The following is a 48,892-nucleotide window of genomic DNA, read 5'->3' on the forward strand; positions in this document are numbered from 1 at the left end:
GATATGTAAGTAGAATTTGGTTTACCCATTCTGAGCACAAAAAAGATGGACTTCTAGAGTTAAAAGGTGAGCATATTAAAATCTATATAGATGATAAAATTACTCCTGTCATAGATATTCCACTAGAAAATATTTTTATAGGAGCAGAACCTGGATTTCCTTTAGGTCTTGTTGGAAAAGGTTTGGGAGGTTGGTATTGCAATGTGCCTATTCCTTTTGCAAAATATTGTCGTATTGAAGTGGAAGGAGATGGCGTTAAATTTTATCAAATAAATGTTCAAAAGTACACTGGAGATAAAATAATACAAACCTATTCATCTAGATCTATTCAAAAAACAAATCAACTCCTTGAAGAATTTGGAAAAAACTTGTTAAATGGGTTTGTAAATAAAAGTGATTTTACGAATGAATACTCAATGAATATTTCTGCTTCTGGAAAAAAAGTTTTGGAAATTGAAAAGGAATCAGGTCAAATAAATCAATTGTGTATTGAGACATCGTCGGATAATTTAAAGAGCTTGTTAAAAAGCCAACTTAAAATATATTTTGACGATAAAAAACAGCCATCTATTGACTTACCTATTAATATGTTTTTCATCATTCCAAATGAAAAAAAATTACAACATTCATTATATGCCGGGTATAAGGACGGAAAATTGTTTAATAAATTGCCTATGCCTTTTTCCAAAAAAGCGAGAATTGAAATTGTAGCTGATGATGAAGATTTAAAATTGAAAGTTAGTTATTCAATTAGTAAACAGACATACACAACAGAAAATTATTTAACTACTTTTTATAATGAAGAGTTACCAGCAAAAAATAAGGATAAATCCTTTTTGTGGCTCGATACTAGAGGAGAAGGTCATTATGTAGGAACATTTTTAATGACTGAAGCCAAGACACATGGAATTGAAAACTTACCTGTTTGGTTAGAAGGAGATGAGGTTTTTGTTTGTGATGGTGAAATGAGGAGTCATGGTACAGGAACAGAAGATTATTTTAACTGTGGTTGGTATGGTGTTGAAGGACGTTTGATTAAGTCGGGGAGTTTTCCACTTCACGGATTTCCTGAATATGAAATGAATGAAATAGGAAAAGCATCAGCATATCGCTGGCATTTATTGGATCCAATTCCTTTTAAAGATTCCATTCAGGTCACTGTGGAACATGGAACCAATAATATCAATGAAGCAAATTATAAAAGTGCCGCCTTTTACTATTTGAAGAATAAGAAATACTAATAAAATGAATAAACTACTTCTCTCGCTACTGGTGGTGTTTTAGGAGACAACGCACTTTGTGCATCGAATCCAGATACGTATCAGTTTTTAGAAGATGTTTTAGGAGAAGTGATGGATTTGTTTCCTCTAAATTATATTCATATTGGTGGAGATGAATGCAACAAAACTGGCTGGCACAACCACAAACAGTGTCAGAGATTTATAAAGGAAAAAGGCTTAAAAAACGGGCATGGACTGCAAAGTTATCTCATTAAGCAGGTTGAAAAAATGGTGAATGCCAAAGGAAAAAATCTGATAGGCTGGAACGAAATTCTGGAAGGCGGTTTGGCTCCTAATGCCACTGTAATGTCGTGGCAAGGGGAAAAAGGAGGGATTGTTGCTGCCAAAGCAGGGCACAATGTTATTATGACTCCAATGGAATATAATTACCTGGATTTAAAACAAGGACAATCCGAATCGGAACCGAACATAGGTTACTCGGAAGCCCTGTTATCAACTTGTTATAACTATAAGGTAATTCCAGAGGGGCTTAATGAAGAAGAAGCCGATAGAATTATGGGGATTCAGGGAAATCTCTGGACCGAGTCTATCTCAGACTGGAGCAAAGTCACCTATATGACATTTCCCCGCCTATTTGCAGTAGCAGAAAATGCCTGGACTTCAGAAAACGCTCAAAGTTTTGATGACTTTGTTGAACGTTTGCAAGCTCAACTAAGAAAGATGGATGCCAAAGGTATTCGTTATGCTAAAAGTGCTTTTAATCCGTGGATTCATCAAAAAGGAAATGGTAAATCTATTGAAATAACTTTGGAGTCGGAACTTAATTCACCTGAAATTAGGTATACGCTGGATGGTTCTGAGCCAACAGAAAATAGTATGTTATACTCAGCGCCTTTTACTCTAACGGAAACAAAAACGATTAAAACTGCTATTTTTAAGAATGGGAAACGATTGGGAGATATCATTGAAAATACTTTTCCTATCCATAAAGCTGCAGGAGCAAAGGTAGTGTACAATCATCCATTTTCAGCCGGAGATAAAGCTGCAAAAGAACTGGCACTGACAGATCTGAATTATGGTCAGATTGAAGTTGATGGTGACAAAAACTGGCAAGGTTTCTATGATGATTTTGATGTAATAATTGAATTGGATCACCCAACTGATATTGAAGAAGTCGTAATTAATACCCTGCGATTAACCATTTTTGGCATTTATCCTCCGATGCAAATAGAGGTTTATGGTTCGACCGATGGAAAAAACTTTACTAAATTAGGCGATACAGAGCTATCTGATAAAGCATTTATTCAGGGAAGAAATAGAATTATTAGTAAGATTTCATGTTCGGGCAGCGGTTTAACAAAAATCAGGGTGAAAGCTAAATTAGTCGATTTAATCCCCGAAGGCCATCATAAGGCTGGAAACAAAGCTTATTTGAAGATTGATGAAATAATCATATTATAAAAAAATAAAACATATGGGTCTAATTTATAAAGGATTAAGTTTATTGTTTGTACTTGTTAATACACAGGTTTTACTGGCACAAGACAAACAGTTGATTGATAAAGCAGAGATTCCATTTACCAGTGGTCAGGCTCAGATGGTTCTGGATGCGACTCCAGCCGATTCAACCGGTAAATGGTATATAAACGACCATTGCTTTATTGAAGATAAAAAAGGGCGACTCCATTTTTTCGGAATCAATAATCCATTTTTTGAGGATGGCACTTACAATTATACCTATCATCCACATATTGGGCATGCCGTAATGGAAGATCCGGCCAAAGGTTTTAAACATACCGGAATGGCGCTCTCTGAGTATAAGGAAGGACAGGGATTTCTAGGTGCACCCTATGTCGTTCAGAATAAAGCCGGGAAATACCTCATGTTTTTTCAGTCCAAATTTGGAGACAAGCGCTTTATGGAATTGGCCGTTTCTGATGATCTGTATCGCTGGGAAAGAAACAATAAAGCTGTGCTGTATTCTCACGATAATATGAGAGACCCATGTTTATTTGAGGATGATGATGGGCAGGTCTATTTTTATATTGTAACACCGAAAAAGGAAGGCTCTTCAATTTCCGTGATTCCAACCGATGATTTTAATGAGTTCGGTGAGCCTACAGAGCTTATTCATATTCCGGATGGTGTGAGCTGGAGTGGCCTTGAATCTCCTTATGTGATCAAGCGGAACGGCTTGTACTACCTCTTCGTTTCCTATGCGCACCGGCATTACCATGAAACCTTGGTAATTGTTTCTGATCGTTTTGATTCATTTAAGATAGAAAATACCATTACCACCTTACACAGCCATGCTCCTGAAATAGTTGCCTACAAGGGTAAAACTTATATCAGCTCCTGCGGCATTGAAGGGCATCAGATGCTCGATGACCACAGCCTGTACTGGTACGAATTAAAATGGTTAAAGCGATAAATGGCATAATTAGAAAAGATAGAATTATGAAATCAACTACAAATTTATTTTTTATAATAGTGTATTTGTGCCTGTCGGTATCAATTTTGGCACAGGACAATAACTCCACTCTATGGTATAACTATCCGGCAAAAGACTGGAAAACTCAGGCTCTTCATCTGGGGAATGCTTATATGGGAGCCTCTTTTTATGGAGGTGTAAAAGAAGAACGTTTAGACATTACTGAAGAGACCATGTGGTTTGGGGGACCGGGGCAAAATCCCAAGTACAACTACGGGATAGTTGAAGGAAGTAATAAGTACCTGAAGGAAATCCGTGAAGCTATTGTTGACGGAGACATTGAAAAGGCAGATCGCATGGTGGCCCAAAATTTTGTTGGGGATTATTCTGATTTTGGCTCATTGACTTCTATCGGGCAATTGTATGTTTCTTTTGATAATCATGATGGAGAAGTAAGCAAATACAAACGTGCATTGGATATTTCTAAATCTTTGGCTAGTGTTAATTATACCATAGGTGGTGCAAACTATAAGCGAGGGTATTTTTGCAGTTATCCCGATCGTATTATGGTTTTTCGGTTTGAAAGCGACACGCCAGCGAAACTTGGTTTTTCAATTCGGCATGAATTAACTCAGAAAGAAAATACAATTACCACCCTTGGGAATGAGATTCATATAAATGGAAGGATTGATGGGAACAACAGGGAGTATCGTGTAAAACTAAAAATACTGATTGATGGAGGGAAAATAACTTCCGATGGGGAATTCTTAAAAGTTAGTGGAGCAAATTCAGCGACCATCCTTTATACAGCTGCTACTGAATATCGGCCTGTTGCCCCACTTTACAATGGAGCAGATCCGGATGTTATCGCACGAAAGGTTATTGATAAAGCTGTACAAAAAGGATTTGATAAGTTAAAAAAGATACACGTATCCGATTATACTCATCTTTACGATCGGGTATCTCTTGAAATGGATGGAGATTCAACATTGGAAAAACTACCCACTAATGAGCGGTATGAAATGCTGAAGACGGGCATGACCGATGATGCTGGATTAAAAGTATTATTATTTAATTTAGGTAGGTACCTGCTGATTAGTGCATCACGACCAACTACTCTTCCTTCAGGCTTACAAGGCGTTTGGGTGCCCGGAAGAACAGCAGCCTGGAGCGGAAATTTCCAGAGTAATATTAATATACAGGAGATGTACTGGACTGCCGGGCCACTTAACTTGCCCGAATGTCAGGAAGCATATATTAATTGGATTAAAACGCTGGTTGAACCTGGTCGTAAAGTCGCCAAAGCTTATTACGGTACCGACGGTTGGGTGAGTCATACCACAGGAAATATTTGGGGTTATGCATCCCCCGGTGCTGATATGTTATGGGGAATGTATCCTAGTGGTGCAGCCTGGCATTGTCAGCACTTATGGAGCCAGTATGAATACACGATGGACGAAGATTACCTGCGCAACGAAGCATATCCTGTCATGAAAGAAGCCGCTTTGTTTTGGTTGCAAAACCTGGTTGAATATGAAGGCAAGCTGATCATTGCACCAACGGTCTCTTCAGAGCATGGGGTTGACTTCAAAGATGGTAAACCCCTTGAATATGCTATCACCAATGGGGAAGCCAGTAAAGGGAAACTGTTCAATCTACCCGGAGCATACCAGGATATTCAAATGGTGCACGACTTGTTTTCGAATGTTATTCAGGCTGCCGAAATATTAAATACGGATACAAGATTCATTAAAGAGATAAAAGAAAAACGTGACAATCTATTACCTCTTAAGATTGGTAAATATGGTCAGATTCAGGAATGGGCGTGGGATGTGGATAATCCGCGCGATCACCATCGACATATTTCTCATATGTATGCATTAATGCCCGGAAGACAAATTGATCCGATTAAAACACCTGAGTTAGCGAAGGCAGCTACCAAATCCTTAAACATGAGGGGACACACGCTATATGGTCCTAAATGGCCCCACATGGGTGGTAATTGGAATAAAACCTGGCGTATCTGGTGCTTTACCCGCCTCGGCGATGGAGAAAAAGCTGCACGCATATTCAATGATATGGTAACCGATGTGGGTTTTGAAAATTTAATGGCACACGAAAGTGGAAATATGCAAGTGGATGGTTCCATGTCTACCCCAGGTTTTATGGCAGAAATGCTGTTGCAGTCTCACCAAGGAGAAATCCACCTGTTGCCAGCACTTCCGGTTGAGTGGCCTGCCGGAAAAGTGAAAGGACTGATTGCTCGTGGAGCGTATAAAGTGGATATTGAGTGGCGCTATGGGCATTTGGTTTCCTGTACTATCCAATCCCTTATGAGGGATGAACTACCACAGATTCGGTTAATGGGTGAACTTATTGATCCTATAAAAGATAATAGAATTACTATTGTAGACTAATTTGTTTTAAAACTTAAAACAGGTTTTGGAATTGGATGTTTTTTTCAAATAACTTAAACGTTTTAGCTATAATTTTTATATTTTTGTGGTGTGGCGTTAAAGTGTTGTAAATAAGCTAATGTTTTATAGATATTAACAATGAAAAAAAAGACAAGAACAAAGAATTGCCTGCTCAGCTTAACAATAGCTGTAATCTTATTGGGCTGTGCGAGCAACGAACAAGCACAGAATGAAGTAATCAGTGTCTCATCCCTGCTGCAAGAAATGACCTCCCGGGAACAATTGACTTGTTTTCCAGAGCCTGCATATATTACTAAACATGTGAGTAGCTATGACCGATCAAGTACCTCACCAACCGAAAAGAATTGGTTTCATAACTGGGATATGAATCAATGGGAAGGTGTTGAGGAAACGAAGAACGGGAAAGAATATGTTTTGATGGATGAAAAATTACCTGGAGCGATTACACATTTTTGGATGACTGGTGCCGGAAAGAATAGAGGCAAAGGTACCTTGCGTATTTATATTGACGGTAATGAAAACCCGGTGGTAAGTCAGACTATAAGAAGTTTTATCGGGGAGAATAAGGAAGTGGGCTATCCATTGAGTTGTTCGGTGTCTCCTGAAACAATAGCAGATGAACGTGGGCATAATTTATATTTGCCAATACCATATGCGAAATCTTGTAAAATAACCTACCAATCAGATTTTATTATTGATGGAAACCCTTGGGAGACTGGTAGTGAAATTTTATATTACAATATAGATCACAGATCATATGATAAAGAAGTTGTCATTGAGAGTTTTACGAATAATTCGATAGCTCAGAATAAATCACTTATTACGGCAACCAACCAAATGTTGTTGGATGGCAGGTATAGTGAAGAACACGAATTAGAAGAGGTTGAGAGCTTTAAAATACAACTGGCTCCTGGTGATGTAAAAGTACTTTCGGAAAGAGAGGTAGGTGCAGCCATCAATGAATTGAATATTCGTGTTCAGGAAGATGAGCCGACACAATCATTAAGGTCACTTATTTTAAAATGTGAATTTGATGGACAGCAAACAGTTTGGGCACCCTTGGGTGATTTTTTTGGTGCTGGCTACCGAATAGATGCATACGAAACCAGGTATAACAAAGTAAGTTTTGATGGTAACCTGACTTCTAAATGGTCTATGCCATTTGAGAAGGATTGTAAAATAACGATAGAGAATACTGGAAAAACGACAGTTGGTGTTAACGGCTCAATAAAATTTGACGCTTATAAATGGAACAATCAATCCATGCATTTTTACACGTCCTGGCATCAATATACAAATGCAAAGACCGGAGTCTCTAAAAATATGTTAGGAGGTGAAGGAATTAAAGATCTAAATTTCGTAACGCTTAAGGGGAAAGGTGTATATGTTGGTGATGTATTAACACTTTTTAATGATAATGCACCTAATGGTAAAACTAGATGGTCAAAAAAAGATGGACAATTTTCTATGAGCTGGTGGGGCGAAGGTGATGAGAAGATATATATTGATGGTGAAGAATTTCCTTCTCATTTTGGGACAGGTACCGAAGATTATTATTGTTATGCCTGGTGTAAACCCGAAAAATTTTCACACCCATTTATTGCGCAGCCCTCAGGTGAAGGAAATTTAACCCCTGGTTATACAGTAAATACAAGAGTCAGAGCACTCGATGTATTGCCTTTTAATACAAGTTTAAGATTTGACATGGAACTTTGGCATTGGAACAATGCAACAGTAAATTATGCGCCGACAACCTTTTATTACATGAAACCCGGTGGGGAATCTAATATAAAACCGGATTATGAAGGAGCTAAAGAGAAAGTGTTGTTGGATTATGAAGCTTTATATTCATCTGGAAAGCAATAAGTAATATCTAAATAGAATCAATATGAAAAATTTAATTGTTGTATTAGCTATCTTTTTATTGGGAAGCCAGATGGGCTTTTCGCAAAAAAAGTACGAACCCACCTGGGAATCTATCGACAGCCGTCCGGTAGCTCCATGGTTCGAGGATGCTAAATTTGGAATTTTTATCCACTGGGGCCCCTATTCGGTACCTGCATGGAGCCCAAAGGGAACTTACTCGGAATGGTATCAATATTGGTTACAGAGTAAATCTCTTTTTGGGAATGGTAAATTTACGGGTACTGAAGTATATGATCATCATACCCAAACTTATGGTCCCCATTCGAGTTATTACAATTTCGGGGAACAGTTTACTGCCCGTGATTTTGATGCGCAGGAATGGGCTAAGCTTTTTGAAGATGCCGGTGCCAAATATATGATGATCACATCTAAGCATCACGATGGTTTTTGCTTATGGCCAAGCGAGACAGCTAATAAAACCTGGGGATTCCCCTGGAATGCCAAAGATGTTGGCGCTAAACGCGACTTGCTTAAGGAGCTGGAAGTGGCTGTGAAGGAAACTGAGGTGAAATTTGGAACTTATTATTCACTTTACGAGTGGTTTAACCCACTTTGGAAAAAGGATCCGGAGAAATTTGCACTGGAACACATGCACCCTCAGTTTAAAGATTTGGTGGAGAATTATAAGCCTGAATTGATTTGGTCGGATGGCGATTGGGATTTGGAACCAGAAAAGTGGCACTCGCCTGAATTATTGACCTGGTTGTTTAACGAATCTTCTATTGGTCAGGATGTGGTTATTAACGACCGTTGGGGTAAAGATTGCCGTTTTAAACATGGGGGATATTTCTCTACCGAGTATCAAAGTGGATTGGATGGCTCACATCCCTGGGAAGAGTGTCGCGGTATTGGTTTTTCATTTGGTTATAATGTGAATGAAGATGTGAATGATTATGCTTCACGTCGTACGTTGGTATACCTGCTTTTAAATGTAGTGAGTAATGGCGGTAACCTGCTGTTGGATATTGGTCCTGATAAATATGGTAACATACCTCCAATTATGCAGGATCGTCTGTTAGCCATGGGACAATGGTTAAAAGTAAATGGCGAAGCTATTTATGGAACCCGCAAGTGGGAGCGTGCCTGTCAGTGGTCAAAGAAAGGAAAGAAAGACTGGAAACCGGAAGGTACCCATTACCTGCCTGCTGATTTTATCCTTAAACAAACCATTGATCAACAAGAAGGATATGCAGTAAGAGAAATCTTCTTCACAAAGAAAGATAAAGATGTGTTTGCCATTGTGCCTAAATGGCCAAAAGAACAACTAGTAATTCGTGATATGAAGGTTAAGGCTAATACTGAAATTACATTGGTGGGAACGGATATTAAGATAGATTTTGAACAGAAAGGAAAGAATCTGATTTTGAAGGTTCCTTATCTTACTCCAGATGAATTACCATGTGAGTATGCCTATACGTTTAAAATTTCGCAGTAATTTATAATTATTGGAGGCAGGTGTCCTTAACCTGCCTTCCTTTTTTCAGTTTTGCTAAAACGATTAAGGATTATTTATAAAAATGATAATTTAAATTTTATAGATGAAACACACCGTATTTTTCATATGTAGTTTAATTTTATTGATACTCTTTTCTGGTGCCTGTACTTTTAAACAAAGTGACCAAGATGTTACAATCAAATCATTATTAAAAGAGATGGTGGATAGGGATGGCTTGGCGAAGCTATCAGAATATCAATTTAAAACACTGCAAGCCAGTAGTTATTCACGGAAATCCGTTGCGGCAAATCAAGAAGGATGGTTTGATAATGCAGATGCCAGTCAGTTTGTGAGAGTCGATACAACAGAAGGACGCATAGAGCATGTATTGATGGATGTGGACGGACCCGGGGCAATTGTCCGTTTTTGGAGTACCTGGCATGCGCAGCGTTTTTCGATGGGGACGCTTCGCTTTTATTTTGACAACAGCCCAACACCACAGATCCAAGGGAGGATTGACGAAATTATCTCTTCGAACAAATTTGTAGGCGCACCTCTCTCTCAAACCGCCTCGGCCTTTTTAGAAAATGATGGTTGGTTTTCTGGTCACAACCTTTATTTTCCCTTGACTTATGCAAAGCATTGTAAAGTAACCTATCAGAAGGCGGATGAAAGTATAAACGATGTGCTTTATTACCAACTCAATTATCGGCAGTATGAAGCAGGAACATCAGTAGCTACTTATACAGAAGGAGACTGGGAAAGTGATAAGTATAAAGATGCCATTGCAACAGTAAACAGACAGTTGAGTCAATATGAATCTGTAACAAATAAGTGTCAGCTTAATAATCTTGAAGGACTTGTAAAAGCCGGAGAGTCCATATCGACAAGCATAGCAGGAAATCGGGTGATAAAGAAAATAGCGGTGAAAATTACTGCCAATAATCTGGAACAGGCATTACGTTCTACCGTCATAGCCATGGAATTTGATGGGAAGAAGACCGTTTGGGCACCTGTGGGAGATTTATTTGGTACAGGATACAAGATTTCAGCCTATGAAGGATGGCTTGCTCGTGTGAGTGATGATGGCGAGATGACTATGTTCTTTCCTATGCCTTTCCAAAATGCAGCGAAGATTACAGTTCATAATTTTGGCAAAGAAGATATTGAACTTATAAAGATGGACATGCATCATACCGACTGGAAATGGGATGAACAGAGTCTTTATTTTCATGCTAATTGGCGTAATTATCCGGATGTTGAAACATCAGAAAAAAAGGATGTTAACTTTATTACTATTTCTGGGAAAGGGAAATATGTGGGCGATGTGCTTACCCTTTTTAACGATAGCTATGTATGGTGGGGCGAAGGAGATGAAAAGATTTTTGTAGATGGCGAACAGTTTCCTTCCAATTTTGGTACCGGTACCGAAGATTATTATGGTTATGCCTGGTGCAGTGTGGTTGATTTTTCGGCACCATTTAATGCCCAGCCGACAGGGGATGGTAACAGAAGCCCGGGACTAACGGTGAACAGCCGTTGGCGATCGCTGGATGTTATTCCTTTTGATCGATCCTTGAAGTTTGATATGGAGATTTGGCACTGGGCATCCACTCAAATGGATTATGCTCCTACTACATTTTGGTATGGAACAAAAGATGCCAGTGCGCGATTTATGGAAGATCCGGAGAGTGTGAAGATCCCGGTGAAATTAACAAATAAGTTTGAGGCCGAAGGTTTCAAAATAGAGAAGATAAAAGGAGGAGAAGTCATCAGACAAGCTTTCCTCTCGCATGAGTGGAGTGCACAGAATCATTTGTTATGGAAGGACATCAATAAGAGTGATAAATTGGAAACCGTCTTTTACTCAGAAAAGGAACGAAAAGGAGAATTAATGGCTGTATTTACGCATGCTCCCGATTATGTAATTGTGGATGTATTGCTAAATGGTGAACTCATTTTTGAAAATCTTGACCTGTACAGCGATAAGTTAAGCCTGAAAGAATATACTTTTGAGAAAGGGAGAATGAAAAAAGGCAAGAACAGCCTGACCCTAATTGTAAAAGGAACGAATAAGTCGAATCCCAAAGCAGATAAGCTGGGCTTAGATTATTTAGTAGTGAAATAATAATAAAATAATAAACCATGCAAAAAGTACTACTCATTGTTTTGGTAGCATCCTTTGTTTTTGGCTGCAAACCAAATCAAAAAAAAGAAAAGACAGGACCCGTTCAGGTTCCTACAATTGCCAGTGAATGGCAGCACATTTTTAACCCCAACGATACCCGTTCGGATATTGATACCACCTGGTATACCAACGACCACTGTTTTGCCAAAGGGCCGAATGGAGACTGGCATGCTTATGGAATCATCGGGCATAAACCCATTAATCCATGGACCGGAGAGAACAAGTTCTTTCATATATCGGCAAAAGAGTTTTCTCAGAATAAATGGGAGGATCATGATTATGCTTTAAGGGTAAAGGAAGGTGTTGAACGTGTTCTTTGGGCTCCCCATGTCTTCGAGGAAAACGGGAAAAGTTATATGTTCTATAATATTGGTAACATGCAGGAGAATGCACCTAATTTTGCAAGTTGGGGGCAGTTATGCATGGCCGAATCGGATGATATGTTTGAATGGAAGCGGCACGAGTTTAATCCGCTGTTTAGTGATCCTGGACATGCTCGTGATTCCTATATCTTAAAAGAGAAGGACATTTATTATTTCTATTATACCCGTACCTTCAACGAGGTGGATTTGCGCTCTTGTGTGGCCGTACGTACCAGTCCTGATCTAAAACATTGGAGTGGTCCTAAGATTGTACATACCCAGCCCTATGAGGTGGATTGGGGTGGAGATGCAGAAAGTCCATTTGTAGTAAAAAAGAACGGACTCTTCTACCTTTTCGTATGTCGTGCCATGACAAAATACGAACAGACCCATGTGTACTGGTCGAAAGATCCGATGAATTTTCCTATCGAGAATTTTGTGTGTGAACTGCCCACCCATGCTTCAGAAGTAATAAAAGTTTCGGATAATGAGTGGTACATTTCCAATACCGGCTGGGATAAGAAAGGCTTGTTTATAGCAAAAATGGAGTGGAAAGATAAATAGTTGAAAAAAAATATTATTGGTATAATAGGCATGAGGAGGATAAGTTGACTTCTCTTGCCTATTTTTGTTTATATTGAAATGGTAATTCAAGAAGCAATGAGGAAGGTATTCATTAGTATATTATTCATATTTTGGTTTCAGGCTATAATGGCTCTGAATTATGAGATGGATTTGTTTCACTGGAATGTTGCGTCTGGTTTGCCAGATAATCAAGTAATTTGCTTTGCGCAGGATGAGAACGGTTTTATATGGATAGGAACCGGAAAAGGGTTGGTTCGGTTCGATGGGCATGAATTTATTTTTTTTAAGTTGCCTAAGATGCTTGACAATGAGTGGGTAAGTACGATTTATAAAAAGAAAAATGAACTTTTTCTGATCACAAACAGAAAAGGCTACTTTGTGTTTAATACCAGTAATTTTAAATCATTTAAAGTTGATTTAAAAGATAAAGAAAAATATACAGAGAAGGATTTTTCCTTTTTTTACAGAGAAGAGATTGTCAGTAAAGATACTGTTTCAGTGGTCTTTAATTCAGATGGAAAGCTAACTGTAGGTAGGCATTCAATGTCAGGTACTTTTAACGCTGTTTTTAAAGGTGGCGGAGGTAAAATATGGGTTGCTTCTCCGGATAAAGGTTTAGGGTATTTAAATAATAATGAATCAGCTATTACCTATGTGGAAGATTCATTACAGGTGTATGACGCAAATCTTAATAATATTGTTGAAGCGCCTGACGGTAAAATATGGTTCGAGATATCCACGGGAGGAATTGGTTTTTGGGATGGGGATAGAATTATTTCAGTTAATAATATTGCTGGTTACTCAAGCCTGATAAATGGCTATAACGTTTTTTCCTCTTTGATAGATTTTAATATTACGTCATTATTTTTTGATGTTAACGGGAACCTGTGGATAGGAACATCGGGAAATGGTATGTTCAGGATACGGCTTAAACAGCAAGTTTTTCAATACTTTAAATTTGATTATCGTACTTCAAACGGTCTTGCCCATAAGGATGTTAGCTATCCGCTTGTTACCGGTAATGGCGATATATGGATTGGGACCTGGGGCGGTGGTGTTAATATCCTGAAAAAAAATAAAATATCAGTCCATAATCCTATTTATAGAACCATCAGCCCTAAACCCGGCGTAAAAGGTGCTCTTCAAAGAGGAAAGGTTTTTCCCCTGCTGGAAGATCGAAGGGGTAATTTATGGTTGGGGATAAGTGATTCCGGGCTTCAGTTTGTTAGTCGGAAAAACATTGATGGAGAGAATTCTTTTTTTAAGCTTTACAATAGAGAATCTGGAGGTATTCCCGGAGATTCGGTTTGGGTGTTGCACGAAGATCGGTCAGGAGAGATATGGGTAGGTACAACGTGCGGTCTTTCGCGTTATTCACCGGGTATGGATAAGTTCACGTTCTGTTTTAATGAATTAAAAGACTCGCTCTTTTTTAAGGACAAAGATATTCTGATGATTTATGGATCTGGGAAAAAAAAGCTATGGGTAGCAACAAGGCATGACGGTATCTATTGCTGGGATAGAAGCAATAATCAAATCAAGCAATACCTGAGCGCAGGAACTACATCGTTAAATGGGATTTTGTGTGGTGTGGAAATGCCTGACTCATCCATGTGGTTTGGTGGCATCAATGGTCTGTTTTATTTTGATTCACAGCATGATCTTTTTAGATCTGTAAATGATTCGCTTCATATGCCTTCTTTTCATATCGAGTCGATGCTCTCAGGTAATGACAATCGTATATGGCTCGGGACAGGGAAGGGGCTGGTTGCTTTTAATCCATTAAATTATTATACCGAGGTTTTTCGAATGCCAGGTGGGGTTATGAGTAATAACTTCACGCAGGGAGCCTCAAAAGATCAAGCGGGTAATCTCTATTTTGGTAGTAGAAATGGCTTTTACCGCTTTAATCCACTTGATTTGCAAAAAAAACCATTAGAGATACCGGTTGGGATCACACATTTTGAAATTCAGGGGCAAGGATTTCGTAACGATTCAGCTATGTTTGCCAAGGTGTTAAAGGGTATCGATATAGCCTCGGTGGATCATTTGGAATTACCTTATCATCAAAACACCATCACTATTGGTTATCGTTATTTGAATTATGCTCCCAACGATTTTAAGGAGTATGAGCTTTTAATGGTGGGCTTGGATAGTGAATGGATGAGTACCTTTGATAGTAACCGAACCTGGAGTAATCTTAATCCGGGAGCTTATGTATTTCATGTCAGAGTGAAAGGGCAAGAGCAGGAATATATTCTTCCCATTACCATCGCTTCTCCCTGGTGGACGAGTATATGGGCCTATGTGTCTTTCTCCATATTAGTGTTTTGTTTTATCATGATTCTTCTTCGCTACTCCAATAAACGGGTACGCGAAAAAGAGAAACTGCACCAAAAGGAACGTTATGATCGTTTGAGGTTTAGTTTTTTTCTGAATATATCACATGAAATAAGGACTCCGCTCACATTAATAAAAGGAGGCATAGATCGCTTAATCGACAATAAGACCTTAGAAAAGGAGTGCCAGGATGAATTACAACGAGTACAGCGCAATACACAACGTCTAACCCGGATGGTGAACGAGGTGATGGATTTAAAAAAGTTGGAGAATACTCATGTAAGTGTTAATAAGCGTGATTTTAATCTAAAAGAATTTCTGGAGGCTGCCGTGGATGTATTCCGCTTAAGAGATGATCATTGTAATCTTGTTTTGAAAATGCCGCCGTATCCGGTTTGGACATGTTCGGATAGGGAACTGATAGAAACAATAGTTTACAATCTATTATCCAACGCCTTAAAGTATTCATCTGTCCAATCCGAAATAAGGGTGGAGTTGGTTTGTGAAAGGGATAAAAATGTGGCTATAAGTGTTTCAGATCAGGGAATCGGTATTAAAAAAGAGGAACAGCGACTGATATTTAAACGTTTCTATCGATCGGAGAATCAGAAAGAGACAGGTACGGGAATTGGCCTGTCACTGGTGAAGCAATATGCAGAGCTGCTGGGGGGAACAATACTTGTTGAAAGTGAATTGGGAAAGGGGAGTACTTTTACCTTGCAGATTCCTGATAATATTCAAACTGTAGAAAGTAATAGAAATACTGATTCACTTCAGTCCCAAAAACATGGAGATTTGAAGGGGAAACCAGTATTGATACTTGTTGATGATCAATCGGAGATAAGAACTTTTGTGCGGGAAATATTTGAAAGGGACTATATTGTTTTTGAAGCCTCAAACGGACAAAACGGATGGACATTAGTAAAAGAAAAAAATCCGGATCTGATTATCTCAGATGTTATGATGCCGGTTATGAATGGTTATGAGTTGTGTAGAGCGGTTCGAAATGATATTCGTACCTGTCATATCCCGGTCATTTTACTTACCGCCAAAACGGGTGATGAAGCCCAGTTGAATGCTTTTGATTGTCAGGCGGATGCCTTTATTAACAAACCCTTTAATCAGCATATTCTCCGCTTAAGAGTCGATAGGTTGATAGAACTACGGCGGCAATTGAGACAGCAATTTGGCAGGGGGCCGGAAGAAAAACCGGAGTTGTTTGTATCCAATCAGATGGACAAGGTTTTTATAGAGAAGATGGAGGCTGTTTTTAATGAACGTTTGGATGATATGAATTTTAATGTCGAAGAACTGGCCTCACAGATGGCTTTGAGTACATCTGGATTGTATAGAAAAATAAAATCACTGACCGACCAGTCACCGGCCGAATATATGCGCATTCATCGCTTAAAGGTAGCAGCCCGGTTGCTAAAAGAAACCAAGCGATCAGTAACCGAGATCGCTGAACAAACCGGTTTTTCCACGCAAAAGTACTTCTCAAAATCCTTTAAACAACAATTTGGATTGACACCCTTGGAATATAGGAAAGGAGAGTGAGAGCAGTCACAGCTTACTTTGCATTTTGACTGATTTGGCCTGAGTTTCATTCTTTAAATCTGATGTGTATTTTGGTCACGTTTGTAATCTGTTGGTGTATGTCCAAATTGCTTTTTAAAACACTCGCGAAAATATCTTGGGGAAACGAAGCCAACATCATAGCATATCTCCGAAATATTTAAATCAGATTTAAGCAATAAGCTGGCCGCATGTTTTAAGCGTATCATCCTGATAAAGTCATTTGGACTCATCCCTGTAAGTGCTTTAATTTTCCGGAAGAAAGGACTGCGGGACATATTTGAAAAAGTCATTAACTGATCAACTTTAAAGTTTGGATCAGAGATATTATCCTTAACAGTGTTAATAGCTTGTTCTAAAAATATCTCATCAGTTGAGGTAACAGCAATTTCATCGGGTTCCATTGCGGTTTCTGTTTTAAAGCGATTAATGATATTTTGACGGTTCTCTAATAGGTTTTTTATCTTAAAGAATAACATGTTGGGATTAAAAGGTTTAGTGATATAATCATCAGCTCCGGTTTCCAGCCCTTTTATTTGTTGCTCATCAGAAGTGAGTGCTGTTAATAATATGATAGGAATATGACTGGTATTTATATTGTTTTTTACTTTTTTGCATAAATCCAATCCATTGATTTCGGGCATCATTATGTCTGAAATAATAAGATCAGGAGAATGTTCCGTGGCCATTTTAATACCTTCTGTACCATTCACGGCTTGCAAAATATCAAAATAGGATTTCAGACTATCGGTGATGAATGTCCTGATTTCATTTTCATCCTCAACCACAAGAATGGTGTACTTTTTGTTTTCTTTCAAGTGACTACTGGTGAGTATCTTGATGGGATCATGCTTTGATGCCTTTAGTGTTTGTTGATACCACAACTCATTGTTTTTAGTGGTATCCGTGGGTGAATGTGCCCTCTCATTCTTGGAGAAGTGATTATTTCCTGTTGGAAATTTAATGGAGAAAACACTACCCTTTACATCTTCACTGTGAACGCTGAGCGTACCATGGTGTAATTCAACAAAACTTTTTGATAAAGACAGGCCTATTCCTGTTCCGGTATTTAAATCTTCATCAAGTTGGTAGAAGCGTTCAAATATGAGTTTTTGTTTTGACTTGGGGATTCCTACGCCATTGTCAATCACTTGAACTCTAATTCGTTCATCCATGTTAGCGAGTAGGTCGATAGTCACTTCAATATCTCCACATTTGGGCGTGTGCTTAAAGGCATTAGATAGTAGATTATAGATTACTTTTTCCATCAAATCAGGATCGAACCAACAATATAGTTGATCTGGTTTTTGATGGAAGGAGAGAGAAATCTGTTTTTCGCTTGTTAAAATCTCAAATGATTCAATAATATCTTCAACAAATTGCACAAGGTTGATTTTTCTTGCCTTAATTTTCATTTTTCCCAATTCTACTTTTCTAAAATCCATTAATTGATTTATCAGTCGCAATAGGCGGTTGGCATTTTTGTGGATTAGAATCAACTCTTGTTTCTTGTGATCATTTTTTGACATAGAGGAGAGTATACGCTCCAGAGGGCTAATGATTAGTGTTAACGGAGTCTTGAATTCATGGCTTATGTTAGTAAAGAATTGTGACTTTAATCCATTAAGCTTGAGTTGATTATCTTTCTCTAGTCGTTCTGTGTTCAGATCATCTTTCAACCGAGCCTGCTTCACTGAATATTGGATTAGTTGATAAATAGCAAACAGGAAAAAGGTAGTAAATAGTGCTAATGCCCACCATGTTTTCCACCAGGGAGGTAAAATGATAATGTTTAATGTTTTTGTGGTATTATTCCATACTCCATCGTTATTGGAGGCCTTTACTTTAAAGGTATATTTTCCTGGAGGTATATTTGTGTAATTTGCTTCCCTTCTGCTTTTAGCTTCTACAAAATCATTGTCAAATCCTTCCAATATATAGGCATATTGATTTTTATCTGAGTTGGTGTAGTTTAATGCTACATACTCAAAAGTTAAACTATTTTGTTGATGGTTAAGTATAATAGTATCCATTTTGTTGATGGATTTCGTTAGGAAAGATTGGTTATCGTTTATCTGAACTTTTTTGTTGAAGAGTTTTATTCCAGTAAGAGCTATTTTTGGTGCATGCAAATTATGTTTAATCTTTTTTGGATAAAAGCTGTACACCCCATTGGTGGATCCAAAATATATTTTTCCATCGCTTGCTAATAAGGCGGCATTCTCATTGAATTCTATTCCCCTTATTCCATCTTCTTTTCCGAAATTACGAAAAGTTTTATTCTTTATATACATTTGAGATAGTCCGCGGTCTGTTGCCAGCCATAAAGAGCTATCATTATCATATAATATAGCATTAACCGCATTACTCGGCAAACCATCCTCTATTGTGTATTGAATCGTGTCCTGATTTATCTGATCAATTTGCCATAGTCCGGTTTTACTTCCAATCCATATTTGTCTGTTTTCACTTTCCGTAATTGAGGTAATTTCAAATTTTTGTCTGATTTTTGCTTCCTTTACAATTTCAACCCTATGGCTATCATGTTTGTATTTCAGAAGACGACCATGGGTTCCAATCCAAAGAATAGAATCATATGATTCATTTAAAGCAGTTATCATGGGTGGTATCAGTGGTTCATTAATGGCCTGCAGTTTTATGCCCTTCGCGGAAGAGCTTATTCGATGATACAAGCCATTTCCACCCGTTCCAATCCACAATCTATTGGCATTGCTTTTATGGATACATTTTACACTTGAATTAATGGTAAATGGGATTCTAAAAGGTGAATATGCATAATTAAATGTATCGTTATGTGTAATACGAATAGGCTTTATTCCATGTTGAAATGTTCCTAGCCAAATATTTCCATCATCAGATTCGATAACGGTATTAATTACATTTGCATTGGTGATATTTGTATGATAAAATCGGGATTGTTTATGATCAAAAATATTCAGACTGCCACCATCCAAACCTATGAGGATATTGCCATTTTTACTCTCTGCTAATCCCAGTACTGAATTTCCACTTAAACCTGTTGGGTTGCCTTTTTCATATCTCCAATGGTCAAAAAAACTGCAATTTGGATCGAATACTTGTACGCCGGAGTTTACTGTTCCCAGCCAAATAGCTCCACTACGGTCTTTTAAAATTGTTGTGACAGCTCCTATGGGAACAACTCCGGAAAATTCGATCTTTTCCATCTTATTTTGATTTAAATTATAGCTATAAACCCCATGTCCGTCTGTACCCATCCAAACCGTAGAGTCATTGATCTGTTTCATGCAAATCACGGTATTTAGTGATTCAGCATTTTTGTTTCTATTGTGATTGGATATTTTTGTAATGTCTATATCCGAAGATATTTGAAAAGTCCCGGCATTTGACGCAATCAACATGTTATTGCTGTTTGTACTAAGCGTATTATGAACAGTATGATTGATGAAATAATTATCTTGCTTTGTGTAGTGGAAACGCTTGTTTTTTAAGTTGAAATGAGCAGTGCCATATGATCTGAATCCAAGCAATAAGTGATCATGGTCAAGCGTAATTGAAGAGATAGTCTCACGGTTAGGTATGCTGTAACTGGAAACTATTTTTGTTTGAATGTTGTAATTGTAAAGCACTCCTGAGACTGTTCCAATCCAGATAGATCCGTTATTATGTTGAAAGAGACAAGTAATATTTGCTTTGGGGTCATTTAAATGAATAGATTCAGTTATTTCTGTGTTTGGATTACGACAGTATAAACCAAAAATTGTTCCAATCCACATGTTTTTATCGATATCTTCCAATAAACAGGTCACCTGATCAGCTCCATCTGCTTTGTCTTTAAATTCAATTTCTTTAAAAGAGTATCCATCATATCTATTTAAACCATTGCGTGTTCCAATCCACATAAATCCTTCTGAATCCTGAAGTAAACAAGTAACATAATTTTGGGACAATCCATCTTCGATTGTTAAAGATTTTAAAGGATGAATATCGTTAGTTTTTATTGCCGATGCGTTAATAATAAAAGTGCAGCTAAGCAAATAAATAAATAGTGTTATTCTCATAAATGACGACCTCATTGATTTCTACTTAATTAAATATACTGGCTAAATTAACTAATATTCCCATATATAATTGTTTGCTTCAGTGATACAAAAGTACTGTCATATACAATTGATTGAGATGTGTTCTTTCTTCCATTATTTACGGAGCTGGCAATGAGTTGATAGCGTTGGTGTTTGGCTGGCGCATAAGTAAGCTGATACACTTGTGCGAATACAATTAGCCCCCATTATCGACCAAAATACTACCTAAAAGGTGGTTTTGTCAACCTGTATGAAAACAAATTCCTCCCCTTGTTAATGAGCATGAAAGACTTGTTTTGTATCAAGTGATTTACGAAGTGTTTACGCTTGTTGGTAATCAATATTTGTAATTCAAAACATACATATTAAATAAAAGATCTATGAAGTACAAAATTTTAAATTTTGGAGCATCGATGATTATGCTTCTTTTACTGTTTAGTTGTAATGACAATGAGGACAATTTAAGTTTTATTGGAGTTAAAAAAGTATCTCATAAAACAGGTGAAAACATAGCCTATTTTACAATCGAAGTATTTGAAAATTGCCGGGAAGTTGTGGTTACTGGTGCAAATGTAAGTGCAAGGCAGGAGGTGCAAGATGGAAAAGTTGATGTGATTTTGGAAAATTTACCAGAGGAGGAGGTTTGTTTTGTAATCAACACGATCGATGACCAAGGTAGAAAGTCTGAAGATTACTATCATTTTGCTAGTATATATGGAGAAAAGTACAACTCAACGCTAAATCCAAGAATTCCTTCTACCTTGGATTATGATTATGAACAAAATGCTTTGATTCTGAATTATGATTATCTAAGTGCTAATCATCTGTATTCTGTAATTACGTACCATAATAAGCTTGGGGAAGAGGTAAATGATACTTTAGAAAGAGATGCTAAAACGATTAAGCTTTTTGATGTTGATTATTCACACAACTATAAAGTTATTAGCAAATATCTTCCAAGTAAATTTGTTCTAAGTCCATTTGAAACGGGCTCAGTTGAGAAGGAATGGGGTGACCTGATCATTAAATATGATAGAACAAAAGTTAAACCGGCTTTATTGCCAAATGATAAAAATGGTGAATACTGGGGCGGTAGCCTGCCAAGTTTATTTGATGGAATAATTAGTAATAATAGCCATTTTCATAATGGCGGTGATCCCAATGCATTGACATTTACCATTGATTTAGGTGCTGAAGTGGTTGTTGACAAGGCCGTAATTTGGACTCGAGGTTCAAGCTTGAATCAGACATCGAAGCGTTATGATATTTATGGGCATACAGATTTAGCAGACGCAGTAACTACAACACCAGCAGAAGATCTTACAGGGTTTGAAGATGAGATGAACACGAAGGGGTGGTCAAAGATTGGTTCACGTGTAGTAAGTGATATGTCAGAGCATGATCCGAGTTTAACGGTTACATGTACAGCCAATAAAAAGGTGAGGTATTTACGTTTCAGATGTGACCGTATATGGTGGGAAAATGCACCCCATTTTGTAATAAGTGAAATTGATTTATACATAAATGTGACAAACTCAGGTAAACAATGATATATTTAAAAAAGAATACATGTTTGCTTTTAATCTTTTCATTGCTCTTGATAGCATGTGAAAAAGAAGTACATGACCGTTATAAAGCTCCAAAGAATTTAGAAGGGACAATTTACAAGAGGTTAGCTTCTTCTGAAAACCATCAACTGTTAGTTGAATCCATTAAAGTGTTAAAATTAGAAGACTTAGTGGATGGTCGGGCAGCTATAACTGTTTTTGCACCAAATGATGCGGCTATTAATAAATGGCTTGAAGCAAACGGGGCCAAAGGCATTCAGGATGTTGACAAGGATTTATTGAACAATATGGTTCGTTTACATTTTGTTGAAAATATCTTTACCGAACAGCAAATTAATATGCTTAATGATAATCCAATTAAGCGTTTGAAAACCTATAGCCAGAAACCTTTTTCTATTGAAGAAAAAAATGGTAAGCAGTATCATGTACATTATGAGAATAAAATGGTCTCGGTTTTTACACCAACACTTTTCAGTGCTGAAAAGCTAACGGATCCGAATATGAATTATCAGGTAGTTTTTGATAAAGATTATAATGGTAAGTTAATGTTTGGTAATGCTGCTGTAACCGAAAGTGAAATACCTTGTACAAATGGTTATTTATACCACATCGATGAAGTTGTCAATACAATGGAAAATGTGGAAGATTGGTTGAAATCACATGATGATTACAACGTGATGGCTTCATTATACGAACGCGTAAAAGATTACTCGTATGATGCTGTTTCCAGTCAAAAATATACACAAATTGCCGATAGCATTTTTAAAACGAAGTATAGAAATGCAGGGCAGATTTCCGCAGAAGTATTGTCCAGTGACTTCATCACAAATATGCAGGATAATCCATCCTATTTTATGATAACAGATGATGTATTGTTGGATTATATCAACACTTATCTGCTTAATGAAAATGTACCTACTATTGATGATATCAGCGATATAACGGTTGGGTATCTGTTGGGGTATTTGTCGAGTCAAAATTTTGCATGGCCTGCCAAAATTCAGGACAAGTCGTTTAGAAATGATTTTGGATCGTATTTTAATTTCAATTTGGAAACAGAGCTCAATGATGTAGCCATGTGTTCAAATGGTTTGGTATATGGGATTAAAAAAATGCCGCAGATTGATATGTTTAGCAGTATTATGCGTCATGCATTTACCGATCCTGGCTATTCTAAATTCTTATATGCAGCTGAATATGCTGATGTGATGCCTGAATTATTAAACGGCAGGAAGACTCTTAGGGCTTATATGCCTGATAACGATGTCTGGAGTAGAGCCAAGGTAAACATCAATGTAGGTGATCCAAACGTGATTGGAGACGAGGTGTTTAGTATATTCGATTTACAAACAGGTCAGAATACGCTTGCAGGGCGTGGAACTATTAAGCGCATTGTTTACAGCCATATTCTTGAAAATGTGAAAGAAGTAGGCGACAACATGATTATTGGTGAAACAATGAATGATTATGATGTTGTTATTTTCAACAAATCACAAATAATGGGCGCTGGTAACTATCATTTAACATCAAGTCCTGTAAATGTTTTGGATGAAGGTATCGAATGTTCTAATGGAGAGGTGTTTAAAGTGGATGATCTGGTAATGCCAACGGGTATGTCTGTTTTTGAAATCATCAATAAGAAGCCGGAATACTCTGAGTTTAATAAGCTAATGCAAATGGTGGACGGTTATAATAAAAACAATAGGGGCATTATTACCAGTTGTCCTTTTATTCAGGGTTACCGATTTACAACCTTTATTCCTACTAATGATGTACTATTAAACGCAATAAGTGAGAATAAGGTTCCAATTGATGTGGTAAATCCGGATATATCTGATGAGATTTTTAATGATCCCAATGTGAAAAATTATATCAAATACAAACCATTAGCCGATTGGTTAAGCTACTATTTTGTTAAGATGGATGGTACATTCAGAACGAATTACTATTTGCCTTATGAGGAGTTAAATGCACCGTTTTCAACTTCTCTTATGGACAAGAAAAATAGTACTAGTAAAAAGACGGTGTATTATGATCTTTTCTTGCAATTTAATGAAGATGCAAAGAAAGTCAAGGGCATTGATGGTCAGGAAGCAAATCTTATTCTGGATCAAATAGGCTTGAGCAGCAATGCTTTAATTTACTCAATTGATAATGTTGTAAGCTATCATTAATATGAGAATATATAAATTATTTTTTACAGTATGCTTACTTGTTTCCACTGTGTTTAGTGTTGTGGCACAGGGAATTAAAGTAAAAGGTACAGTCAAGGATCTGGATGGAGAGCCCATTCCGGGGGTGAACGTGGTTGTTCTTGACAAAAACGAACGTTACCTGAATGGTACCATTACGAATATGGATGGGTACTACGAATTATCAGTAAAAGATCGCACCAATCGTTTAAATTTTACTTTTATTGGTTTTAAAGATCAGATTCTACCCATTAAAGGCCCGGTTGTGGATGTAACCTTGTTTAATGATATGCAGAATATTGATCAGATTAATGTGGTGGTGCATCGAAGAGATAATACCGATTTGTTTTCGATTCCTCGGCCTGATTTAACCACCAGTAGTCAATTAATCAATATGGAGAATATGGATGAGGTACCTTCTGTATCAGTAGAGGATGCTATTCAGGGACGCTTGGCTAACGTAGATATGGTCTCTCAGAGTGGTGACCCCGGATCTGGTATGAGCATCCGAATTCGTGGAACCAGTTCCTTAAATGCGAACACCGAACCATTGATTGTTGTGGATGGTATGCCTTACAATACGTCTTTTGGTAGTGACTTTGACTTTAAAACAGCCAATACTGAAGATTATGGAGCTTTAGTGTCGATTGCTCCAGAGAATATTGAAAGTATTGAGGTATTGAAAGATGGTGCAGCAACAGCCTTATACGGAGCTCGGGGCGCAAATGGTGTTTTGGTCATTAAAACTAAACGCGGTACTGCGGGAAGGACAACTTTTGGTTACAGTTTGCGCACATCCTATAAAAAGGAACCAAAAACTATTCCAATGCTTTCAGGCAAGGATTATATCGGCTTGATGTCGGAAGCTTTATGGAACAGCTATCTGTACACCGAGGGAAAAGATGACAGTTATTTATATATCAAGGATAAATACTCGGAAATAAATGGAGATCCTTATTATAAGTATTTTAACGAATACGATGTCAACACCAATTGGTTGGATGAGATTAATCAGAACCCACTGAGTTTTGATCATAATTTTAGTATGAGTGGTGGTGGTAGTAAAGCACGATACCGGATTAATATCGGGTATCTCGATGAATTGGGTAATACCAAAAATACGAGCTTTACACGATTAAGCAACAGTATTAATCTGGATTACTTTTTAAGCGATAAAATTACTTTTAGTACGGACTTTAGTTTTACTTCTGGTAAGAAAGATAGTCCATTGACTTATGGTAATAATCATGTACGGGCGATTACGATGCGTAAAATGCCTAATATGAGTCCCTATATTTTGGATGCAAATGGTAGCAGAACGGATGAGTATTTTCAGCCGCTAGAAAATTGGCAGGGGTTTGGTACTTCAATTTACAATCCTGTGGCTATGACTCAGGAATCTGTTAACCAGGTAAAAACCGACCGGATTCGTTCTATTTTCCGCGTTCAATATAGGATTACAAATCAATTACGCTATCAAATGAATGTAGCGTTTGATAAGAATGATTCAAAAGCATTTTCGTATTTACCGCAATCGGCACTGGGTACCAACTGGTCGCATGGAGATACCAATGTTGCAGCTGAATCATACTCTGAAAGCTTTGCTATTGAGACGGATAATAAATTGACATACATGCCGAATTTCGGCGATGGGCATGAATTAAATTTGATGGCCAATGTGCATACTGGGCAGTTTATTAATGATGCCTATAGTACAAGCGTTAATAAAATTCCCTCATACGATATTAGGGAGGTAGCTAATAATGGGAATGTTAGGAATATAGAAAGCGGATCGAGCGAAAACCGTTTGATAAGTTACATGGTTCAAGGGCATTATAAATTGAAGGATAAATATTTGATAGGGGCCGGAGTAAGATACGATGGTAGCAGTCGTTTTGGTTCCAAAGCCAGATGGGGATTCTTTCCGAATTTAAGCCTGGGCTGGAATATCAATAAAGAGAGTTTCTTGCAATCAACTGAGTGGATCGATCAACTCAAGCTGTTAGTTAACTATGGGACATCGGGCAATGTGCCGACTGTTAGTTATGGATATTATGGCTCATACACAAGTTACGGTAGTTACATGAATAAAGGTGCATTGTATCCAAACAGAATGACACTTAACAATCTTGAGCGCGAAAAGACTTATCAGTTTAATGTGGGGCTTGACTTATTTGCTTTGGATAATCGTTTGAATGTTACCTTACAGTATTACAACAAAAAAACAACTGATTTGCTTCAAAAAGATGCTCAACTGCCAAGCATGACAGGCTTTGATAAAATGTTGTGGTATAATGCCGGAGATATGGTTAATAATGGATTTGAGATTTATGGCTATTATATTCCATACAAGAACAAACAGTGGCATTTTCAAATTGATTACAACTTAGCTCGTAATGTAAATGAAATCACTAAGTTGCCCGAAAATGTTAATTTCACTGATTACGAATATGCCAACAATAGGTTCGCATACAAACACGTGATTGGTGATCCTGTTGGTTCGATCTATGGTTATCATTGCGATGGCGTGTATAGTACTATGGATGATACATATGCACGCGATAAAGACGGGGATATCATTCTTGATCCAAATGGAGAGGAAGTGATTATGACCAATAAATTTAATCAGGAGTTTAGAGCCGGCGATGCCAAGTATCAGGATATCAACAAAGATGGAGTGATTGATGAGAATGATATCGTATACCTGGGGAATGTTAATCCGATCCTGACTGGCGGTTTTGGTCCTTCAGTTACTTACAAACGTTTGAGTTTCAGAATGTTTTTTCATTTTAGAGTTGGACAGAAGGTCATTAATGAAACCCGCATGAATACAGAGAATATGTATGGTGTTGATAACCAAAGTACGGCCGTATTGCATCGTTGGCGTAAAGAAGGCGATGTTACAACCGTGCCACAGGCCTTATATAAGATTGGATTTAACACTCTGGGAAGCGATCGCTTTGTTGAAGATGGAGATTTTTTACGGCTTAAAACCTTGAGTTTATCTTATAACCTTCCCACTTTATTGGTTCAAAAGCTAAAGATGAGCAAATGTAAAGTGTTTGTGACGGGGTACGATTTATTGACTTGGAGCAACTATTCCGGTCAGGATCCTGAAGTAGGCGTGGATGGTATGGATAGAAGCTATACCCCTCGTCCTATTAGGTTTACAGCTGGTATTAATATGAATTTTTAAAAGTATAAAGATGAAGAATCTGTTAATATTCTTGCTATTAATAGCATTTGTAACATCGAGCTGTGACAGTTGGTTGGATTTGCAACCTGAAAATGAGGTGGTGAAAGAAGACTTCTGGAAAACACAAGCTGATGTAGAGAGTGTACTTTGGAGTGCATATAAAGGCGTTCAGGATCTGCATAGCGGTTTGATTCACATGGGTGAAATGCGTGCCGATGAATTAAAAACAATTAATAGCGATGTGTTATTGGCCCGTTATGGCTTAATATCTGCCAGTAACTATTTTGCTGATTGGGCTGAATGGTATAAAATTATTGGTTTTTGTAATCTGATAATTGCCGAAAGTCAAGGTGTTGTAGAGATAGATATGAACTATAATACTGAAGAACACGAAGCAAACGTCGCCGAAGCAAAAGCAATCAGAGCACTGGCATATTTTTATGTTGTACGATGGTGGAAAGATGCACCTTTAATTACGGAGCCTTATGATACCGACGATCAGGGCTTTATGAAAGAAAAAAACACAGATGAAGAAATTTTGAAGTTTATTTGTGAAGACCTGAAGAAAGCTGCGCCCAAAGTAAAAGAACTATATGATGAAGAATGGGAATTATATGGCCGTTTTACACAAGTGGCCGCCTATACATTGTTAGCCGATATATGTCTTTACATGGAGGATTACGATAATGTTTTAACTTATTGTGATAAAGTGTTAAGCAGTGGTAAGAAGATTCTGGAGCCTTCTGAGAATTGGTTCGAATTGTTTATGGACGATTTTAGTAATGAAAGTATTCTTGAAATTAGTTTTCATAAAAAATACAATCAAAGGAATAGCTTGTTTGAATTGTATGGAAAAAATACAAGTGATTATGAGTTTGCTCATCATTACGATGTTTTCAATCTATACAACGAAAATGATATCAGGGGCAAACTGACTTATAATGATCAGACTTTACAGCTGGAAAAATATGTAACCACTCTTACGGCGGATGATCAGGTATTGATTAGCCAGGATAATAGTGATTTTAATTTTAAACTGTATCGTTTGGCAGAGGTGTATTTTATGCAGGCTGAAGCTTACATAATGAAATCCCAGTTTGATCTGGCCAAAAAGGCACTAGGAGAAATTACCAATAGAGCTGGATTGGGGCGTACTGTAGATGCTGGTGATACGCATGATGAGATGCTGAGATTTTTACTGGAAGAAAAACACCGAGAGTTTTGTGGCGAAGGAAAGCGCTGGTTCGATCTACTGCGTGTAGCTAAAAAAGAGAATTGGAAAAGAAAAGATGTTGTGATTGACATGATGTTGACTTACGTAAGAGGCGTTGATGTGGCGCGTATTGAAGTAATGCTGCAAAATACTTATGCGTATTATTTTCCAATCCATAAGGATGAGTTAAAACTCAATAAATTGTTAGAGCAAAACCCATACTATAAATAAGTAATCTATGAAATTAATAGTCAATTATATTCTATTATCAGTTATGGTTTTCCTGGTGGCTTGTGAGGATAAAAATGTGGAAGGTGACTTTGTGACCACCGATATTTTTCCTTATGTGGTTACGCTTGAAAAACAAGCTGATAAATATGGTCTGTGGATTGATATGATCCATCAGGCAGATTTGTACGAAACTTTAAATACATTTGGTCAATATACTTGTTTTACCCCATCCAACGACGCTGTGAGTGAATATTTGGGAGGTAAAGCTATCGTCTCCTTAAGCACTGAAGAAGCTCGGCAGTTGGTGATGAATCATGTATTTAATAAGCGTATTACCTCCGTTGATTTTCGCGAAGGCTGTGTGAATGACACCAACTATATTGGTGATTATTTGTCGGTCGACTTTGCAAATATGGGTCTTACCGAAGTGATCCTTAATAAACACTCAAGCATTAAGGTGCCTGACATTGAATTAACAAATGGCGTGATGCATGAGGTGAATAAAGTGTTGAGTGTTCATGATAAAACATTGAAGGATTATGTAGATCAGGCACAAAATGCTAAAATATTCAAACAGGCTCTTACCGAAACCGGGATCTTTGATGCACTGAACGAAAATACTGTCATAAATGAATATGGCGTTAAAAGTCGTTTGTACTATACTCTATTAATGATTGATGATGCCACTTTAAAGCAATTAGGTATTACGGATTATGAATCGCTAAAAAGTCGATACAGTGATTCCGATGATGTTACCGATGGCAATAATGCATTTAATCGTTGGGTAGCTTACCATGTAATCAAAGGTGCGTATTTCACCAACAAGATGCTTGATTATAATGAGCTGGCAGATGCTGTTAACATGCAATCGTATCTGTATGGTGAAGGTGTCCAGGTGAAAGAGGAGCGTGGTAATATCCAATTAAACTTGGCTGTTTCTGAAGAAGGAGTGAAATCGTATACATCTATTGTGAAAGACCAACGAAATATTCCACTTAAAAACGGTTGTGTTCAGTATTTGGATGACTATCTGGATATTAAAGCACTCGAAGCTGTGTATATGGAGTGGGATCCTGCTGTTGTGAAAAACTCTTCCTCCATCCCGCATTATGTAGTTGGTCATTTTGGCGAGTATGACAATTTTACCCAGGATGAGATTGCAAAAGGTGCGATAGAAGAATGGAAGTGGGATACTTGGCCCAATGAGGTACCACTGCAATATACCATATACAATAGTAAAGGTTGGTTTGGAGCAGGTGCCGGTTTGATTTTTGATATTGGCAATAACGATGGTGGCTGGTTGGAGGTGGAAAGCCCATTAATACCCCCAGGAAGCTATGAAATTTACACGTATGGTCGTCGCTGGAAAGGCGGAGGTACCTACAATATCTACATTGATGGTGTTCTAACAGCTATTGAAGGTAATTATTATGCTGATGGAGACATTATAAGTATTCCACGGCTAGCCTACGGTATTTTATTTGATAAAATGGAGAAACATAAGATCCGCATTGAATACAAAGAAGGTCGTGGAGGTTTTATGTTAGGAAAAATTGTTTTCAAGCCATTATAAACATTGAAAGAATGAAAGTTAACTATTTATTTATATTGCTTATTGGCGTTTGTTTACTGTTTGGTTGTAATGATGATTTTAATAATTATCATAAAGACCAGCGGGAAAATGTACAGGCGACCAATGTATTAAGCTATCTGCAAAATCATTCTGAGTATAAGGATTTTGTAAGTGAATTAAAAGCGCAGGACTTGGATCAGTGGTTGTTGTCAAATAAGGCTATAACTGTTTATGCCTTGAATAATGAGGCCATGGTAGCATTAAAGGCACAAACGGGTGGCGAATTGAAACAAGTGTTGTTGAACCATCTGAGCACAGGAATCTATTACGTGAGTGATTTGGAGCGCATGACCCGTGTTAAGACAGAGTTGGGCAAGTATCATACCATTGATAAAAATACGGAGTTAACACTGGATGGGATCAATCTTGTTGGGAATCAAGTAATTTGTGGGAATGGTGTGATCCATCAAGCGGAAAGCAATTTTACAATTATTCCTGATTTATATAGTCAAATTATGAAACTGGGTGATGAGTATAGTCTTATAAAAGAATATATTGTCGATGCCGATACCATGATTTTTGATCGTGAAAACAGTAAGCCTTTAAAGATTGATGAGCTTGGGCAGACAGTCTACGATACGGTATGGATTAAACAAAACAGGGTATTGCAAAGTGGTAAGTACGACGCTCTGGAAGAAGATTACTTTTATACAGCTTTTGTTCCTTCAGATGCTTTACTCAATGAGGCCTATGAACCAACCATTCAGAATATTGAGCAGGCTACCGGAAAACAGGTTGAAAAAAGTTTGAAGAAAATTATGTACGAATGGTGTCACGAGTCGGTTTTTCATCAAGGAAAAGTGGACGATGTTACCAAAGATACCTTGTTGACTTTAATCAATGGGAACCTGTTTAAAACAGGCGTGCAGAAAATAAATAAGGATTCAAGAGTATTAGCCAGTAATGGTGAACTATATACACTTGAAAATTTCAGGTTGCCACGTTCGCTGTATATGAGCGCTGTACAATTCAGGCCACAGAATTTGTGGAAGAACAATAATCAGCAGGTAATCAACAGCTTTCGTCAGGTTATTGCTGGTGCCGAACAATGGACAAACAGGGACGCTCCTGATCAAACTGGTTGGTGGAGTCAATATATGATCGAAGGAACGGATGCAAGGGTTGAGTTTAAAACTTTTCGTGTGATTAATAATAATGAGATTGTGGAAATGCCAATCGTTCCGGGTGAGTATGATATTTACATTAAAGGATGGAACAGTGGCTTCAATTTCGAAACAAGAACACACTATCAGAAATTAACTTTTTTGAAAGAGTTTAGGGGTGATGAAGAACTAAATCCTTGTGGTGATGCTATTGAATATCCGGCATTTGAACCGGAAAATCAGTTAGAAACAGGTAAATATCTGGGACGAATTAGTATCCCGGACGAATGGGGAATAAGGCCAATTGTTATGGCAGTCAGTGCAGGTACTCAAATACCTGGCAGAGGGCCTATTAATATGGTTGTACATGTGAGAATGATACCTACAAATAATAATTATTAAGGTAGAAATATGAATAAGAATATAATATTACTTTGCTTATTTTTCATAAGCTTTGTCCGGGTGGGTGCACAGGATAAGGTAGTTAACGATAATTCTGGTGTTAGTTTATTTAGTCTTGATTCCATTAATGGAGGACTAAAGAACTTTGAAAATCATTTAGCCGGACGTATAGCTGGCTTACAGGTGACTGAACGAAGTGGGATGCCAGGCGAAGGTAGTCAGTTGCAGATTGCGTGTAGACAAACTATGAGCCAGAGCAATAGACCGTTATATGTAATAGATGGTCTGTTGATTGATGTCGAAAATGAAGAGAGTCCGATAATTACAGGTTTAATTAACAATTACTTGAATGATTTGAACTCCGAGGATATTGAAAGTATTCAATATGTTCGGGGAGCAGCAGCTCTTATATACGGATCTCAGGCCGGTCGTGGCGTAATCATTATTAATACAAAGAGGAATTTATCGCTACAGCCCAAAGTGACGGTTAACACCAGATGGGGTGTGAATACTCGATATCGCTCTTTTGATATGCTGAATGCTCAGGAATATCAAAACCATGCGATTAATTTGCATAAAACCAAAGATGAGATGTTTGAAGTGCAGAAGGATCATCCTAATTTGTTTTTAGTGCCCAATGATGTATTGTATAATAATTATAATAATAATACAAACTGGCAGGATGAGGTTTATCGTACATCATTAAGTCAGAATTATAACATCAATGTACAAGGTGGTGATGCTATTGCAAAATATGCTTTAACAGTGGGATATACAAACGATCAGGGTATTGTTGATAATACTGATTACAGAAAGTATTACATGCGTTTTAATACCAATATCAATGTTACAAAATCATTTGAGATTGATGTTAATGCAAATCTAACGCAATATACCTCTGATGTTGTTGAAACGGGTTACGAGTTTAATAATAATCCGGTAATTAGTGCGTTCACAAGAACCCCGATGCTCGCTGGTAATTTTATTGATAGTAAACAGCAGGTGCAGGATTATTTTACTAAAATAGCCAGTTTTAACGAGGTGAGTAATCCTCTGGCCATTTTAAATGATAATCGCACGTTTACCAAAGGGCATATGTTAACAACGATGATTAATTTTCGTCATAAAATTAGCGACCATTTGAGTCATCATTTACTGTTTGGAGTTAACTCCACCAGTAATCGCCAGAATAATTTTGTTAGTGGTATCACCAGTAATGCAGTCGTGCCTTCAATTTATTTTGACGGTACAGCACAAAATATGACCAGTCATTATATTCATAAAAAATGGATGAGTCAGACAGAATATGCCTTGCAATATAATAATGATCAGGTATTAAATGGCTTCAAAGTTTCCGGTGGTTTGCGTTACAAGACTCAAAATGCTGAAAGTGATTATGCTATTGGTGCAAATACACGTAGCGATCAGTTTGTTACACTTAATCAGGCGGATGCCAATAAAGTGCGTCAAATTTTAGGTGACCGTACTGACCTGAAACTGATCCAGTTTTTTGGTAGCGCTAGTTTGCAGCTTAATAAGTTATTAGGTTTTAATGCATGGTTAAGTTACGATGGCACCGAAACTGTTGGAGATAATAGCGATAATTATGGCTTGTTTTATGGTGTGAATTTGCCTTTGACCTTGGTCGACAACAAGGAGGGGATTATCAATTACCTGACTGTTGTGCCAAATTATTATAAGACTGCAAATATGAATTTGAACAACAGTATGTTGCGTCGTTACTACTCAAGTGTACAGTATGTTGATATTGCAGGTTTACAACCATATAATATTGTTAATCCCGACCTGAAATGGGAAGATGTCTATGGTATGGAGTTAAGTTTGGAAACTAAATTGTTCAACCATTTATATCTGAACGGAACATATTACCAAAATAAGACTAAAGATATGGTTGTCCGAGAGGAAATAGACTCGTCAAATGGTTTTGATTTTGTGTATTCAAATGGTGGAGAAAAAACCAGTAAAGGGTTTAGCCTGGGAATGGCCGGTGAGTTTAATATTTCTAAGGTAGCTGTAAATCTATATGCAAATGTGAGTAAGAATGTGGACGAGGTATCAGCTTTGCCTAGTAGCAAAGCCATTTTCACAAACATTCCTGGCGGATCGCTAATAAGTGAAGTAGGATCAGGCTTGTATGAGTTTTATGGTTATCAGATGATGGAAGTGATTCCAAGCAAGGAAAAAGCAGATCAATACAACTTAACAAATAAGAGTGGTGAGCAAATACAAGCCGGTGATATTGCATTTTTGGATGTTGACAAAAACAATATTATTGACGAGGATGACCGTGTGAAAATTGGTAATCCAGCACCAGATTTCTTTGGCGGTTTTGGTATTAATACTCGCTACAAAAAGTGGTATTTTGATTTGAATTTTTCTTACAGTGTTGGCAACCACGTGTTTAATTACACCAGTATGTTGACAGAAGGGCAGTCTGATGGATATAACCAATCGAAAGCAGTATTAAGTGCTTGGGTAAAAGAAGGCGATAAGACCAATATACCGCGTATGAATTATGGTGATCCTATGCAAAACAACCGTTTTAGCAGTCGTTTTATCGAAGATGGCAGCTTTGTTAAATTAAAGCATGCAGGCATCAAGTATAAAACAAGAGTTAGCAACGAAGTAATACGTTCATTAAGCATTAGCCTGGATGGATACAACCTTTGGTTTGCAAGTGAATATAAAGGGGCCGATCCTGAATTTAGTTATAGTGATAATCCAATCTATCAAAGTGTTGATTATGGCAAAATACCTAATGCGGCAACAGTAATGTTAGGATTACAAGTTGGATTTTAAAAGATTAGATATGAGAAGAATAATATGTGCTTTAAGTCTTTTTATCATATTGTTTTCATCGTGTGATGATACGTTTGATATTAATAGCAACGAGTTATTGATCGAAGATGACAACTTTACAACACAGGAGGAAGTCAGTGCAAATTTGGTTGGTATCTATGCATTACTGCAGGATATATCTAGCGATTTGGTTGTGTTGAACGATTTGCGAAGCAATCAGTTGACCGTAACTGAGTATGCCGATCAGAATTTGAAAAGTATTGAGAAATTACAATACGATACTTACAATCCTTATTGTTTAAACAATAAGTACTACAAGCTGGTTAATGCCTGCAATGATTTTATTCACAATGCCAAAGGGTTTTTGTATAAAAATCAGAAAGCAGATTGGGATTTGGTGACTTCACACATTGCTGATGTTATTAAGGTAAGGGCCTGGGTGTATTTCAATATTGCTAAAATTTATGGCGAGATTGTCTATTACACGGTGCCGATGCGTACCATTGATGATGTGAAAAATGATCATTTAAAACAAGTTCTCAAGTTGGATGCAGCTCTTCAGCAGTTAATTGCAGACCTAACATCTGTTGATTTAAATTTGGGCAAAGCAATAGACTGGAACGCCAAGTTGCAGATACGTTCCGATTTCAACGTTTATGATTTTCATTATAATGTACTGCTAGGAGATTTGTATTTGTGGTCTGGTGATTATGAAAATGCGGCCAATCAGTTTCATAAAGTCATCAATTCAAACGAAGGACAGTATGGATTGCTGAAGGATTTGTATGATGATGTGAATTACCGGAATGTTTTTAATGGTGCCTTGGTAAATACACAAAACGAAAATATCAATGGAATTCAGTTTAATGAGGTAAATCAGCAAATATTTGTCTTCGATGAATTGTTTAATAACAATCAAGAACATGTTTTGCAGCCTACCCTGGCAATGATTGATGTTTTTGAATCGGAAGATGCTATTTCATTGGTCAATAAAGGTGATGTGTACAGGGGTGAAAGATGCTCTTATACGGAGTTTAATGATGGTTATAAGGTGACAAAATACAATGGGCCGAAACATTTTGTGTTTTACCGGGCAGCTGAAGTGCACCTTAAATATTGTGAAGCCAAAGCCTTACAGGGAGAGTTGGAAATTGCCTATGCTTTACTTAATGATGGTATTGCTCCGGATAGGGATGCAAATCGTTATTGGGATGGAGATAATGGCCAGTATAAACCTCCTTTTGATGGTACTTGGTTACCGGACTTGAGTAAGAACCATGGTGTTCGCGAAAGGGTTGGATTGAAAAACAAAATGTATCCGAATTATGCAAGTGATGCCCAATATGAAGGGTGGACTGAAGAGCAGATTACTCAGGATAAAGAGCAGACTCTTTTAAAGTGGATTTTTGACGAAAGCAATTTGGAACTTTGCTTCGAAGGAAAGCGCTATGAGACAGCCCTGCGTTTTGCACGTCGCGAGGGAGATTTTACTAAGTATGCCCACTTATTGGGGGCTAAAAATCCGGCCATGGCTTATGAAAGTAAGTTGGCTGAAGAGCAAAATTGGTTTATTAACTATTAGAGTTGGGAAGTGCGAGAGGTTTCGTATAAATGAATTCTCTCGCGCTTTAGTGTCTTAAATGTTATTAGTGATAACGGAGTAGGTTTAATTGGACGGGTTTATCATGAGTTTTCTTTTTAAGCAATTCAGATAATAAATTATATGCAAAATATTTTGCAAATGCGATCCGCATATCAGGATGAAAATTTTTTTTATGAAAAAAATATTAACTCTTTTATTTTTGAGTATATGGTTTATGGGTAGTGCCCAAAACCATGGTTTACAAATTAAGGATGGTTTAAAACTAACTATCCCAGAGTTGAATGGAGCTTCAGCATTTACCATTGAAACTTGGATTTATGTGAATGATACCTGGGGGTATTCGTCACTAATTGGCGCAGTAGATTATAATTATCCAAAGTATGAAATATTGTTGCAATTATCGAAAGGTGGAACAGGTGGATTAGATGGTTATGTGACTGCTTTACGAAATAATGATGGTAATTATTCTATGGGAGATTTCGAAACATCATATGAAAAAAGTCAGTGGCATCATGTGGCTTTTGTTTATAATGGTGCCGCCACCACAGATGACCGTCTAAAAGCTATAATTGATGGAACAGCGTATAAGTTTGTTGTTGATTGGGCAGCAAACTTACCTTTAAAAGATGTTGTTCCTGCATTATTTCTTGCTGGACAATATGACTGTATTTTGGATGAAACCAGAGTGTGGGATGTGGCTTTAGGTGTAGATGAAATAAATAAGTATAAAGGCGTATATTTTAATGATACTCACCCATCTAAGGATCATATTGTTTATGCGAATGATTATGAGACCGCTCCTGATGCTCAAAATGCTATTCCTGCATTAGTAGGTAATAGTGCCGAAGGAAACTCAAGTGCTCAACAAGTGGATATATCAAGCTCACTAACTTTACTGGATGAGGCATTAGAAGGCACTATTGTAAGTGCAGTGCCTATTAGTGGGGGGGCTAAGTATTTTTTCTCGGGTAATGAGCAGGATTTGTTGCAAAAGATGGATGTAGTCGTAGCCGGAGAGGAGAATCTTACTTTAAAAAGTTTGTCATTTGATATTTCAGGTTTTGTTACACAAGACAATCTTGATAACATCAAGTTGATTGGAACTATCAATGGATCAGATGTTGAGTTTACAACTTTTACGGTTGAAAATAATGTGTTGACATTCGATTTAAATAACCAGGTGGTACCTGTAGGAAGTTATGGTTTTAGTTTGTTTGGGCATGTGTCAACAAATATAGCTGCTGATACTGAAGTATCTGTAAATGTAACAAAGCTGGTTTACGAGGGGCAAAGTGGGGAGATTGTAATGACTGCGTTTAACAATCCAACAACGCCTTCTACTGTTAAAAAGATTATTCCTTTAAATACAACTTTCGAAAATAAGAATACGCATCGTGTTACCGGTTGGGTACCAGGGTGGACTAATGAGGAGCATATCTCTTTTATTCAACCTGAGGATTTAACGCACATTTATTATTTTGGATTAGATCTTAATTTCTTTGGTCAGAAGCCTTATGTGCTAATAACTGATAATGACTCAGATCCATTCCCTCACTATGATGCAGTCAATAAGTTTCATGCTAAGAATGTGAAAGTAATGGCTTGTTTATCAGGTAAAGGGGGCTGGGATGGTTGGCCCCAGTTACAACTTGATTATGCTAATAGTCCTGATTTATGGAGAGAGGCAGCAAAAGAAATTGTATCAGTGTTACAACGCTATAATTATGATGGATTGGATTGGGATATTGAAAATCAATATAATAACGAAATTCGTAACGCTCTTCTAACTCTATTAGAAATATTGAGGGAGGAGATGGATAAAGTGAACCCGGATTTATTATTGACATTTTCAGCTCAGCAAGATGGCTATAATGGAGGAGGCGAAGGATTTGATTACGCTCGTTTGAGTAGTGCAGTAGATTGGGTTAATATGATGTCGTATATGTACAATATCCCGAGTGTGGGAAATCCTTTCCCCGGAGGAGCTACACCTACTCCATCCATTGATAATGAGGTTACAGTCAGATGGGATGGATTTCCACGTGAGAAACTTAATGTTGGTATTCCATGGTTTGGTCGAACAGCCACTATGGATGGTGAGGGTGACGGTGCAAATGTGATAGCTAAATCTGGTAGCGAAGCAGCCATTAATATTGATTATTTTTTAAATGAATGGTTAGTCAATCCTGTAGAACCGGTTTATGATGGTCAGGGATATGCATCTTATGTTGTAAACGATGGATCAAAAATAACCAGAACAGCCATACATAACCAAAAAAGTTATAAAGAGCTGTTGGAAAAAACGAAAGAACTTGGCTGTGGTGGTATTAGTATTTTCCAATTGGGAGGTATGCAAATTCTAAAAGAAGAATACAAGGCCGAATATAGTCGTTATTACCTGGATGTTCAAAGAGAGGTGTTTTATGATGATAGCCCTACAGGTATCACGAATAAAAAGGATAGTAATGAAATATCTTGTTATCCTAATCCTGCAGGAAATGAGTTGTTTGTTTCTGGAGTCTCGGATGCTAATTTCGAAATATACAATATGACTGGTACATTGGTAATGAATGGTCGTGCGTCACAACAGCGTATTGATATAAGTTCAATTGCTTCAGGGATTTATGTTTTGAAGGTTAATGATGATATGATCAAATTTATTAAAAAATAGCATCTGATTAATTGTTGAACTGACGACGTATTGTCCGAGTATTTAATTATAGAAAGTAAGTGTTGAGATATAGACGCTTCTACTTAAGGAAGTGCCTGTCGAGAATAAATAATTTATAGGGATGAGCATTTATTGACTTATCCCTATTTTTTTAACATGATCGTCCTGCCTAATTTTGTTTAGTAGGTCTGAAAACTGAGACCATTGAATAATTATTAAAGAGGTAAGGAGACGGTAGTAACTATAAGAAAATGAGAAAACTATTATTATTTGTTTTATTAGCAGCATTGGGAGCCAATGTGATAATGGCTCAAAATCCATTTGGCCCGATTCCATCAGCACGGCAACAAGCATGGCACAAAATGGAAACCTATGGATTTGTGCATTTTAGTATGAATACATTTACTGATATTGAGTGGGGGTATGGCGATAAAGATCCCAAACTGTTTAATCCTACAGAGTTAGATTGCAGGCAATGGGCACGTATTTGTAAGGAGAATGGATTGAAAGGAATTATCATTACGGCCAAGCATCACGATGGTTTTTGTTTGTGGCCTTCAAAATATACCGATTATTCGGTTAAAAATTCACCATGGAGAGATGGGAAAGGAGATCTATTGAGGGAGTTGTCGGATGCATGTCAGGAATATGGATTGAAATTCGGAGTATATCTTTCTCCTTGGGATCGTAACCATGCCGAATATGGTAAGCCAGAGTATATTACTTATTTCAGAAATCAGCTGCGTGAGCTGTTGACCAACTATGGTGAAATATTTGAAGTATGGTTTGATGGAGCTAATGGGGGCGATGGTTATTACGGTGGCACCCGGGAGCGACGTAATGTGGATCGTAAAACTTACTACGGTTGGCCGGAAGTGTATGAGATTGTGCGTGAATTGCAACCCAATGCCATGTTGTTTAGTGATGCAGGCCCCGATTGCCGTTGGGCAGGAAATGAGCATGGATGGGTTGGCGAAACCAACTGGTCAATGTTAAAACGCGACGAGTATTATCCCGGCTGTGATTGTGCAAAACAGCTTCAGGTAGGTGATGAAGACGGTACGCACTGGTTGCCAGCAGAGGTAGATGTTTCCATACGGCCGGGATGGTTTTATCATGAATCAGAAGACCACAAAGTACGTCCTCTTCACGAGATGGTAGATATTTACTATCATTCTGTGGGACATGGCGGATCACTGCTACTGAACTTTCCGGTCGATAAGCGTGGGTTAATACATGAAAACGATGAGGAACGTTTAAAAGAGTGGTATGCGGTGATACAATCAGATTTTGAAGACAACTTGGCTGGTAAGGTTAGCATAAAAGCCTCTTCATCCAAAGGAAGAAATAAAGCAAAATATCTGGTTGATGGAGATGAAGAGACTTTTTGGATGCCAAAGAATGAGGGAAAAAAAATCAGCTGTTGAAATCACATTTGATAGCGAGACTGAATTCAACCGTTTCGTAGTGCAGGAATACATCGCTTTAGGTCAACGTGTTCAGGAATTTAGTGTTGAGGTGGAGAAAAATGGAGCCTGGGAAGTTATTGCCGAAGGCACAACCATTGGTAATAAACGAATACTTCGCTTTCCAAATACGATAGCAAAGCGTGTTCGCCTAACTATAAAAAAAACCAAAGCAGCACCAATTCTTTCGAATATTGAAATTTATAAAGCACCTAAATTGCTTACCATGCCGGTAATAAAACGTGATAAGTCAGGTGAAACTAGAATTGAGGTAGCTGATAATGGACTTTCAGTTTATTACACATTGGATGGATCGGAACCTGATATCAAAAGTAAGGAGTATAAAGAAACGTTTCTTTTAACAGAACCTGCTAACGTAAAGGCGGTAGCCGTTGATAAATTAACAGGATTAAAAAGTCCTGTCGCCTCTGTTGCTTTCGATATTTGCAAAAATAAATGGACGGTTGTAAACTCATCAGCTATAAATGCACAGCGTGCCATTGATGGTGACAATAAAAATGTATGGCATGTTTGGGGAAAGGAAAAGGAAATTATTATCGATCTTGGAGAAACAGAATCTTTACAAGGGTTTACCTATGTACCCGATCAGGCACGTTGGTCACGGGGAATTATATCCAACTACGAATTCTATGTTAGCGTTGATGGTAAGAACTGGGGCGATCCCGTTTCGGCAGGCGAATTTTCAAACATTAAAAATAATCCACTAAAACAAACCAGAACCTTTAAGGCAAAAAGTGGACGTTTCTTTAAGCTGAAAGCAACTCATATTGTGGATGGTGGGGATGCAGCCGGTTTTGGAGAGGTTGGTGTGATTACTGATTAATCACTATTGCATTTTATTTTAAAAATAGATAAAAAAGGATATTTCCATTAGGGACATATCCTTTTTGTTTGTGTGATTTAAAATACTGTGAACTAGGTTTGTTTTGATGTTCGGATTCAAATAATACAGTTCTATTCCGCATGCTGAGTATACTTCTTTGACCGGATTTATACACCTCTGCTGATACGTATAAGCCTACTTTTGATGCTATTACTCAAAAGTGATTTTCTATGCGACTATCTATTATTTCAATCTTATTAACTTTTGTGCTAGTGCTGCAAGCACAAAACAAATGGGGTCATGTGATCCCCGAACAGAAAGACCTAAGTGGAGACTGGATCACAAGTCTTACAGAAAAAGGAGAGCGTACTGTTTATCGGGGCGAGCAGCTAAAGACCATTGGTATGCCTTGTGGAGGTATTGCTTCGGGACAACTATACGTGAGAGGCGATGGGACATTAGCTGGTTGGTGGATTGCCAATAATGCCTATAATACAGGTTATGGTATTGACCATTTATTGAACTTTGAAACGGCACAAGGTCCCTGGAAAGTGTGTTACCAGACTTTTGAGCCTTTTAGTTATATCAAGCAAGGCTTTAAGATTAATGTGAAAAGCGGAAATAAGCATTTTGAAAAACAGCTTAACAAAAGCGATTTCGATAATATCGCTTTTGTAGGTGAATATCCTTTGGTACAGATCACCTATGAGGATAGTGAATTTTCATTACCGGTAGAGGTACAGATGGAAGTGTTTTCACCCTTTATTCCCCTTAATGCCCGTGAATCGGCAACGCCGGGTACTTACCTTAAATTCAAGCTTAAAAATACGTCTTCTAAAAAAGCAGAGGTTACACTTCAGGGCTACTTGCAGAACATGGTGATGCTCGACCTCAAAGGAAAAGTTTCAGGAAAAGCCAGAAATCGTGTTCAAAGAAGCAATCAGTTAACCTCGCTAATGATGGATTTTGTTTCTGAAGATCAAAAGACAGCGGCACACCCTTATTTTGGTAATATGGCTTTGAGTGTTGTTGATGATAAAGGAGAGGTGATTCCAGATATTAAAGCAGGAACTAATATTGAAGTAACAAAAACCTTAGGTGATCCTTTAGTGGGGGCAGTTTCTTCTCAAATTCAATTAAAACCTGGAGAAGAAAAAGAGGTTTTGTTTATTCTGGCCTGGTATTTCCCCAACCGACCTAAACATAATCTGGATGGAGGAAACTGGAATAAGCCTATTCCGACTGATGGTCCTGCTATTGGTAACATGTATGCCAATTGGTTTGATTCATCGAGCGATGTAGCACTTTATTTGCATAATAACTATAAACGTCTGAGTAGTGAGACGTATAAATTTCATGATACCTATTACAATCAAACAACATTGCCTTACTGGCTCATACACCGAATAATGATGCCGGTATCCACATTGGCCACAGAGACTTGTCAGTGGTGGGCCACAGATAAATTTTGGGCCTGGGAAGGTGTAGGATCATGCGTGGGAACTTGTACACATGTGTGGAATTATGAGCAAGCCCTGGCTCGACTGTTTCCTGAGCTGGAGCGTAATATCCGTGAGAAGACTGACTTTGAAACGTCCTTTAATGAAGACGGAAGTATAGTTGCACGTAACGGATGGGGAGGTATTCTTTTAGATGGACATGCCGGAACTATTTTAAAGGCGTATCGCGAGCACCTGGTATCAAAAGATCATCTGTTTTTATCACGTAACTGGGCAAAAATAAAGAAGGCGACAGAATTTATTATTTCGGAAGATGAGAATGAGGACGGCTTAATTGAGAAGGGGCAATCAAATACCTATGATATTGCTTTTTATGGTGCCAATACTTATGTGGGAGGACTTTACCTGGCAGCTTTGCAAGCGGCAGAAAAGATGGCAACTTCAATGGGAGATACTGAATTTGCTAAAAAGTGTCAAAGCATTTACAACTCAGGGAGTAAATTATCTGCTCAGAAATTGTGGAATGGTGAATACTTTTTTCAGGATGTTGATTTGGAGAAGCATGCAAAATTCCAGTATGCCAATGGCTGTTTGAGTGATCAACTGTTTGGACAAACATGGGCGCATCAACTGAAGCTTGGGTATATCTATCCACAAGAAAAAGTAAAAACAGCTTTGCAATCCATCTGGAAATATAACTGGACCAAAGATGTGGGGCCTCAAACCCGGAAATTCATTCCTGAAAGATACTACGCAAATGCCGGTGAACCGGGATTGTTAAATTGTACTTTTCCCATCAGCGAGCACCTGAATGAAGATGCGGTGCGCTACCGTAATGAGGTGTGGACAGGTATAGAGTACCAGGTAGCCACCAACATGATTTATGAGGGGATGATTACGGAAGGCCTTTCACTCGTGAAAGCGGTGCATGAGCGTTATCAGCCTGAGAAACACAATCCATGGAATGAGATAGAGTGTGGCGACCATTATGCTCGTGCGCTGGCCTCCTGGGGTGTGTTGATTGCGCTGGAAGACTATTTTTACGATGGACCGCAAGGGAAGCTTTCATTCTCACCACAAATACAGAAAAATAAATTCTCAGGATTTTTTACAGCAGCCAAAGGATGGGGAACAATTAACCAGACAAGGACTGGAACTAATCAGGTTAATTCCATACATTTAAAATATGGGCAACTAAAACTTCGTAAATTGTGTCTTGAGTTGCCATCTGATCAAAAAGTTAAAAGTGTGGATGTGTTTATGGGAGAGAACAAACTGGATATTTCATTTGATAGAACCAACAATAAAGTTGAAATACTAATTGAAGAAATTCAGTTATCAGCAGAAGATAAATTGAACATTGATATAAAATTTAATAAATGAAAAGATTACAGCAGATTCTTGTGCTTGCTATTGCCGTAGTAGCCGTTTCATGTACAGCAAAAAATAGTTCTTTAAGCTTGCGTGAAAGAGCAGAGGTGCCTTATTTAAAAGGAGAGAGCAAACTGATGATAACCGCAAAGCCATCGGCCGACTTTGATGATAGCAAGTGGTTCACCAATGATCACTGCTTTATTGAAAAGGATGGTGTGTTGCATTGGTTCGGTATTAATAACCCCTATCCACCCGAAGGAAAGGATCTATACCGTTATCACCCATACCTTGGTCATTGTACCACCACCGGAACCATTGAAGAGTGGAAACGAGAGCCTTTTGCCATTGATGAAAGTAAAGGAACAGAATATCTTGGGGCTCCTTATGTGATATGGCATGAGGAAAGCCAGCGTTATGCTATGGTAGTCGAAACCTGGAGAGATAAGAGACGCCTGGAAGTATACTGGTCAGATGATCTGATGAGCTGGGAAGAGACTCAAAAGCCAATCCTTCCTGAATTACTTTGGATCGGAACGCGAGATCCACATATAATGAAGGGAACAGATGGTAAATATTGGATACATGTTGTATGTACAGGTAATAAAGGCGTGGAGCAGACGCAGGTGATCAGAATCAAAACAAAAGATTTTGTAAATTTTGAGGAGCCAGAAACCATTCTGGGAATTAATGATTGTACATGGGCTACATTGATAGAATCACCTTATTTGGTTCAAAGAAATGGACTGTGGTACATGTTTTTTACCTATGCGCACCGTCGCTATGCCGAGACCCTGGCAGTTGTTTCGGATAATCCGGATCATTTCGATTATGAGGAGAATACCATTGCCACTTTGTTTGGGCATGCTGCCGAGATTTTTGAACATCAGGGAAAAACATATATCACCTCTTGTGGGCCTGAAGATCAGCATTATCTAAATAGTCATGGAGTGACGGTTGCAGAACTGAAATGGGCGAAGCAGTAATTGGTTTATCCGAATAACACGTACTTAATAATAAAGTATTGAAGTGATGAAATTTTTTTTTGGAATTGTAGCACTATTTTTAACCTCCTTAATAGTTAAGGGTGCTAATGACGAGTTGAAATACATAGGTATGCCCGTTGGTGGTATCTGTACCGGGCAGGTTTATCTGGGCGGTGATGGCCAGTTGTGGTACTGGGATGTATTTAATGTGTCACGAATTAATCCGGGAGGACCTGGTGATAGATATTATTTGAATCCGCTTACCCAGGAAAATACCTTTGAAAACGGATTTGGACTTACCATTAAAGAGGGGGAGCGTGTACATATGCGTTCTCTTAACAGCAATGGTTTTTCCGATATTCAATTTGAGGGGCAATATCCGGTTGGTAAGGTAAGTTATGCTGATCCAACCCTTCCTGTTGCTGTGTCTCTAAAGGCCTATTCTCCTTTTATTCCGGGGGATGCTGACAACTCGGGTTTGCCGTTAACAGTTATGGAATATACCATTACCAATCAGGATGCTGATGAGGTAGAGGTGGAGATTTCAGGTTGGTTGCAGAATATGGCCGGTTTCCAGACCGGAAAAGGGAAGGACGATGTGCATATAAACAAGGTTGTCAACAATGGAGATAATGCCCAACTGGTGTGCCAGATGAGTGATAAGTTTAAATCACAATTGGCCGATTGGGGCAGCATGAGTCTGACCTTGCTGGGAGAAGGTCAGGCCTATGCAAAAGCAACCCGGACAAAAGGGCTCAGCATTTACAGTGGTACTTCCGATACAGCGACAGAGGAGGTGCCTCTGGGTGATGAGTTGGTGGGTAGTGTAGACGGTAAAACCACTCTGAAGAAAGGGGAGAGTAAGACATTTACTTTTCTGTTGAGCTGGTATTTCCCCAATATTAACCTCTGGGATGGTGCTCATCACTGGAAAAATAAGGAAAATTTGCGCCATTACTACTCATCTAAATTTACCGATGCGGCTGACGTTAGCAATTATGTAGTTCAAAACAAGTGGCTACTGGAAACGACCAAAGATTGGAACCAATGTTGGAATAATTCAACTTTACCGGAATGGTTCCTTGATCGTACATTTGTCAATGTGAGTACCCTGGCCACTACTGCTTCTGTCCGTTTCGATGACATTACCGATGATACGGAGAACGAAGGACGTTTTTATACAATGGAAGGGGTATACCTGGGAGAAGGAACCTGTACGCACGTATTTCATTACGAGCAGGCTTTGGGACGTGTGTTTCCCAATTTGGCCCGTCAGTTGCGCGAGCAGATTGACCTTGGTTTGTCCTATAATGATGGTATCATCAAATATAGGGGCGAGTTTAGCGGGATGGGTCGCCATGATGGTCGCGGTTATGCCGTAGATGGCCATGCGGGAACAATTATGCGTATCTACCGTGAGCACTTGATGTCGTCTGATATTACTTTCTTAAAACAAAACTGGACAAAAATCAAAAAAGCCATTCAGGTGATGATTGATCAGGATAAGGAAAAAACGGGTCGTGCAGATGGTATTCTCGAAGGCAAACAATACAATACCTTGGATCGTACCTGGTATGGAAAAATTACCTGGATTAGCGGTTTGTATGCAGCATCGTTAAAGGCGGGCGCTGAAATGGCACAGGAGATGGGTGACAATCGATTTGCCCGTGAGTGCAGTGCTATTGCAAAGCTGGCATTTAAAAATATCTCGTCCGAGTTGTTTGATGGTGAGTATTTCATTCAGAAGCTCGACCCGGAGCATCCTGAGGCTCCCAACACCAATGTGGGCTGTCATACCGACCAGTTGCTGGGACAGTACTGGGCCAGTCAAGCCGGTTTGGGGCATATATTGCCACAAGAGCAGGTGAAAACCGCCCTGCAATCGATCATGAAGTACAACTTTGCGGATAATTATGGTGCTTACCTCCATACTGCAGCCATTCCGATTAAACGATGGTATGCCGATGATGATGAGGCTGGTATTATCATGTGTACTTTTCCAAAAGGAGGTACTGACAAGGCTCCTGGTATTATTGCCAATGAGTGGGAAAAACTGGTGATCGGTTATTTCAGTGAAATATGGACGGGACAGGAACACCAGCTGGCGGCCACCTTGATTGCAGAAGGAATGGTGGACGAAGCCATGAAGGTGGAGAAAGCATTGCATGCACGTTACTCACCTGAAAGACGTAATCCCTACAACGAAATTGAGTATGGAAATCACTATACCCGTGCCATGAGTGGTTATGCGCCATTCATCGCAGCGAGTGGATTTACTTATCACGGACCTAAAGGAATCATTGGTTTTGATCCAAAGATCAATCCAGATAATTTCAAGTCTGCATTTATAACTGCCGAAGGGTGGGGGAGTTTCTCTCAAAAAAAGGATGCAGGACTTCAAGTATACCAGCTTTATTTAAATTATGGAGAGTTACATTTGAATAAGGTTAATTTGGTGATGACGGATGAAAATAAGCCATCAAGTGTGGAAGTATTACTCAATGGGCAAAAAGTAAAAGCTAAGTATTCACAAAAGGAAAAACAGTTTAACCTGGAAGTTGAAAAGCTGGCACTTAAAAAGGGTGACAAGTTGGAGGTATTGCTGAATTGGTAAAAATGCTTATTGATTCATATTATTAATGAATTTATAAAGTACTTTAAACAAACACCACGCGAGCTTGCCTTATCTGATGAGGCAGGCTTTATTGTTACCTCTTGGCCCCAAAACGACTGGCCTGAAAATGCACCGGTTTATTCCGATGAGATCTGGCCGGCCTATAAGAATTTACTGTCGGGTCGTCGCTTCTTAAATATGGGCAAACTAGGGATGCTCTAACAGTGTTGCGTTCAGGGACGAACCGATACAATGGTATATTACGAATAGGCCTTAATGGCGACTGGGGCAACTTTGGTTTTAACGGTAATCCTTTTGGTGATGACGAATGTGGACAATTCTATGGACGATCGTTGTGCAATTGGTCGGTATTATTGGTCGCACAAGGATTTTATTATGATGGACCAAAGGGAATAATCGGTTTTGATCCCAATTGGAAACCGGCGGATCATTGTTCGTTTTTTACTACAGCCCAGGCTTGGGGTACCTTTTCGCAAAAAAATATGTAATAAAACACAAATTATTAAATTTGTAGCTTAATTATGGGAAACTGCGATTAAAGCAATTGGTGTTAAGATATTTATATTCCGCAAAACCGACTTAAGTTAAGCTCGTGTTAAACGATAAACAGCTCGATGTCACTTTTTCTGCAGATGACAAAATTCAACTGTCTTTTAATAGTTTTATTGAAATAAAGAAAGGCGATTTGTTAGAAATACGTATAAAAGAATAATGTTTTCTTGTGTTACTTTCAAATTGTAAGGTGAAACTGCCAAATAAGCAATTGAGTTGTTTTTAGTGGCTGTAGTTTAATTATGCGTTGCATTATTTATTAATTATTGATAGGTTTGATTTATTTTCATAAACCGTTCCTTCGCAGCAATATCCTCCAGGGACATTGTCACAAAGTCCTTCA

The 48,892-nt window shown here is 38.1% G+C and carries 26 protein-coding genes and 1 pseudogene (1 of these 27 running past the window's edge); 26 read left to right on the forward strand and 1 reads right to left on the reverse strand.

Going from position 1 to position 48,892, the window contains the following annotated elements; all coding sequences use genetic code 11:
- The 10 genes and pseudogenes from ACT29I_RS19935 to ACT29I_RS19980 form a co-directional block, all read left to right on the forward strand.
- Positions 1–1,241 carry the 3' portion of a DUF2961 domain-containing protein gene (locus tag ACT29I_RS19935; protein WP_444794227.1) on the forward strand. 247 nt of this gene lie to the left of the window's left edge, so the window shows 1,241 of its 1,488 coding nt (coding positions 248–1,488); its start codon lies off the left edge, out of view; its stop codon occupies positions 1,239–1,241.
- Between the two features lie 57 nt (positions 1,242–1,298).
- Positions 1,299–1,892 (forward strand): annotated as a pseudogene (locus tag ACT29I_RS19940) (family 20 glycosylhydrolase); the annotation flags it as partial.
- 69 nt (positions 1,893–1,961) lie between these two features.
- On the forward strand, positions 1,962–2,702 hold the full coding sequence (locus ACT29I_RS19945; protein WP_444794252.1) for an FN3 associated domain-containing protein: 741 nt from the start codon (positions 1,962–1,964) through the stop codon (positions 2,700–2,702).
- A gap of 13 nt (positions 2,703–2,715) precedes the next feature.
- Complete coding sequence (locus ACT29I_RS19950; RefSeq protein ID WP_444794228.1) at positions 2,716–3,672, forward strand: family 43 glycosylhydrolase; 957 nt, start codon at positions 2,716–2,718, stop codon at positions 3,670–3,672.
- A gap of 26 nt (positions 3,673–3,698) precedes the next feature.
- Positions 3,699–6,089 carry a glycoside hydrolase family 95 protein gene (locus ACT29I_RS19955; protein ID WP_444794229.1) on the forward strand — a complete coding sequence of 797 codons (2,391 nt, stop codon included), beginning with the start codon at positions 3,699–3,701 and terminating at the stop codon, positions 6,087–6,089.
- Positions 6,090–6,227: 138 nt separating this feature from the next.
- Positions 6,228–7,976 carry a glycoside hydrolase family 172 protein gene (locus ACT29I_RS19960; RefSeq protein ID WP_444794230.1) on the forward strand — a complete coding sequence of 583 codons (1,749 nt, stop codon included), beginning with the start codon at positions 6,228–6,230 and terminating at the stop codon, positions 7,974–7,976.
- Between the two features lie 22 nt (positions 7,977–7,998).
- A complete protein-coding gene (locus tag ACT29I_RS19965) occupies positions 7,999–9,471 on the forward strand; it encodes an alpha-L-fucosidase (RefSeq protein WP_444794231.1) in 1,473 nt (490 codons plus the stop codon).
- Positions 9,472–9,574: 103 nt separating this feature from the next.
- Positions 9,575–11,599, forward strand: coding sequence for a glycoside hydrolase family 172 protein (locus ACT29I_RS19970; RefSeq protein ID WP_444794232.1), 2,025 nt, complete (start codon positions 9,575–9,577; stop codon positions 11,597–11,599).
- A gap of 17 nt (positions 11,600–11,616) precedes the next feature.
- A complete protein-coding gene (locus tag ACT29I_RS19975; protein WP_444794233.1) occupies positions 11,617–12,585 on the forward strand; it encodes a hypothetical protein in 969 nt (322 codons plus the stop codon).
- 96 nt (positions 12,586–12,681) lie between these two features.
- On the forward strand, positions 12,682–16,503 hold the full coding sequence (locus tag ACT29I_RS19980) for an ATP-binding protein (RefSeq protein ID WP_444794234.1): 3,822 nt from the start codon (positions 12,682–12,684) through the stop codon (positions 16,501–16,503).
- A 53-nt stretch (positions 16,504–16,556) separates the two neighbouring features.
- Here the strand turns inward: ACT29I_RS19980 and ACT29I_RS19985 are convergent, their stop codons facing one another.
- Entirely contained in the window at positions 16,557–20,582 is a 4,026-nt protein-coding gene (locus tag ACT29I_RS19985) for a hybrid sensor histidine kinase/response regulator transcription factor (RefSeq protein WP_444794235.1), read from the reverse strand.
- 401 nt (positions 20,583–20,983) lie between these two features.
- Here ACT29I_RS19985 and ACT29I_RS19990 point away from each other — a divergent pair, with 401 nt between their 5' ends.
- The 16 genes from ACT29I_RS19990 to ACT29I_RS20065 all read left to right on the forward strand — a co-directional run bounded on the left by ACT29I_RS19990 (position 20,984) and on the right by ACT29I_RS20065 (position 48,485).
- Entirely contained in the window at positions 20,984–22,153 is a 1,170-nt protein-coding gene (locus tag ACT29I_RS19990) for a DUF4998 domain-containing protein (protein WP_444794236.1), read from the forward strand.
- Positions 22,150–24,345, forward strand: coding sequence for a fasciclin domain-containing protein (locus tag ACT29I_RS19995; RefSeq protein ID WP_444794237.1), 2,196 nt, complete (start codon positions 22,150–22,152; stop codon positions 24,343–24,345). Before ACT29I_RS19990 ends, ACT29I_RS19995 begins: the two co-directional genes overlap by 4 nt.
- A 1-nt stretch (position 24,346) precedes the next feature.
- Positions 24,347–27,559 (forward strand): SusC/RagA family TonB-linked outer membrane protein, encoded by a 3,213-nt coding sequence (locus ACT29I_RS20000; protein WP_444794238.1) that lies wholly within the window; start codon positions 24,347–24,349, stop codon positions 27,557–27,559.
- 10 nt (positions 27,560–27,569) lie between these two features.
- Positions 27,570–29,003, forward strand: coding sequence for a RagB/SusD family nutrient uptake outer membrane protein (locus ACT29I_RS20005; RefSeq protein WP_444794239.1), 1,434 nt, complete (start codon positions 27,570–27,572; stop codon positions 29,001–29,003).
- Between the two features lie 7 nt (positions 29,004–29,010).
- Positions 29,011–30,576 carry a fasciclin domain-containing protein gene (locus tag ACT29I_RS20010; RefSeq protein ID WP_444794240.1) on the forward strand — a complete coding sequence of 522 codons (1,566 nt, stop codon included), beginning with the start codon at positions 29,011–29,013 and terminating at the stop codon, positions 30,574–30,576.
- 11 nt (positions 30,577–30,587) lie between these two features.
- The gene (locus ACT29I_RS20015; protein ID WP_444794241.1) at positions 30,588–32,141 is read left to right on the forward strand and encodes a fasciclin domain-containing protein; all 1,554 of its coding nucleotides are present in this window, start codon (positions 30,588–30,590) and stop codon (positions 32,139–32,141) included.
- Between the two features lie 9 nt (positions 32,142–32,150).
- Positions 32,151–34,961 (forward strand): SusC/RagA family TonB-linked outer membrane protein, encoded by a 2,811-nt coding sequence (locus ACT29I_RS20020; RefSeq protein WP_444794242.1) that lies wholly within the window; start codon positions 32,151–32,153, stop codon positions 34,959–34,961.
- A gap of 10 nt (positions 34,962–34,971) precedes the next feature.
- Positions 34,972–36,543, forward strand: a complete 1,572-nt coding sequence (locus tag ACT29I_RS20025) for a RagB/SusD family nutrient uptake outer membrane protein (RefSeq protein ID WP_444794243.1) — start codon at positions 34,972–34,974, stop codon at positions 36,541–36,543.
- 193 nt (positions 36,544–36,736) lie between these two features.
- Complete coding sequence (locus ACT29I_RS20030) at positions 36,737–39,235, forward strand: glycosyl hydrolase family 18 protein (protein ID WP_444794244.1); 2,499 nt, start codon at positions 36,737–36,739, stop codon at positions 39,233–39,235.
- Positions 39,236–39,486: 251 nt separating this feature from the next.
- Complete coding sequence (locus ACT29I_RS20035) at positions 39,487–40,662, forward strand: alpha-L-fucosidase (protein ID WP_444794245.1); 1,176 nt, start codon at positions 39,487–39,489, stop codon at positions 40,660–40,662.
- A complete protein-coding gene (locus ACT29I_RS20040; protein ID WP_444794246.1) occupies positions 40,637–41,545 on the forward strand; it encodes a discoidin domain-containing protein in 909 nt (302 codons plus the stop codon). Before ACT29I_RS20035 ends, ACT29I_RS20040 begins: the two co-directional genes overlap by 26 nt.
- A gap of 230 nt (positions 41,546–41,775) precedes the next feature.
- Complete coding sequence (locus ACT29I_RS20045; protein ID WP_444794247.1) at positions 41,776–44,388, forward strand: GH116 family glycosyl hydrolase; 2,613 nt, start codon at positions 41,776–41,778, stop codon at positions 44,386–44,388.
- Entirely contained in the window at positions 44,385–45,362 is a 978-nt protein-coding gene (locus ACT29I_RS20050) for a hypothetical protein (RefSeq protein ID WP_444794248.1), read from the forward strand. The genes ACT29I_RS20045 and ACT29I_RS20050 overlap by 4 nt, the downstream gene beginning before the upstream one ends.
- A 46-nt stretch (positions 45,363–45,408) precedes the next feature.
- A complete protein-coding gene (locus tag ACT29I_RS20055; RefSeq protein ID WP_444794249.1) occupies positions 45,409–47,976 on the forward strand; it encodes a GH116 family glycosyl-hydrolase in 2,568 nt (855 codons plus the stop codon).
- A gap of 9 nt (positions 47,977–47,985) precedes the next feature.
- Positions 47,986–48,198 (forward strand): hypothetical protein, encoded by a 213-nt coding sequence (locus tag ACT29I_RS20060; protein ID WP_444794250.1) that lies wholly within the window; start codon positions 47,986–47,988, stop codon positions 48,196–48,198.
- 5 nt (positions 48,199–48,203) lie between these two features.
- Positions 48,204–48,485, forward strand: coding sequence for a hypothetical protein (locus tag ACT29I_RS20065; protein WP_444794251.1), 282 nt, complete (start codon positions 48,204–48,206; stop codon positions 48,483–48,485).
- Positions 48,486–48,892 lie beyond the last annotated feature (407 nt).

Source organism: Saccharicrinis sp. GN24d3, assembly GCF_052400645.1.
In the GTDB taxonomy this organism is placed as follows: Bacteria; Bacteroidota; Bacteroidia; order Bacteroidales; family Marinilabiliaceae; genus Saccharicrinis.

Coding starts and splice junctions, on each gene's coding strand:
- ACT29I_RS19965 (WP_444794231.1), top strand. CDS start 7,999: ATGAAAAATTTAATTGTTGTATTAGCTATCTTTTTATTGGGAAGCCAG.
- ACT29I_RS19990 (WP_444794236.1), top strand. CDS start 20,984: ATGAAGTACAAAATTTTAAATTTTGGAGCATCGATGATTATGCTTCTT.
- ACT29I_RS20055 (WP_444794249.1), top strand. CDS start 45,409: ATGAAATTTTTTTTTGGAATTGTAGCACTATTTTTAACCTCCTTAATA.
- ACT29I_RS19995 (WP_444794237.1), top strand. CDS start 22,150: ATGATATATTTAAAAAAGAATACATGTTTGCTTTTAATCTTTTCATTG.
- ACT29I_RS20020 (WP_444794242.1), top strand. CDS start 32,151: ATGAATAAGAATATAATATTACTTTGCTTATTTTTCATAAGCTTTGTC.
- ACT29I_RS20035 (WP_444794245.1), top strand. CDS start 39,487: ATGAGAAAACTATTATTATTTGTTTTATTAGCAGCATTGGGAGCCAAT.
- ACT29I_RS20050 (WP_444794248.1), top strand. CDS start 44,385: ATGAAAAGATTACAGCAGATTCTTGTGCTTGCTATTGCCGTAGTAGCC.
- ACT29I_RS19955 (WP_444794229.1), top strand. CDS start 3,699: ATGAAATCAACTACAAATTTATTTTTTATAATAGTGTATTTGTGCCTG.
- ACT29I_RS20030 (WP_444794244.1), top strand. CDS start 36,737: ATGAAAAAAATATTAACTCTTTTATTTTTGAGTATATGGTTTATGGGT.
- ACT29I_RS19945 (WP_444794252.1), top strand. CDS start 1,962: ATGGATGCCAAAGGTATTCGTTATGCTAAAAGTGCTTTTAATCCGTGG.
- ACT29I_RS20015 (WP_444794241.1), top strand. CDS start 30,588: ATGAAAGTTAACTATTTATTTATATTGCTTATTGGCGTTTGTTTACTG.
- ACT29I_RS19970 (WP_444794232.1), top strand. CDS start 9,575: ATGAAACACACCGTATTTTTCATATGTAGTTTAATTTTATTGATACTC.
- ACT29I_RS20005 (WP_444794239.1), top strand. CDS start 27,570: ATGAAGAATCTGTTAATATTCTTGCTATTAATAGCATTTGTAACATCG.
- ACT29I_RS19950 (WP_444794228.1), top strand. CDS start 2,716: ATGGGTCTAATTTATAAAGGATTAAGTTTATTGTTTGTACTTGTTAAT.
- ACT29I_RS20040 (WP_444794246.1), top strand. CDS start 40,637: ATGAGGGAAAAAAAATCAGCTGTTGAAATCACATTTGATAGCGAGACT.
- ACT29I_RS19975 (WP_444794233.1), top strand. CDS start 11,617: ATGCAAAAAGTACTACTCATTGTTTTGGTAGCATCCTTTGTTTTTGGC.
- ACT29I_RS19960 (WP_444794230.1), top strand. CDS start 6,228: ATGAAAAAAAAGACAAGAACAAAGAATTGCCTGCTCAGCTTAACAATA.
- ACT29I_RS20010 (WP_444794240.1), top strand. CDS start 29,011: ATGAAATTAATAGTCAATTATATTCTATTATCAGTTATGGTTTTCCTG.
- ACT29I_RS19985 (WP_444794235.1), bottom strand. CDS start 20,582: ATGAGAATAACACTATTTATTTATTTGCTTAGCTGCACTTTTATTATT.
- ACT29I_RS20000 (WP_444794238.1), top strand. CDS start 24,347: ATGAGAATATATAAATTATTTTTTACAGTATGCTTACTTGTTTCCACT.
- ACT29I_RS19980 (WP_444794234.1), top strand. CDS start 12,682: ATGAGGAAGGTATTCATTAGTATATTATTCATATTTTGGTTTCAGGCT.
- ACT29I_RS20025 (WP_444794243.1), top strand. CDS start 34,972: ATGAGAAGAATAATATGTGCTTTAAGTCTTTTTATCATATTGTTTTCA.
- ACT29I_RS20045 (WP_444794247.1), top strand. CDS start 41,776: ATGCGACTATCTATTATTTCAATCTTATTAACTTTTGTGCTAGTGCTG.